Origin of the sequence: Pseudoalteromonas shioyasakiensis (genome assembly GCF_022398475.1) — a bacterium.
In the GTDB taxonomy this organism is placed as follows: domain Bacteria; phylum Pseudomonadota; class Gammaproteobacteria; order Enterobacterales; family Alteromonadaceae; genus Pseudoalteromonas.
This window is the reverse complement of the sequence record NZ_JAKEVM010000019.1, coordinates 1-45,538: the sequence shown is the minus strand read 5'-3', so window position 1 is coordinate 45,538 and position 45,538 is coordinate 1. Positions and strand designations below refer to the sequence as shown.

Here is a 45,538-nt window from a genome sequence, read left to right as displayed (position 1 = left end):
TTTTTATTAATTACCAAATAGACCTTTTAATTTGTCTTTGATTTTATCTTTAGCTTTTTCTTTGACTTCTTCTTTCGCCGCATCACTGACATCTAAGCTATAACCAACATCATGGAATGGGCCTTTGATACGCAGTGGAATTTTAAAGCCTGTACTATCATCGGTCGTGCCTTGTCCTTCGATTGAATCAACAATCCCCGTTACCAAGCGATAGTCTACATTCGTCATAGGTAAATCAACTTTACCTGAGCCAGTAATACGAATAAGCGGGCTAAGTAGCGACAGATCTTTATTTTCACCAACACCGTTAGTGAATACAAAACTGCCCTGCAATGCCGAGAAGTCTGTTTGCTGTGAGTTATCAAAGCCTGTATCTAAACCTTCTGATACTGCGCTTAAGTTACCTTTGATAAGCTCTTTTGCTTTACGAACCATCTCTGCAATGTTGGCCCCTTTTACTGCACCATCGGCAAACTCAAAGCCTAACTTACCATTTAAAGCATTTATAAAGCTCTTTTGGCTTTGGCCTGTGGTCGTTAGATCCCAGTTTAGAGAACCTTTACCCATTAACTTATCGAAACCAGCCGCATCAGTCAGTAATGGCTGCGCATCAATTTTATCTAAAGAAAAGTTAGTACTAATTTTATAAGGTGTTTGCTTGGCGTTAACGGTTATCACACCTTTACCATTGCCCTCATAAGCAACAAACTTGTCTAGACTGATTTTAGCCACGGCATTTTTTAGGTTCACCGTTAACTGGTTTTCACCAAGGGTAATATCATTGGCTTTTAAGCCACTTGAACGCACGACTACATTTGCATCAAGTGCATTTAAGCCGCTCATATCAATTGCAGTATCATCCCAAACAATTGGTTGTGCTGGCGCATCTGCTGCAGGCTCTGCTTGCTCTTCTTTAGCTACGCCCTCTGGTAGGTAAGGGTTTAGATCAAGCATACCTAAATCAATATCGGCATTCACAGCTAAACGATCACCAAGCTTAATATCGCTTTTACCTTTAATTTGCAGCTCATCTAGGGTGGCAAGTAGCTCTGTAAGCTTAAACTGCTGCCCTTTTAGATGCATTGACCCTTTTACATTAAAGGCATTAAACGCAGTTTCTTTTGCATTAAGTTCAACACCTTGCCAGCTCGCAATATTTTTCACTGAGTCACCACTGACAGAAAGAAGCCCTTGCACGTCATTACCCATTTCTGCAATTGCACCTTTAAAATTCAAATCGACTAAACGTGAATCAACCTCAGTGCTTACATTAAAGGTTTCGCCTTCAATCGCTTTAACAGGTGTATCTAGCGTGACATCTAAATCAAAGCGCTCACCCATATAGGTAATACCGCCTTTTAACTCTAAGGTCTTACGAAGAGAAGGTAATAGGATTGCTAATTCTAAATCGCTTATCTGTTGCTTTGCCCCGGTTTTACCATCTAGATAAGTGAAAGTACCACCGTAGATTGCTACTTCACCAAGTTCGATGTCAAAGTTATCTGGTAAGTTAACAGCGCCAGAACTCTTTTGCTGCTCTGTCTGTGGTTGCTCAGCAACCGCATCAAATAATTGCCAGTTTGCTTTACCATTTTTATCGGTTTCTAACAAAATTGTTGGTTCGTTAATAACGAATTTATCAAGTTTAAACTCACCGCCAAATAACGACATCCACGGGATACGGATAGCAAGTTGCTGCATGCTTGCCATATCTTTTTGTGAGCCTGTTTGCATATTGGCAAAGTGCACATCATTCAATTCGAGTTTTAATGATGGAAATACCGACAGCTTTTTATCGCCATTAATAGTCAGACTACGACCTGTGGTTTGTTCTACTTGCTCCGATACTTTATTAAATATCGCGTCTGTAGGTATTAGGAATGGTGCTGCGACTACCAATGTAATCAGTAATACGAAGATGACACCAACGATTTTCAGTAAGGTTTTCATAATCATCCTTAAAAATGGGCAAACAATGTTCTTATCATAGCGGGAGTTAGGCGCAATTGCATTGCCCAACACATAAAAAGGTTTGTGAACAAGCTTAGGTACAAGAATATGAATCAGCGCTGAAACCATTTGATACCTATAGGTTACAAAAAAATCTTGACCGCATGATACCTTAGGGTTACATTGATACCTGTAGGTTACATTTGAGTTTAAAATAAAAGGAAACGATTATGTCTAAGCAAGATATCAAAACAGAAGAAAAGTTTATGAGTCATAACGCATGGTTTTCAATATTCATGGGAGTCACGTTATTAATTATTAGTGTTTACCCAATGCTCAAGCAAACATCAGCACCGTTACTGTTTATTGGCGGTACCGCATTTTTAGGATCTTTCTTTATGTTTGTAATTAGAGGGGGATTTACATGGAAACTTGGTTATCGCCTTACGTATAAGGATGAATTTTTAAATACGATTGATACCATCGCTTATAAACATGTAGTGCTTGGATTGCTTTTTAGCATGGGGGCTATTTTTTTATTGTCTGATGAACTTGCTTTAAATGTATCTCATAGCATGATGGCCACATTTTACCTTGCTTTGATGTGTTTGATATATGGCGTATCAATTCTTTGGCAAAGTAGAGACTAGGTATAAAAGTGCAAAATAATATCGCTAAATTTCGTAAAGATAAGGGGTTATCGCAGCAAGAACTTGCTGATGCCATTGCAGTATCACGTAAAACCATCAGCACAGTTGAAACCGGCCGCTTTATACCCTCGGTGATTATCGCGTTAAAAATTGCTACTCACTTTGAACTCAGTGTTGAGCAATTATTTACACTCGATGACAATGATTAATAAACCACATCAGCCGCAATCTTACTTATAAATTATCAGTAAGATTGCATCATTCCATTACTTCGGTATGATGCACGACCCTGTTGTTTTTGCACCCTGTGTACTAAAATTAAACAACCCAATTTGGTCAAAACTGGAGTATCGATTAAGCATGAAGAAACTGCTTATTTCACCGTCAAAAATGGCGCTTGGCGAGCAAGAAAGTCAAATTTATCAAAATATCCTCAAGCAAGCCTCTGATATCAGCTTAAACCTTATGGCAGTTAAAGTAGAAAACCACCCTGAAGACTTTTTAGGTTGGTGCTATGAGCTATTAAGTGCAAGCCGTGATCGCATTAACTACGATCTGTTAGAAGATAAGCAATTACCCACTCTTAAAAAACTTCATGACTTATTAATTTCTGCAATCAGTTTTTTGCAGTTAAAAACATTAAGGGTTGCGCCATGGCCTGTTATTGCAGGCTTCGTCGAGCAGCATAAAGAGCTTGTAGCCCTTGATGAGCAACTACGCTTAGCTAATTACATTGCCGCAATTAAATCGCAATCCCTAAAAGAGATGATCCCAGAAGACCGTTTAGCGTTTTCAGGTAAACACAGTGCCTCGCTTGATCCAAGCAGCTATAACTTCGACGTTGAATGGTTTGCTTCTACTAAGAACGCAAAAGGTTTCCACCAAATGTTGAGTGATTTGCCAGGTGCATTCGATGAGGCGCTTGTACACATTCCACTTGAGGGTGAAGTAACGCAAGAACATTATCAGCATTTTATGGTTGCTTACTTCATGGCATTTAATGGCAGCGATGAAAAGCCAACGCTTGCTCCTGCTACTCGCTTGCTTGCGATGCGCCGACCTGACGTGTTTACACCAATCGTAAATAGTAAACTTGATGCCCTTTGTGCGGCATTAGGCATTACTAAGCTTAATAACCGTGATTTTGAGCGCTACTGGCAAGATGTTGTCGAAGCAATACATAGCATGCCTTGGTTCAAAATGGCCAGTGCAGCAAATGAGCTTGAACAATCTCTGGTTGAAATCAAAGCCCTATTGCCTAGCTTCTTTTATTATGCAGATAAAAGTACCGCTGATAACTCTAACTATATTAAGTTGTTAAACAAACCTAAGAGTACCACAAGCTCAGCAGGTAAAAAGACCGTACGCCGTGGCAAAGAATCAGCAGAGATACTGGTGGACCGAGCATTAGCAAGTGATGATATCCCTGAACATATCAAAGCTAAGCGCGATTCAATCATCAGTGAAGTTGAAAAAGGCCGCAGTGTTGAAGAAACCATTACTCTAATACGTGCAATTTTCGGCTAAGTTACTCTCAAATAAGCAAAACCCGGTTGCTTCGCAATTGTGCAACCGGGTTATTTTTTGCACCACACATGTGCGCATGAACAATTCAAATAACCATCCTTTTCACAACTAAACAAGTTTAAAAGCCTGTTTTTAAAGCCTTTAAGCATAAAATATCCCGTTCGAAATTAACTTGGCACAACCAGTGCAACATCGTATCCAGACAACACATAGAAAATGTCCTCAAATAATAACCAGACTGCAATCTGAAAATGGGACAAAATCAACATAACAACAGGATACAGAAACATGCTAAAACTAAAAAAAACGGTCGCAGCAAGCGCCCTTGCGCTATTAACTTTGAGCTCAACATATAGCTATGCAGAAGTTACAGCAAACGCTGCGGCAACTTCGAACTACTTATGGCGTGGTCAAGAGCAAGGCGGTGGTGATGCTGCAATCCAAGGTGGTATCGACTACGCAAGTGAATCTGGCTTTTATGCGGGTACTTGGGTATCGAATGCTAGCTGGGCTGACGACATGACTTACGAGCTAGACCTTTATGCTGGTTTTGGCGGTGAAATCAATGAAACCTTTAGCTACGATGTTGGCTACATTTATTATGCATACCCAGATGCAGCGTCTTACACAGATGCAGACTTCTCAGAAATCTACGGTAGCATTAGCATGGGTAGCTTCACCTTTGGTGCAGCAGTCCTAGCAACATCAGCAGCAAGCGGTGACGGTACAGATTTTGGTGACTCTCTATATTTAAATGCTGACTACAGTTTCCCAGTTGGCAGTACCGGTACAGAAATGGCCCTTCACTTAGGTCATTACTCAGGGGATTTCATTGGTGATGATGACATCATCGACTACGGTGTTTCAGTGTCGAAAGACGGCTTTACTTTCGGTCTTTCAGACAACGACATTGATGGTTCAGATGTAAAAGTGTACGTCGCTTACGCGGTTGACTTCACTTTATAAAGAATGTGTTACTTGCTGCAACACGAAGGGCCGTTAAGGCCCTTTTCTCGTTTTGGGCTATTCGTTAAGGCACACTATGACCGGTTGAGCCTTGCCAAATGCGATACCATTGTTCACGGTTCATAGTAAGCTGCTTAGCTTCAACAGCTGATTTAACACGCTCAATATTACCCGTACCAAGTACCACAGACGGTGCACTTGGGTGCATTAACAGCCAAGCATAAACAACTTGATCAATGGCTGTGGCGCCAATTTCAGCACCAACTTGCTCCAACACTGCACGTAAACGCACCGCTTTTTCATCATCACTTGAGAATATACGACCCCCAGCTAATGGTGACCAAAGCATAGGTTTGATATCGAGCAATTGGCATTGGTCTAAGCTACCATCATCAAGGGCTTTCATTTCGTAAGGTGAAAACTCAATTTGATTAGTCACAAGCTCAAAATCTAAACGCGACTGCAATAAGCTAAGTTGCGATGGGGTAAAATTAGATACACCAAAATCAATCACGTCACCATTTGCTTTTAAGGTATTAAATGCTTGTGCCATTTCATCGGCGTTCATTAAGTAATCAGGGCGATGGATAAGTAATACATCTAAACGATCAGTGTTAAAGTTTTTAAGTGACTGCTGTGCTGAGGCAATTATATGCGCGGCACTTGAATCATAATGGTTTGCTTTGCCTTGTAATCCTAGGCTGGCAAACGCAGGCTTAATACCACATTTAGTGATTATTTTGATTTCATCACGAATACTTGGTTTTAGTTTAAGTGCTTTACCAAATTCGGCTTCACAACCGTATTCACCATAGATGTCAGCATGATCGGTATGTGACACACCCATCTCAATTGCATTTTCTAAAAAACTTAAGCATTGCTGTGGCGTTATCTGCCAATCTAACAAGCGCCAGAATCCTAATACCAACTCATCAATACAACGACCATTGCTATTCACCATAACGACCTACTATTCCTAATAAATTCGACTCAAATTAATCCTTTAACCATATCACAGATTTACTAATCACAGCTGTTAACATACAGTTACAAAACAAATTGCTAATTTGTTACTAAACAGGATATTTTAGTACCTAAAAACAAATGTTATAAAACAAGGAATAAAAAATGAAATCATCAAATGTCATGACCGCATTGGTTGATATTTTTATCAGCCCGAGCAAAGCCTTTAATGGTTTAAAGGAAGCAAAAGGTTGGTCTTTTGTTGCCTTTATTTTACTTGCCGGCATCCTCGCTGCCAGCATGTTTGCTTTTTACAATAAAGCTGACCCGCAGTTTTTAATCGATCAACAAGTGGCAGCCGCCAGTGTTGATGCCACCATTGCAGAACAAAAAATGATTCGCCAAAGCATGGAGCAAACCATAGATATGCAAGTATGGTTTGCTATGTTTGGTGGCATCATTGGTTTGGCTGTTATTAATGCTCTAATGGCAGGCTACTACCTATTTGTATCTAAGCAAGATCCAGAAGCTAACTACGGTTATGGTGCGTGGTATGGCTTTGGTGTGTGGACCATGATGCCAATGATTATCTCAAGTCTTGGTTTACTCATCTTAGTATTAACTGCGAGTACCGACCAAATCTCACAGACGTTATTTAACTATGCTTCGATTAACCAACTTTTAATTGGTTTAGAAATTGGCCACCCATTCTACACCTTACTTGAAAGTCTCAATATCTTTTCTATTTGGGGTATTTTCATCGCAGCTATCGGTTTAAAGAGCTGGACTAATTTCACTTTCAATAAAGCGCTACTGTTTGCAGCTCTACCAAGTATTGTTATTTACGGTATTTGGACTGTAATCGCTCTCGTTTAATTCTGCTTTGAGCGGCAATATGCCGCTCTTAAATACCAAGGAAGTAACATGAAAAAAGCCATTATTATTGGCCTCGCTGTTACGGCATTTGTCGCTTTACTTATTTCAAAACAAGTCACAGGCAATAAAGATGCACCAGAAATGCATATTGCAGAAGTTGAACAAGGCAATATTGCCGATTCAATTTTAGCCTCTGGCAACCTAGTGTTTAATACCCAAGTGCAACTGCGCTCAGAAGTGACAGGCCGTGTAGCGAAAGTGTTTGTTGAAGAAGGCGAAAGTGTCACTGAGGGCGATATTTTAATGCGCCTAGATACGACCGCGTTTGAATCTGAAGTTGCACGCAACAAGGCCGTGCTTCGCGCGACCGAAATCGATATTAAGCATAGCGAAACCCGATTGAAAAATATCGAGCGTCAACTAAGCCGCCAGAAAGAGCTTTATGAAGTTGGCCTTGCAGGCCAAGAAGTATATGAAAACCTACAAAATGCCCGCGATCTAGCAAAAATAGATATTGAAGCAAAACGTGAAGCTTACAACCAAGCCCAAGCATCGTTATTGATTGCTGAAGACCGTTTAAATAAAAGCGTGTTTCGCGCTCCAATGAGTGGCCTACTTGCTTCGGTAAATATTAAAGAAGGTGAAACTGTTATTGCGGGAACAACTAACATTATTGGCTCAGACTTGATGCTAGTAGCTGATCCAAGCGCAATATTAGCCGAGCTTCGAGTGGATGAGACCGATATTGCCGGTATCAAATTAGACCAACATGCAGATATCTATGCCGCCGCTTACCCAAATCAACCTTTCACTGGCAAAGTAATAAACATTGGCACATCAGCAAAAAATCAAGCCGGTTCTCAGGGCTTATCATTTAAAGTCAAAGTACTGCTTGATGCCACTGACCGCCAGCTTTATGCCGGAATGAGCTGCCGCGCAGAAATCGCCACAAGCATTGCCGAAAATGGCTTAAAACTGCCTATTGAAGCTATTCAAAAAGAGGATGATAGCTACTTTGTCTGGAAGCTTAATGCAGATAATACAGTAACTAAAACAGCTGTTACGGTAGGTATTTCTTCAGATATCGAACAAGCACTAACCAGCGGTGTTGCAAAAGGAGATCGTATTGTTATCGGCCCAGCTAGACCACTTAGCTCACTAAAAGAGGGTGATACGGTAGCCGTTAAAAACAGCCCTGAAAAAGGTGCTAACTAATGTCTGCGGTGATCAAACTCAGTAATATCAATAAACAATACAAAATGGGCGAACAAGTTTTCAAAGCCCTTGATGATATTAATATTGAAATTGCACAAAATGAGTATGTTGCCATTATTGGCCCTTCAGGCTCAGGTAAATCAACCCTGATGAACTTGCTTGGCTGCTTAGATACTCCCACCAGTGGTGACTACTATTTAAAAGATAAGCTAGTAAAGCGCATGACCGAAACGGAGCTTGCTCATCAGCGTAATGAAAGTGTTGGCTTTATTTTTCAAAGCTTTAACTTATTACCACGAGCATCCGCCCTTGAAAATGTTATGCAGCCCTTAGTGTATCGATTTATTTCTGCCAAAGAGCGAAAGCAACAAGCGCTCGAATCATTACAACGGGTTGGTCTTGGCGATAAGGTAAATCACCTTTCGAGCCAGCTTTCTGGTGGCCAACGTCAACGTGTCGCTATAGCTCGCGCACTGGTTACTAAGCCCCACATTCTACTTGGTGATGAGCCTACCGGTAACTTAGATAGTAAAACCACCACTGAAATCATGGCGCTGTTTGATGAGCTTCATAACGAAGGGCACACCATCATTTTGGTTACTCATGAACAAGATATTGCTGATCACTGCCAACGTGTTATTCGCTTAGTTGATGGCAAGGTTGTTAGTGATACCCGAAAAGGCGAAGGAACAAGACAACATGTTTAAATCTGCTATCGCTGTAATGGAAGGTACAAAAGCCGCACTGATGGCAATTAAAGCCAATGCGATGCGCAGTGCCCTTACCTGCTTAGGCATTATTATTGGTGTTGCAGCGGTTGTGACCGTGGTGGCAGTGATGCAAGGGTTTACCAAGCAAATTAATGATCAGCTTGCTGATATGTCTCCCGATGTCACCAATATAAAACCTTACACTAGCGTAGAAAAAGAAATGGTAGGTCAACAAGCAAAGTTAACCTACAGCGACTTTTTAACTCTAAAAGCCCGAGTGAAAGAAGCCGAAACCTTTACTGCGCTAATGTTTACTTGGCGCTTTTCTGGTGCAGCAGAGTATGGCAATAAAAGTCATGCTTCACGGGTAATGGGCACCGAGCAAGACTACCAAAAAGCTTATCGCACCTACCCAGAACTCGGGCGGTTTATTCGCGCAGAAGATGATGAAAAACGCCGTCGTGTGGCGTTTATTGGCCCTTCAATTATCGAAAAGCTTAACCTGCCTGAAAACCCTGTAGGTGAATATATCAAACTCGGTGGTGAGTGGTTTCGCATTATTGGTGTTGCTGAAAAACAAGGTAGTTTATTAGGTTTTGACCAAGACGATTACATTAATATTCCAATAAGTACCATGAGTGCGCTAGAAGGCGGCAGTGTTGATACCAATGTACAAATGATGTTTCGTTTAAAAGAAGATGCTAACGAAGCGCAAGTATTGGCTAAAATTCGCCGTATTTTACGTCAATTACATAAACTGAAAGACGGCGAAGATGACGACTTTGAATTTGAAACCGCCGAAAAAGCCCGTGCTAATATCGATAAATTTACCGGAAGTGCTACCGCAATTACCGCGGGGATAGTGGGTATCAGCCTGGTAGTTGGTGGTATTGGAGTGATGAATATCATGCTGGTTTCGGTAACAGAACGTACGCGTGTGATCGGCACCTTGAAAGCATTAGGTGCAACACCTGGCTTTATTATGCTGCAATTTTTAGTTGAAGCGGTGGTGCTATCACTGTTTGGTGGTTTAATTGGTTTAGCGATTGGTTATGGTGCTGCGGCACTGATTTCGTTATCAGTGCCGAGCATGCCAGATGCCTACATACCGGGTTGGGCGATTATGCTGTCATTTGGCTTTACTTCATTGATTGGTATTGTGTTTGGCTTAGCGCCCGCTATTAAAGCGGCACGCTTAAACCCAATTGATGCGCTGCGTTATGAATAACTAGTCTGGCTTATAAGGTACTTGAGCGCAGCTTATTTCAACTGTTTTCGGGTACAAAATAGGCCCAACTTGGTTTACTGCAACTTCAGCTAAGCCATTGGTGAACGACTTATAAGTGTGAACGGTTTGCCATTCGGAATCAGGACACTCCTCAGATAAGTCGACAGGCTTTGAACCTTCGTAAAGCGCTGCGGCAAAGTTATGATGCCATTGCTCTGTTGCAGGCGCTTTATTGGCTTGTGCAGCACTGCCATTATCAAAGTAGATATTTGTGCAACCACTTAAGGTTGCTACTAACACAGTTGTTACTAGTAGGCTTTTCATAGTTGTTGCTCCTGTGCTTGTTGCTCACACCATACTTTTACTGTGTGAGGAGCATAAATTCCGAGTGTAACGAGTCCTAATGCGCCATCAGCGAATGTTTGTTGCGATTGCATTTGGGCAACTTTTTTATCTTGGCAAATAGCCTTTACATCAACGCGCTCTTCACCAACAAGGCCCCACAAAAAGAATGGGCGGCTATCTTGGTAATCAGCTTTAGTGGCTAATTTATTGGTTGTTTTTTCTGGCACTATGGTGACTGATGAACACGCTGTCACCGATAAGGCAAGCAGCATACAGGCCATTTGTTTCATGAGTAGTTCCTTTGTCTGAGTTGTTAAGCTCAGTAAGTATAAGAACATGAGTACACATTTTGGGTAAGAAAGCGTATAAAAATTGTAGGAAATACTACAGTTTCTAACATTTAGCCTTTGAACTAAACTGAGGCTATCGACGACTAACTCTCAAGGAAAGTAACTAAAGGTCATTATGACGGCATATCTGCGTATATTTTTATTACTTGTGTGTTTAAGTGTGCTGTCTTGGTATAGCTTTTCAAGCGATCCTAGCTCTGATGAGCAACAAGGTATAACCAAAACCGCTGTGAACCTTGCTAATTGCCAACAGCAATTAGCGCAAAGCCGCATGCAAACTTACGCTGAACATTATATTTTGCCCTATCAGTTCAAGTTATTGAGTTGGAATATCTACAAAGCACAAATAGATGGCTTACTCACAGATTTACAAAAGCTAAATGCCGATGCTGATATTGTGTTACTACAAGAAGCTATCGAAGAACCTTCGCTTACAAAGCTCAAACCCTATTGGCGCTTTGCTAAAGGGTATAAGAGCGGCAGCGTGCAATCAGGAGTTATGACACTCAGCCGCTGGCCAGCTACTGTACATTGTACACTCACCCATAAAGAGCCTTGGCTACGTAGCCCAAAAGCCACCAATATTGTGGAGTATGCGCTGCCTGATCAACAGTTATTACTCAGTATTAACCTACATGCCATTAACTTTACGATTGGCGTTAGTGACTTTAAGCAACAGCTCGACGATGCCGCCGCTATTATGCGAACGCACAAAGGCCCTATTGTATTTGCCGGTGATCTCAATACCTGGAGTGATGAACGCCAAGCCTTATTACAGCAAACATTGACCCAGCTAGGTTTGCACGAAGCTATTTATTTAGATGATAAGCGCACCAAAGCATTTGGATTAGCACTTGACCAAGTATGGGTGCGTGGTGTCAAAATAGAAACTACCGTTGTACCTGAGCTTGCAAGCTCAGATCATAACCCAATAATTGCAACCTTGACGATAGAGCATCAAACGCTATGAGATTATGTATGAGAGGATATTGGTTAATCACATTAATGTTATTGAGCATCAGCCAACTCAGTGATGCAGCAACCCCAGAACAAGAGATAAAACACCTCATTGATTTTGTTGCTAAAAGCGATGCCGTATTTATTCGCAACGGTACAGAGCACTCAAGCCAAGATGCTTCCGAACACCTTGCTATGAAGTATCGAAAAGCAACCCGCTATGCAAAAACTGCCGAAAAGTTTATCGAGAATCTGGCGAGTAAAAGCTCATGGAGCGGTAAGCCCTATAAAGTAAGACTCAGCAATGGGTCGTTACTCAATGCAAAAGATTGGTTGAGCAATGAATTAAAAGAGTACCGCCGAAACCAACATATTCATAATTAAAATCATCAACACACAAGAAGCGAAAAGCCATGCAAGAACACAAAAATCAGCCACTCAATGACTTTATTGAGTACCCTCATGACGAGATGCTAAAACGCGCCGAAGAGTTTTTAGCCGTGAGTCAGCGTCGCCACAGTATTCGTAGCTTTAGCGACCGCCCAGTGCCAAAAGAAATAATCGAAACCTGTATTAGAGCGGCTGGCACTGCACCGAGCGGTGCCAATCATCAACCTTGGCACTTTGTAGCAATACACAGCAGCGATGTGAAAAAACAAATTCGAGAAGCCGCTGAAAAACTAGAGCGCTCATTTTATGAAGGTCGCGCGGGTGAAGAATGGTTAGATGCCTTAAAACCACTTGGCACCGATGCCAGTAAGCCCTACCTTGAGCATGCACCTTGGCTAATTGCCGTGTTTAGTCAAAAGAAAGGCGGTATTTCTGCCGATGACAAAAATACCAATTACTATGTTCATGAATCTGTTGGCCTAGCAACCGGCTTTTTAATTCAAGCACTACACAGAGCTGGCCTTGCCACCCTCACGCATACACCAAAACCAATGAGCTTTTTAACCGAAATTTGTGGCCGTGATAAAGATAATGAGCGCCCTTACATGCTGCTAATTGCAGGCTACCCAGGGATAGATGCAACCATACCTGAGCATGCCTTAGTGAAAAAGTCGCTAGACGAAATTGCGACCTTTATTTGATTGATATGTAACTAAAAAAACATAATGTATAAATGTTGGGAACTAAATGTTAACAACGTTATACAACCAAGTATTAAATCAAAGCAAGGAGCTACGATGAAACGAATCTATTTTTATTCTTTATTTTTTACACTGGCAAGCACTTCTGTATGTGCTATAGAAAAAGATATTACTCTGCATTTGTGTGAAAGCTGTAGTTATAGCGAAGCAAAGTACTATGCAAATCAAGAATCACCACATATGCGTTGTGAGTCATCTAACCCCAATCAAGAAATGACTTTTGGAAATGAAGCTTGTTATGCCGACGAAAAAAAAGTAATAATTGCTGATACAAAAAGCGATAACCATTTTGTTTTTTTAATTGGTTATCACAACCAAGGCTTACCAGCTTTTAATCTGGAAAAATATATTCATAACGCCTCACCAACAAGTAATGACTTATCAGTTATAAACAAGGTCAAAATAACAGATAAAAATTTTTCCACTTTTATAGAAGAAGCTAAAGCGCAAATTAAACAACAACCAGTACGAAGCTCATCCGGCAACATGAATAGCTTTATGTCAATCAACGAAGCTAATTCTGAAACATGCCCTTCATACATAAAAAGCGCAGTTAATGCAGCATATGGAGGAAGAACAGCTTCAGATTTACAAACAAAGCTAAATGAAAAAGCTTACAACGATTTTAATAAGCCAGAATCTTTTTTCTTAACCGATGAAATGGATTCACTTGGTTTTTCACTATTTGCTGCGGGATTTTCTTATCAAGGTAGCTGGAAAAAAGTATCGCGCACATTCAATTCTACAGTTGATTTATCTAACAACTCTGATATCCCTGCAAGCACAGATTATAAAGTGGTATTTAATATAAAATGGATAAAAGAATTTAGAGGGTTAGATGTCGAATTAAATCCATTGTTTACTAAATTCGAAGGGTATACGCTCTCTCAACTAAGTAAACCGGGCGTGAAAAGCATTTCTACTTGCCTTGAAGAGGCACTAGATCAACACCTATCTCACTCACCTAAAACACCTATAGATAGCGGCGGTAGTGGCGGCGGTAGTGGCGGCGGTAGTGGCGGCGGTATCGGCGACGGTAGTGGCGGTAGTGGCGGCGGTAGTACACCAATTTTTGGTGGAGGCTCTGGCGGCTGGGAGAATCAGTATTGTGAAAAACATTATTATGACACCCAAGGCAAAAAGATAGCTTCCGTGAAAGTCCCATGCTAAATCAAAACTTAGAAAATTAATATTCAACAGCCAGCACATCACCTGGGTTTAAACCTGAAACGATGTGCTGCTTGCCATCGAGCATTTCGCCAAGGCGAACGAAGCGGCGCACTATCTGATTATTTTCAAGTAAATAGACCATACTCAATTGGCCATATTGGTGCACCCAGCTTGACTCAATCAACACCCCTTTTTCAGTGGCGAGCGGTAATAGTAATTGCGCATAAAGCCCAGGCATTAACCCAGTTTGCGCATCTGTTTCTAAACGGATTTCCATACTACGCGCAGCACTATCAGCAACAGGCACAATTTCTGTCACTGTGGCAGGCATTGACGTAGATAAAGCAGGTAGTTTAACCGTTAGAGTTTGACCAACATTCAACTTAATTGCTTGTTGTTCTCTGACATTAAATGCTAATTGCAATTGTTGTGGGTTATACAGTGCGAGTAATGGCGTGCCAGGCGTTGCGGTATCGCCAGGCTCTGCAAAACGCTCAACCACAACACCTGAAATCGGCGCTTTAATTTGCGTAAAACTCAGTGCAACTTGCGCTTGTGTTTGCTGCTGCTTAGCAATCGCTAGGTTCGCAGTTAAGTTATCGAACCTTGCTTTTGCATCGTCGTATTCGCTAACAGATACTAAGCCTTGCTTGTATAAGTCGTTAATACGCTTTAGTTGTTTCTCCGCTTGAGTCAGCGAGGCATTAATTGCATTTATTTGTGCTTCGCTTTGAGCAAGCCCAGCTTTAAAGTCATCTTGCTGCAAGGTAATTAGCACGTCACCTTGTTTTACAGTATCGCCAGCGCGTACATTTAAACGCTCAACTTGTGCCATTACACGAGAAGAGATTTGCGTATTTTGTTTTGCAATCACGGTGCCCGGTACAACTTCATCACGAGCAATATTTGCCAGTGTCACTGTCACTAACTGGCCAGTGTAATCATTTGCCGATGGGTTTTTCATGCCTGCAGCTTGCTTATCAGAAAAACTGCCCGCCATGTAAAGTACCGCCACAATAATCACAGATAACGCGATGATTGAACCAATAAGTTTTGATTTACCCTGCATGAGCTTGTTCCTCTTTGGCTGCATCCTTTGCAAACACTAAATAATAAACCAGCGGCACAACAAATAGTGAGAACAATGTTGATGCCACAATACCAAAAATAATTGCGATAGCTAGACCGCTAAATACCGGATCTAGGGTGATCACCAAGTTACCTAATAAGGTGGTTCCCGCAGTCAGTAACACAGGGCGCATACGCACGGTGCCTGCGGCAATTAAAGCCTGTTTAATTGCCATACCTTGGCCGCGAGCTTGATTAATAAACTCAACTAAAATAAGTGAGTTACGAACCACAATACCGGCAAGTGCAATCATGCCTATCATGGCTGTTGCGGTGAATAGTACCGGCTCTGGAGCACCAGCAATGCTGCGCTCTCCAAATTGATTCAAAAGCCAAAAGCCCGGCATGATCCCTATTACGGTTAATGGAATAGCCGACATGATGATCAGTGACAAACTGGCAGAGTTTGTTTGAATGCGTAGGATGATAAAAATTGCTGTTAGCGCAAACGCAAAGGCAATCCCCATATCTCTGAATACATCGATGGTAATTCGCCATTCACCTTCACCACTAAAGGTCACGTCAGTGCCAGCAGGTAATTGCCAAGCTTGGCCACCACCATTGTTGAAAAAGTGCCTACTTTGCCAATCTGTTTGGCTAAATTCGTCAGCGCTGATGCCTGAGTCAGCATTAACGTCAGCAATAATTTCAGCGGGTGTACGACCATTTAGCTCAGCCATAACATATACAACATTACGCTGATCTTTACGCATAATTGGCTTGGCAACCTCTTGATGCTGAAATTCACCTAACTCAGATAGCGCCACCAGCGGCCGCGGTGCACTTTGCAGCCCAAATTCGTCACTGGTTTTTGCAAGCTCCCTATCGCCACGAACTTGTAATGCCAGCAATTGAGCAAATTGGTTACGGTCTTGATATGGCAGTTGTAGTTTAATATCAACAGAGTCTGTTTCGCCGCTAACATATAACACCCCAACATTTTGCCCATGCGAGGCAATGGCTAAGGTCTGGGCAATATCTTGCGTAGACACCGCCGACAATGACGCTTTACTTTTATCAGTAACAAAACGTTGTAACGGCGCATTGGCAGCAATACTGGTATCAACCTCAACCACATGCTGCTCTTGCTTTAATCTTGCTGCAACGGCAAGTGCTGCTTGATAGTGAGTCTCTGTATCAACAAATGGCTCACTGTAAACTTCGGCCACTAAGGTACTTAAAACCGGCGGACCCGGTGGCACTTCAACCACTTTAATTACAATGCCATCGGTTGCCAGTGGCGCTAATGCGGCACGCAAGCGCATGACCACGCCATGAGGTTGATGATCACGCTCAGTTTTATCGAGCAGTAATACTCTGAGTTCAGCTAAATTAGCAGCTTCACGTCGATAGTAACCACGCACCATACCATTAAAGTCCATGCTTGATGGCTGACCAACATAGGCTGCCGCCTCACTTACTTCATTTAATTGCCAAGTGATGGTTTGTACTTGTCTAGTGAAAGCGGCGGTTTGCTCAAGGCTCGTGCCTTCTGGCATATCAATTAAAACTTGCAACTCGTTTTTATTATCAAAAGGTAATAGCTTTAGAGGCACTGCACGCATTACGGGTAACATGGCACTGGCGACAAACAAAGCTAATGTGGTCCATAAAACGAGTTTGGCGCGGCCTTTAGACTCAAGTAATGGCGATAACATGCGCTCGTATAAGCTATGGGGATTAGCTTCTAGTTGCATGCTGTCATCGACTGGCGCTTTTAGTAATTTCATGGCCAACCATGGCGTGACAAAAAATGCCACTATAGTCGAAACCATCACACTAACCGGTACATTAAATGCCATCGGTGCCATATACGGCCCCATCATGCCGGTGATAAATGCAAGTGGGATAAATGCCACCATAATGGTCAATGTAGACATAAACAGCGCCACACGAATTTCGCTCATGGCATCAACTATGCGTTGTTTTTTATCGCCTTTTTTTGTTAAAAAGCGACTTATGTTGTCTATCCCAGTAATGGGATCATCAACCAATAGACCTAAAGAAAGTATTAATGCAAACAGCGTGACTCGGTTAATCGTATAGCCAAAGGCAAAATCAAGTGTCAGGGTGATGCCGTAGCAAATAGGTACCGCTAGCCCCACAACAATCGCTGGTCGCCAACCTAAAAATACGCCAACAAAAATAACCACGGTAAATACCGCAAACACTAAGCTCGAGGTAAGGTTATTTACTTTTTCGTTCGCTGTTTGGCCATAGTCACGCAGTACGGTGTAGCCCACTTCATCTGGTAGTAGATTAGCCGATAAACTGTCCATCATGCTGTGCACTTCGTTGGCTACAGCTACCGCATTGGTACCTGCTTGCTTAGCGACACTAATGGTCACTAAAGGAAGTTGTTGTTGGTTATCTGAATGAGCCAACCATTGATAACTTTGTGCTTCGCTTGGACCATCACTCACCTGGGCCACATCGCTTAGATAAACACTCTTACCGTTTACCACGTTGACAACAAGACGTTCAATCGCAGATTGAGAGCGTAAAACATCACCCACTTGTAAGGCAATTTGCTGCTTACCCTCAACAACACTGCCCACATTCACTAATTGGTTAGATACGCTAAGCGCATAATACACATCGGTTAGGGTTGTTTGATGTGCAGCAAGAGCACTTGCATCAAGGTTAATCGTTAATTGACGAGTTCTACCTGCAATCACTTTCACTTCGCTGGTATTTTCGATGCGCTGTAAACTGTTAGCGATTTCATTAGCAAAGCGGGTAAGTTGATAATCATCGTAAAGTTTTGGATCTTTACTAAATAAGCCCAGCATCACAATGGGTACATCGTTCACTTCAACCGGACGTATTTGCCATGAGCTGATCACTGACGCCATCGTGTGTTGATAGCTATAGAGTTTAGCGTAAGTGTCGAGGATGGCTTGCTCACGATCGTGACCGACTTCAAAGCGAAGAGTAACAACAGTAGCATTACTTTGTGTAGTCGAGTAAATATGCTCGACGCCCGTTAACTGCGCCAATAACTTTTCCAATGGTTCAGTTACCAGCCTTGCTACTTCTGGCGCTTCAACGTTTGGCGCTGCCACATATATATCAAGCATCGGAACCACAATTTGCGGCTCTTCTTCACGGGGTGTTTGCTTTAATGCCATTAAACCAAGCAGCACCGACATAATAAAAATAATGACAGGGAGGCGACCGCTCAAGCTGTTTTTTACTGCATTATCGATAGCATTCATTGCTTAATTACCTTTGCAAAATAAGCCATGTAGGGTCGCTAAAATTGATACCACATTTTCATCCACCACGCGGTAATAAATAGTTTGGCTTTCGCGTCGAGTAGCAACAATCTGAGCTTTTCTCAGCGCCGCTAAGTGTTGCGATAATGCAGACTGCGCCAACGGCACAGCTTCGTTTAATTCGCTCACGCTCATTTCACCATCTTGCAGCGAACATAAGATCATCAAACGATTTTTATTCGCCAATATCTTTAGCATTTGCTCTGCTTGTTCCACATTGTCGGCCATAGCCGCAAAATCGATGTTCATAATCACACTACTCTATATTCTTAAAATACCGCTAAAGTATAGATTGATATATTAGAAAAGTCTAATATTAGAATTTACTAATGTAGCGTTATCTAATATATTAAATACATCACTCTGTTATCGAGGTCTTATTATGAAACTAAATGACGCGCTTCGCCTAATTGCTGGTGTAATGATCTGTATTTCATTGTTGCTACAACAGTTTCACAGTCCGCTGTGGATTTGGTTTACGGTATTTATTGCTCTAAACTTAATTCAATCGGCATTCACTAAGTGGTGCCCAATGATCACCATTTTACGCAAACTTGGCATGGAGGATTAGTATGCTGACCCCAATTCCTGACTTAATGAAAATTATTGCCCCAAACCAGCGCCGCATTAGCGCTGACCAAGCAAAACAAGAATTAAGCGAAAACCACGGTTTATTAATAGACGTACGAGAACCTGCTGAGCACGCAACTAAAGCAGCAACAGGTGCAATTAATATCCCGCGTGGTGTACTTGAAATGAAATTAATGGAAATTGAAAAAGATCCTGCAAGACCCATTTACTTACACTGTGCAAGTAGTGCCCGCGCCACACTAAGTGCCGAAGCACTGACTCGTGTTGGCTACGAAAATGTCACTGTAATCACCTGTAATGCAGAGCAAATCTGTCAGGTTTTTTAACGCTTTTCATCTAATAGCGTAACTAACATTTGTTCAATGTTTTTTACGCTATAAGTAAGTGAGCGCAGCAGTTCTAACTGAGTATCTTCAGGTTGATGTTCAACCTTAGCACTGCTGCTTTGAGTCATTTCATCTTTTTGTTTCAAGATTGCTTCGCGAAACTTCTCAGCATCAACCACTCCGAGCAATGATACCAATGCACCTTGTCCTGATTGACCTGCCGTTTCAAAACTCAGTCGATAAAGGCCAAATTGACGCATTAAAGGACCTTGGCTAAGTGCCACATCGGTTATTTTTTCAAGTGGGATCGATTTTTCTTCTTTAAAGAAGACACCGCGTTTTACCACTAACTTACGCGTTAACAACGTGGCTGACATCGCCGCTAAAATACGCCCTGCCACCAGCCAGATTATTAACGCAACTATGGGAATGAAAGGGATCCCTACCATACTAATCACACAGGTAAAAATACCCAGTAATAACCAATATTGTTTTACTTTTGGATCAAAGCTAGCACTCGTTAAACTGGTTTCTGTCATCATAGGCTCCTTGATAGAGAGTTATGACAATATACAAACTTTTCATTAAATACAAAAAAAGCCGAGCAAAAGCCCGGCTTAAGGGTACTGCAGGGAAAGCTATTCCACTGCTTCAACCGTCACTGTTAGTTTACTCAGATCAGGTCCTTGCACTGTAAAACGATAATCGCCAGCAGCTGCAATACTCAAGGTGATATCACCCCCAACGGCTTCTAATAAGGTCGCTTCACCAATAATAGCGATGGGTGAATCACCACTACCGCCATAATTTATGGTGTTCCAGTCACTTGAAGCGACTTTGAATCCATATTCTCCCACTTCAAGTGCCAGTGTCGTACTATATAAAGCATCGCCAGTATAAATTAACGGATCCACTGGATCCCAATTATTCATGCTGCCTCGCAAATAGACTTGAGTGTCACCAAACATTTCTGCATTAAATACGGTCATGAGTGGCTCTTCAAGGTTACTAGCATCAAACACAAACTGATATTGACCATCGCTGGCAATATCAATGGTCATGTTTGAACCTTTTACTGCGAGTAATTTTTCTGTACCTACAGTTACTGCTGCGCTACTTTCACCTGAGCCATAATCGACGGTATTCCAATCACTTGAAGCAAACTTAAAGCTATAACTACCTGTAGTTAATTGTTTAGTGAAAGTATAAACACCTTTGCCTTGGTACATTAATTCATCACTGGTATCCCAACTATTGAAGTCACCGCGCACATAAATTGGCGTGCCAACAAATGGCTCTTCGTTGTAGACGTTAAGCACTGGGTTATCGGTGTCTGTGGCATCGAATGAGAACACATAAACAGCATCCATTGCCGCCGTAAAGGTCATATTGGCACCACTGCGTGTCAATGGCTCATCTTCACCTTCGATCACCTCAGCAACATCGGCAGAAAGCGCACCAAAATCAACAGTAGACCAATCTTCAGAAGCCACTTTAAATTCATAGCTACCTGCTGTTAGAGGAATCGCAATTTTGTACTCGCCATTACCCACATATTCAAAGCTATTTGCCGTACCCCAGTCATTTAACGAGCCACGAACATAAACTGTTGTGCTACCAAATGGCACAATATCTGGCGCACCCACAGTCGCATCGGCACTTAAGCCTTCACCTTGTGCATCACCTTGTGGTTTCACAAACACAGCTACAGTATAAGGCGGAACATTAAAGGTACCTTCGCCTTCACCAGCCATAAAACTTGCTGCTGACATACTTGAGTCAACACTCGCTTTTAAAACAGGGTGAAGCTCAAAACCCGCAGCCGTTGATACTGTATGCGATAAGCTTTGCTCCGTACCGTTCATCACCACGACAATGGCATCGTATTGGCTATCTAGGTCAGTCAAACCAATACCATCATCGATACTCATCACGACTAAGCCTTGCTGTTGACGCTTACCAATATTGTGGAAGCCAACGCGGTCTAAAATGTCTTGCTCTGTGGTTAAACTAAATAGTGGGCTGGCACTACGAATTGCTAAGAATTCAGTAAATACATTACTTGCGTACTCAATATCGCTTGCCATCGCTTGTGCGTTAGGATTTGCTGAAATAGGTGCAATTTCGCCCCACTTCGCTTGGTTATCTTGCGCAGGAGGTAGGCCTACATTCCAGTTATTGGTATCCATACTGAAATCAACAAAGTTGAACCAATCACCAGAATCATAGCTGTTACGATCCATTGATTTAGAACGCAGCATATCAGCACCCATTTGCATAAATGGAATACCTTGGCTCATCAGCGGCATAGCTAAAGCCATATTGTGAACACGCACACGCTCTTCAATACTTAAGTTAGTACCATGCTTATATTGCAGCTGATCCCATAGTGTTTCGTTATCATGCTTAGAGACATAGTTAATGCTATCAGCTGGGTCAAGGGCATAAGCTGCTGGCTGACCACCCCAACTAAAGCTGCTGCCTTTTGCTGAATTACCTTTGAAGTCTTTAAGAATGTAGTTTTGTAAGTTACCTGCCAGTGATAAACGCAACGTATCTTGCTCAGATAAATTGCCATCTGTGGCATTATTGCTAAAGAATGCACCACCACGAATTGCTTCACGAATACGGTCATTAAAGGTACCTACTTCTGTGCCAGCCATATCCATTTGTTTAGCTTGCACAAATAAACGGTTATCTGCGACTTCATCAAAGTTCCATCCTTCACCGTAGAAGTAGGTATCAGGATCAACTGCTTGCACTGCGCTAAGCGCTGCCATAATTGAGGCTTTTGGCATATGCCCCATCACATCAAAGCGGAAGCTATCGTAACCAAAGTCGCGGGCTAATATCACCATAGAGTCAGTAACGAACTTATCCATCATGACATGTTCAGTAGCGGTATTTTCACAGCAGGTTGAACGCTCGATATCACCAGAGGTTTCGTTGTATCTGTGGTAATAACCCGGAACGAGTTTATCGAACACTGATTTATCCCAAACACCTGATGAGGTCGTGTGGTTGTAAACAACATCAAGCACGACACGTAAACCTATTTCTTGTAAAGACTGGATCATCGCACGCGTCTCTTTGACTCGTGCAATACCTTCAGGCGATGAAGCGTAAGAGCCTTCAGGTGCAATAAAATGATGCGGATCATAACCCCAGTTAAAGCTATCAACACCACGCATTGCATTAGCAAGTGCTTGAGCATCATCAGAACCAGGTAGGTATGACGCCATTAAATCAACTATTAATGCACTCTTATCTTCGGTTTTACATGCATCGGCATCATCGTCAATGCGGCTACATAAATCACCTAAGGTTGCAGTAATATCAACACGCTGACTGGCATCTTCATCAATGGTGCCAATATCTGTCAGTGGTAGTAAATGAAAATGAGTTAAGCCATTATCTGCCAGCTTTTTGAGGTGTTGCATTGGTGCGCTATCAAGCTCAGTAAACGCAAGATACTTACCACGGTTTGCTTCACTAACGGTTTCATCCCGTACACTAAAATCACGCACATGACCTTCGTAAATAACCGCTTGCTCTGGGTAATCAACCGTTGGCACCATACGCTCATCCCAGCCAGTTGGTTTAGTATCTTCATCATCAAGGTTGATCAGTTGGCTATATAGACCATTGGTTGAAACGTTTAATGAATAAGGATCTGTGCTCCATAAGCTTTCAATTTGCTTAGTCGCAGGATGATAAACATCAAATATAAAGCGGTAGTAATGGCGATCATGACTTATATCGACATTGCTAGACCAAATACCCGTTGTGCTATCAAAGGTCATAGCAAGTTGTTCAAGCTCTGTTTTATTAGCATCATACAGCGCTAATTTCATATTGCTTGCAGTCGGCGCCCATACCGACACATCAATGCCATTATTGGCGTAATGCACACCTAGTTGTGCTTCATTAGCATCACTTTCGCCACTAGTGTATAAGTCATCGAGGGCTTTAGCGGCTTGCACATAAGTGGCTTCTGTTAGCTTGCCATCAGCATCATAGCCTGCCACAACCAGTTGTTGTTTAATAAGCTCTTTTGCAGCGGCTGCATCCCAGTTACCTTGGTATGCATTCCATCCAGCAAGGTGCGGCACTTTAGCGATTTGTTCATCGCTTAAAGATGTCGATGTAAGCTCAACCACTTGACCATTTAACTCACCGGTATCTTCATCGACAGCTAAATCAGCACTGTTTGATGAGTGTAATTTAATAATGCTTGTCAGCTCATTACTTGGCTGGTAAATCACAGTAGACAAATCAATCCAATGCGCTGAAGCACCAGAAATACTCACCGGGCGCTCACCTAAGCTAACTATTGGATATTCAAATACTGATGGTTCACCATGAATAGTAAAGTTCATTCGTTGGAACTTTTCATCGTCCTGCATCAATGGCATTTTTAAATCAACATCACCAAACGCTTTGCCAGACCCTTCGGTACCAATATGCACGATGAAGTTAGCACACTCGTTGTAACCTTCTTTTAGTTTTACAATCCAGTACGCGCCATAGTTAGGATCAATACCATCGTATTCATGCCCATTGGCCCAATCAGTGGCATCAAACGGCGCTGCGTACGCATCACAGTCATCGTTATTCCATGAGTGTAATCGATAACCTTCGTAGGCATCATCACTGGTGCGGTTATAGAATAAGATGGCTTCGTCATCTGCAGGGAAAACCACAGGATCAGGCAAAGTGGGATCAGCGCCTACCACGCAGCTTTCATTATTCTCATCGGGTACCGTTGGTGCCGGACAACTAATCGGTGGTGGATCAACACACTCAGTCCCCGCTTCATTGGGAACTTGCGGGACACTACAGGTCAATAAAACTTGCCCAGAATCTATATCGTTACTAGCGCCACCACCACATGCAGTTAGCAATACCATGCTACATGCAATCAGTAAGCGGCTAAAATTAGCTATTATTTTCATATTATTATCTCCAACTTACTGATCAATGGTTATAGGTAAAACCTAGATAAAACTGACGACCAAAAAATTGCGTGGTGCCTGTTTTACTGGTTGTTCCAAAGTAGCTTTGTGTTGGTTCATCGGTTAAGTTATTCACTTGTAATAACATGCCGAATGAATCTGTGAACTGATACGACGTTTGGAAATCGACAACCGTTTCTGCATCAAAATTCACCACTTGCTCATTGACAGCAACTTGCTCTGAAACGAAATCATCGCGATAACGCACATTCAAACGTGTTTCAAAGTTTTCATAGCTGTAAAAAAGTGTGCCGTTAAAGACATTGTTTGAAAGGCCAGGCAAGTCTTGCGACACAGAATCACCACCTAAATCGGTAATAGATTGCACCTCACTCTCGGTATACGAGTAACTGGCGTTAATACCTAAACCTTCAAACGGCGAGGGTAAGAAAGAGAAAACTTGCGTATAGGCAAGCTCAATACCACGAATATAACCGCCTTTGGCATTGTTAACCGCAGTTGTGTACACCCCATTTGTGGTTTCGATTTGCTCACCGCTGACAGGGTCAACAATGTATTCTGGTACGTTAAAACCATTACCCTTAAAGTCAAAGTTCTCGATGGCTACCGTATCTATGAATGAGTCGATATTCTTATAAAACGCAGCAACAACCAGTGCACCATCGGTGTCTTCAAAGTATTGCTCGTACGAGATATCGTATTGATCAGCATAGAAAGGTTTTAAGAATGGGTTATTAGTACTTGAACCGTTAATTTCGCCGTCATTGTTAACCGATGCACTGGCATCACCCGCTAAACGGTTAATCGGAGCGCGCGCCATCACTTTTGCCGCAGCAAAACGAATTTGTGTCGCGTCACTCACTTTAAAGTTCAGATTTAATGAAGGCAGGTAGTCTGTGTATTTAATGCCTAACACGCTTGGCGCATAAAGGTCGTTAACAATGCCATTGTCATCAACAATATATTGCGCTCCTAGCTGCGGATCGCCACCGACGTTTTCGAGTACCGTCGCAGACTGATCGGTATCTACTCGGCGAATACCAATATTACCTGTAACGGGTAGAGTGCCAATTTCAGTATCAATGTTAAGCATAAGATAGGCTGACACTACTTCTTCATAGACTGAGCCACTTTGTAACATGGTCCATGAGTAGTTAGTGGTATAGCCTTGCGCATCTGGCTCACCATCACCATCTAAATCCACAACACCATCGGCGTTACCCCAGGTCTGTACTGGCTGCGGAGTTCCATCAGGAAACCATGCGTTGAGTGCTTTATCTAAATCGATCGCTAAATATGATGGGAAATAACTAAACTCACCTTGCCAATCGACTACTGTAGTCATGTCATCAGTAAGACGAAGCGGTGGTTGAGTCGAGGAGAATGCACCATCGTTACCGTATTCAAATACAGAGCGATTATTGCTGTACTCACGGTCTGAATAACGAGCGCCAAATTCAATTGAGCTAAACCAGTTATTCTCTAACTCATACTTAAAATCGAGTCGAAATGCTTTTACTTCATCTTCATTTTCATACGGGTAAATACCGTATTTACTGACCATAACTCGGTCAATATCGCTAAATGCGTCGGCTTGGTTAAAACCTACATCAGGCAAGTTTAAGCCGTTCAATTGATAGTTAAGCGATACATTGGTATCGAACACAGGGTTCTCAACGGTGGCATCTTCTGCTACCAATGCCCACAGTAAACCATTGCGGAAATTACTTTTCGCACGTGATAGCGACACGTCAGCATTGACGTTTAAACGCTCAGTAACTTGCCAATCGGCATTAATGCCATAGCTGTCTACTTCATCAAAGTCTTGGTTATCATCATTAACGATTTCAACACGGGTAAAGCTATTTGATGTGCGGTTAATTGCACCACCAATCACCGCATTACCGTCAAGCACAGGGTTAGCATACACCGCAGACGGACCACCAAACTTAACCCGAAAACCACGGGCAAATGATTCGCTATCAAAACGTGATAAAAACGCATCACCTTTTAGTTTAAAGTTATCGGTTGGCACCCATTCAATTGAGGTTAAATAACCATTACGGGTTTCTTCACCACCTAAGTGCTGAAGCTCAAACCCTTCACTGATGTATTCATTAGCAGGGTTATCTGCAGGGCCATCGGTATCATTTGCTAGCCCATCAACATCTTTATTACCGTTATATGCTAAACCGATAAACTGAGTCGCCACACTTGGTTGGAATAAGCGCGCGTAACCCACTGCGACACCTAGCGTATCGTCAAGAAACTTGCCTTGGTAAGAAAAGCTAATACGGTCGCCATACTCCGTGGCATCAAATACCTCTGAAGCACGGTCGTTATACATACCACGCACATTCGCAGTAAATTTGTGTTGCTGGTCATTATCCAATGGGCTGGCTGTTTGTAGCTCTACCGTACCTGCTACGCCCCCTTCAATAAGTGAGGCCTTAGGCGACTTGTAGACCGCCGCGGAACTGATTAACTCTGACGGGTATTGGTCAAACTCAATACTGCGACTACCACTAGTAGATACTTGCTCTCGACCATTTAATGTCGAAAAAACAAATCCACCAGATAAACCGCGTATGTTGATTTCGGCAGCTTGGCCACCGGTACGTACCGCCGAGATCCCCGGTAGACGTGTTAATGCATCAGCCATAGACACATCAGGTAATGCCCCTAAGTCATCAGCTGATAGTTGCTCAGAGACAGTGTCGCTAAAGCGTTTTTGATTTAATGATTGAATTAAGCTGCGACTAAAGCCGCGCACTTCGATTACTTCTAGCTCAGGATCGATTTCCTTTGCTGATGTGCGTTCTTCTTCCGTCGCCGCTATTGCACTATTTGCAGCCACTAAAGCCAGCATAAGCGCACTTAGCTTGAATTTCCCCATTGGATTTCCACCCTGTTGTCGTTGGAGGTGTTGTATTTGTGGTTATTGTTGTTGTCAAAAAACAACCAATAAAGTGTAACCAAAAGGTAAATATTGTGTGATGAATACGTATGCAATAGGAGGTTGCTGGGGAGAGCAGCGATCACAACCCTTTTTTATTAGTGATGTAATCGCAATATAGAGGGATTTATAGGGTAATAACAACACGAACAGCTAAGGCAATAAAGATCACCCCTAGCAATTTTTCGAGCCATGGATTTGTCTTGGTGAAACCAAAACGCTTTTTTGATATTTCGGTTAACAGTGCAACAAGTAGATACCAGCCTGTATCAAGCACAAATACCGTTAAACACATGATTAAACCAACTTGCAAAGTCAGGTTCTCAGGGTCAATAAATTGCGAAAACAGTGCTAAAAAGAATACCGCAAGTTTTGGGTTTAAAAAGGCAATAGCAAAGCCATCTTGCAGCGCGCTGCGAGGGCTAGGCTTAGTCTGCTCAACATTCAGTGTTTGCGAGCTGGATTTAGCTAACAGAATACGAATACCCAAATATGCGAGATAGGCTGCACCACCATAGACCAGCACTTGATAAAGCGTTGGTAACTGAGTCATCAGCGCACCTAAACCTAGTAACGAGGCACATGCATAAAAGCCAACCCCAATACCGTGGCTCAACGCCGCTAACATGCCGTTCTTCATACCGCCATGTAAGCTGTGTTTTAAAACCACAGCTAAACTCGGCCCCGGCGACATTGCCCCCATCACGCAAATTAAAACTAAACTTAACCACTCAGTTAGTGTCATTATTCGTTATTCTCAATTAGTAATAAAACGGATGTTATCTGACCATAAACCCCAGTGGCAGTGGTGATTGTTTTCACTTGCCAGCCAGCTTGACCTAATTCGAACACCCGTTGATTTAATGCATCAATATCGATACCGCCGAAAAAGCGCTTCTTTTTAAACTCAACTACTTTTTGCATGTTAGTCCATCAGTTGGTATTCAAAGTCATAATGATGAATACCCGATTCAATTCGAATTGCCATTTTACCACAGAGACCTTCAAGCTCTCCTGCGCCAGAGTCAGGCACCACTTCTAAAATCAATCGGTCAGCCCCTTTATCCATAGTGCCAAAATGTTGTAGTACAAAACTGCCTTGCTTACCCTCTAAGCTACCTACGACCTGTTCAATCGCTACATAACCTGCACTGCCCTGAGTTGCAGTCATGGCACTGAGCATTTCGCCTTGGCTTGTTGCCTCTAATGGACCTGAAAACTGTTTATCAATCGACATGCGTCCCAAATTTACGCCATCTTGCCCTGTGGCATAGCCGCCAATTGGGTTTAACTTTACGGTGAATTGACCACTGATCGTTGTAGATTCCATACTAATCCCTTAATAACTGTTGATTTTTAGAGCATTGATAACCATATCTATACCCTATTCACCAACAAGAATCTAGCATGTCTAACAATAAAGAAAAGGCCGCATTTAGTAGCCTGTTACCGATTTTAGCTTTTATAAAACCCTATAAATGGATGGTGTTTGCAGCCCTTGGCGCCTTGCTGCTTACGGCCGGTGTTAACTTGTCACTCGGACAAGGCGTTAAATTTGTTATCGACCATGGCTTTATTGCAGGCTCACAAGCTCAGCTTCAACAAGCGGTGATGGTATTGATTGGTTTAATAAGCTTATTGGCTGTAGGTACTTTTTGTCGCTTTTATTTAATGTCGTGGATTGGTGAGCGAGTCAGTAACGATATCCGTAAAGCCGTGTTTGATCGCATCGTTACATTACACCCAAGCTACTTTGAAGAAAACCGCAGCGGCGAACTGATGTCGCGACTAACCACCGACACCACCTTGTTGCAATCTATCATTGGCTCCTCTTTTTCGATGGCATTACGCAGTAGCTTAATGCTGATTGGTGGCTTGGCTATGCTACTTATCACCAACCTAAAGCTAACTCTTGTGGTTGTTGCCTGCGTACCCGTGGTACTACTGCCGATGATGATTTTTGGCCGAAAAGTGAGAAAGCTGGCTAGCTCAAGCCAAGATGCCATTGCCGATATCAGCACCTATGCTGGTGAGATCATTCAAAATATCAAAGTCGTGCAAAGTTATAGTCACGAAGAACGTGAAAAAGCCGCATTTAGCGAAGAAACCAACAAGGCGTTTCAAGTAGCGAAGAGCCGTATCAAACAGCGCTCGTTTTTGATTGCAGCAGTTATATTTCTGACCTTTAGTGCTATTAGCGTGATGCTGTGGGTCGGTGGCAGCGACGTATTAGCTGGCACCATGACAGGTGGTGAGCTAGGTGCTTTCGTGTTTTATGCGATTATGGTGGCGATGTCTGTAGCAACCGTTGCCGAAGTGTACGGTGAGTTGCAAAGAGCAGCAGGTGCAGCTGCACGATTATTAGAGCTACTCGCCGTTGAAAGCATGATAAAAAGTCCAGATACAAATCATGATGCACAACTTGAGGAAAACAAGCTTAATCACCCTGCTATTCAGTTTAATGATGTGTCTTTTCATTACCCTTCAAGGCCAGATAAAGCCGCTTTAAATGAACTGAATTTACAAGTAAAACAGGGGCAAACTGTTGCAATCGTTGGCCCATCAGGCGCTGGTAAAACAACATTATTTGAATTACTACAGCGCTTTTATGACCCAAGTTCTGGGAGTATTTCGCTGGCAGGAATAAACATAAAAGCACTTTCTCTTGATTGCTTACGCCAGCAAATGGGGATGGTGGCACAAAATCCAATTTTATTTAGCTCAGACGTAATGCATAACATACGTTATGGCAACCCAAGCGCCAGCGACGAGCAAGTATATGCTGCGGCTAAATATGCCCATGCCGATGAGTTTATTAAGCAACTACCAGATGGTTACCACAGCTTTTTAGGGGAGCAAGGTGTTAGGCTCTCAGGTGGGCAAAAACAACGTATAGTACTAGCGCGCGCAATATTAAAAGACCCTGCCATTTTATTGCTTGATGAAGCAACCAGTGCACTCGACGCACAAAGTGAGTTTCATGTACAAGCTGCCCTTGAGCATTTAATGAAAGACAGAACAACACTGATTATTGCCCATCGTTTAGCCACGGTTAAACACGCCGATGTGATTGTCGTGATGGATAAAGGAGAAATTATTGCAACGGGTACGCATCAGCAATTGTTTGAGACTAACCCATTGTATAAACAATTGTGCGAATTACAGTTTAATCGAGATTAAGAAGGGAAATGTCAGGTTTGAAAGGGCATATCAAACCTGACCACAAATCTAGATATAAAATCTAACCTTGCGTATTCGGTACGATCTGAATTTCTACGCGGCGGTTTAAAGCTCGGCCATTTGCTGAGTCATTGCTCGCCACAGGACGTGTTTCACCATAGCCTCGCGTGCTGATACGTGCAGACATAATCTGATGATTAACTAAGTAATCTTTTACGCTTTGCGCACGTTGTTGAGATAACGTCATATTGTAGCTATCTTTACCTGTGCTGTCGGTATGACCTTCAACGCTTAAGTAGGTTTTTTCGTATTTGTTCATTACCTTAGCAATTGCGTCTAGGGTGCTATGAAAGCCAGACGAAATATAAGATTGATCAGTTGCAAAGGTAATATTTGATGGCATCACTAGACGAATATTGTCGCCTTCACGAACCACTTCAACACCTGAACCTGCTAGCTCATCGCGAAATGCTTCTTCTTGCTTATCCATATAATCGCCAACGGCTGCACCTGCTAATGCACCAATAGCCGCACCAATAAAAATACGTTTATCGTCATGGTCACCCGTTGCTTTACCTAGTACTGCACCTGTAGCAGCACCAATCGCAGCGCCTTTACCTGTATTCGTAGTCTCACAACCTGTTAATAGAACGGCTAATACGCCCACTGTTAAAACTGATTTTGTAAAAGTCATGTATCTCTCCATGGCAATTATTCAAATTGAATTGTTAACAATTATGAATGAACGTCTATGAACAAACTATGAAGAATGGGTTACTTATCGATTGCTACAGCAGTAACCGGAGGTAAGTTATAACTTTTGACCAATTCTGTTAAACGGCCATTGAGGACTAGCGTATTGAGGCGGTCTTGAATTTTTTCGGCTAAACCCGAGCTTGCAAACTGTTTACTTAGGGCAATGTGACCATAAATAACATCTTTATAGCGATAAGGCATTTTTACGATATCTTGCGAAGGTCGCTGCAAAAACACTGAGGCATGATCAGCTGTGGTTTCAACAGCAATTACCAACTCAACGCGGCCCTTTAATAACATATCAAAAGCATTATGTTCGCTTAACGCTTCGACTTTGGTGAGTGTTTTATCGCTATCAAAACGAGGAAAGTGCGCAGCGCCTCGCATTACCGCAATACGCTTACCGACTAGGTCTTGATAATTGTTTATTTTAAGCTCGCTATCGGCTCTGGCATAAAACACAAAAGAAGATGACAGCATCATGTATGGTGGAGTAAGAAACTGCATTTTTTGCTCACGCGCTTCTGTGAGAATAAGCCCGCCCATTACATCTAGCTCATTTTGCTCGAGCATTTTTAAACAACGAGAAAACGGGCAAGCGACATACTCAAGCTTAATTGGCAAGGTACGCTGCATTTCACGCATAATATCCACTATTGCACCACTGACTCTACCATCTTCAGAGACCATGCCATAAGGAGGAGCATGATCAACAGCCACCACAACTTTCTCAAAAGAGGTTGCAAGTGCAAAGCTACTGCAAAGTAATAACAATAAACTGGTAATATAGCGTTTCATAGTGATACTCATAACTACGTTCACTCGTTCTCTATATTGTAGACGGCCTTGTGTCATAAAAACCACAAAAATGTCATACAATTTTGTCATAATAGAAACAATCATCCTGTAACGGCAACAGTAATGTTATTTATCATCTTTAAACAATTCTTTTTATTAGGCTGTATGAGCTTTGGCGGCCCTGCGGCACACCTTGGTTATTTTAAGCGCCACTTTGTTGATAACTTAAAATGGCTCACTGCTGAGCGCTATGCGCAATTGATAAGCCTAAGCCAAGCATTACCAGGCCCTGGTTCAAGCCAAGTTAGCTTTGCTATGGGGGTTGAAAAAGGAGGAGTACTGGGAGGCCTGTGTGCATTTGTTGGCTTTACCCTGCCCTCATTTTTAATTATGTTTTTTTTGGCTCTTAGTGCTCACCAATTTGGTGATATTTACTTTGCGGTAATTGCCGGGCTTAAACTCTTTGCTGTGGTGATTGTTGCGGATGCGACCTACAGTATGGCAATGAGCTTTTGCAAAAACCACTTACACAAGCTAATCGCGGTATTGAGCACGATTGCACTGATTGTATTCTCACAGTTATCGAGTCAAATTTTAGTACTGATTGCGGCTGCGGCCATAGGTTGGTTTTATCCTCAGCTTAAACTGCCAGAGAACCAAGAACATAAACCTGTGAAAATTGCTTGGTTACCGCTTTTTTTATTTACAGTCTTGTTACTGATCAGCTTTTTACCTTTAGGCGAAGGGTTTTCTTTGTTTGCCCCATTTTACCAAACTGGCGCTATGGTCTTTGGTGGCGGCCACGTTGTGTTACCCATTTTACAAGCTGGCGTGCCAAGCCTTGAAACCGAGCAGTTTTTATCAGCTTATGCCAGTGCTCAGGCCATACCTGGACCGATGTTCACAATAGCCACATACTTAGGCGCACAAGTATCGCCGAATACACCACTTTTAGGTGCCATTGTCGCGACCATCATGATTTTCTTACCGGGCTTTTTATTGATGCTAGCCTTTATGAAAAGCTGGCTACAACTGGCTGATAAGCCTCGCTTTGCGGGCAGTATTGCAGCGCTAAATGCGGCTGTTGTGGGTTTTTTAGCTGCCGCCCTTTATTCACCTATTTGGCAATCGGCGGTACAAAATTTGTGGCAAGTAGCTTTAGTCATTGCAGCATTTACGTGGCTAAGAATGGCAAAGCCACCTATTTGGTGGCTATTGTTAGCCTTTATTACACTAAGCGCGTTAGTTAGTCAGTTTTAAGTTTTTTCACGCACAGGGTTAGCAACCTTAATACTTGGTTTTAACCCTGTTTGGGCTTCGCTTGTACTTAACTGCCCAGTAACACTTTGATATGGTCTGAGTCCAAAGATTGGCAACACAGCAAGCAGGTGATCCATAATCTCTGCTTGCAAGTGCTCGTATGAAATCCAGCGCTTATCTTCACTAAAGCAGTAAAACTCAATAGGTAAGCCGTGATTCATCGGCTGTAGCTCACGTACCATTAAGGTCAAATCACGATTAATTTTTTCATGTTGTTTTAAGTAACCTTCAGCATAACGACGGAACAAGCCAAGGTTTGTCACCGGATCGGGCAAGCTTGAAACACGAATATAGTCGTTAAGTGGAATAGCAGCATCAATTTGCTCTCGAAACGCATCATCAACCAAACGAATACTGTTCATATCAATGTTTAAAGCACGCTTGATACGACGACCACCAGACTCTTGCATGCCACGCCAGTTTTTAAATGACCCAGCAACCAGCATATAAGTCGGAATGGTTGTAATGGTGTTATCCCAGTTACGTACTTTTACCGTATTTAAGCCAAGGTCGATAACCTCGCCATCCGCCCCATAGCTATCCACTTGGATCCAATCGCCATATGTCACTAATCGGTTAGCTGCAATTTGAATACTGGCGACAAATCCCAAAATGGTGTCTTTAAATACGAGTAAGGTCACCGCCGCTATCGCACCAAAGCCAGACAAAATATAAGTTGGCGACTTCTCTAGCAAAATGCTCACAATGAGAATGGCGCAAACCATAAAGGTGATAAGTTTTACAACTTGGATCAAACCCTGAATCGGAATATCGCGGGCAAAATCAAGTTGGTTATAAATGCCACCAGCAATGCTCACCACACTACTTAAAATGAAGCCACCATAAATGATCAATGCAACTTGACCTACGGTTTTAAGTACCAACGCAGCGACATCATGAACTGGATATACATAATCAAAGGTTGCCAAATACAGTACGCAGCACAATATCCCCGCAAAACGACGATTCAGTTTATTGAGCATTGGAGTAAGCGCACCTATGCGCTCTGGAGACAGGCGTGTAACAACCTTTTGAATACCCGGCAACAGCAGTCGACGGGTAAACATATAAATTAATAGTAATGAACCAACGCCAATCGCTGTAGCCGTTAATGCACTTAACAGCGCCGCGTCTGGCATTGATTCAAACCAAGGCATCACCAGCTCTTGCAGGTGAGTTTGCTTCATGGTGCTTCAACCTCTTTATTGATGTTGGCAAGGTACTCAGCTTGTTGGGCTTGATGATAAGTTAGTAGCTGAGCATCTTTTTGCAACCATAACTCATTAATATGTTGTTGAAAAGCCGTTCTAAATGCGCGGTCATTCTGATAATCACCAATCATCTCTGCGCTAATTGCTTGTACGTGCATTTCAACTTTGATCACATTAAGGCGGCCACGCATCAGGTTACGGCAAATATGATCGCCCTCGCCTTGGTAAATAATCGAGGTATTTAATAATGCATCAAACTGTTCGCCTAACACCTCAAGGGCAAATGCAATACCGCCCGCTTTAGGTTTTAAAAGATAAGTAAACGGACTATTTTGTTTTTTGTGTTTTTGGCACGTAAAGCGCGTACCTTCAACAAAGTTGATAATGGTTGTCGGGTGATTACGGAAGTCGCGGCAACTGCGCTTAGTGCGCTCAACATCGAGACCTTTCAGCTTAGGGTTTTTTGCCAGCTGTGCTTTGCTAACACGTTTCATGAAAGGCATACCCATGGCCCACGCGCCGGTGCCAATGAATGGCACATACTTCAGCTCATCTTTTAAAAAGAACTTTGGCGCGGGTAAAACATCAATCGCACTTAGAACAACAATGTCTAACCAACTCATGTGATTAGAGATAAGTAGGTACCAACCATCTGTACTGACTTTGCCTTTAATATCAATATCGATTGTGGGGCAACCTAACCACAAAGCCAAGCGGTTACCTTTACACCAACCGCGATAGGCCGCATGAAGAATGTCGCTAACCACTTTAAATGGCAGTATTAATTTAAGCACACCAAAGAGCAGCACAAGCGTGCCCCAAATAATTACATTAGCAAACAAGACAATGCTAACTAGAACGCCTGTTAACCAATTTGGTAAAAATTTCTTTAACATAAGTGTGCTCTCGACTGCATTAGCAATACTACTGCGTTTTTGCTTCTAACTCGGCTAGCTGCTGGTTTTTTTCATTCCAAATGCGGTTTAATTCAGCTTGAAAGTTAACTCTAAACTCAGCATCACCGGTGTAATCACCGATTAAATTAGGGCTTACTTCCATCACCTCGACTCGCACTTCGACTTCTTTTACACGACCACTGGCAAAGTCTACAAAGCTAGGAATACCACCAGGGTAATGAATAGTGACATTGACCACTTTGGAAATTTGCTCACCCATTGCTTGCATAACAAACGCAACACCACCCGCTTTTGGCTTTAATAAGTGCTCAAAAGGACTATTTTGGCGCGAGTGCTTTTGCGGTGTAAAACGCGTACCTTCAACAAAGTTAACGATACTTACTGGCATTTCTTTGAATTTTTCACAAGCTTTGCGCGTTGTTTCTAAGTCTTTACCACGCAATTTAGGGTTTTTCTTTAACTGAGCTTTACTCGTGCGAGTCATAAATGGAAAATCCAATGCCCACCAAGCAAGACCTAAAAAAGGAACGTAGATCAGTTCTTTTTTCAAGAAAAAGTTTAAAAACGGTATGCGGCGATTAAACACGCGTTGCATTACAACGATATCTACCCAGCTTTGATGATTTGCGATCACCAAGTACCAGTCTTTCGCTTTTAGTTGCTCAAGACCTGTCACGTTTAGCTTATATGAAGCAAATATGTTTTGGTTGATGCTGTTGCAACTCACCCACATAGTGGCGCATTGCTTAGCTATCCAACTCATTGCTTTTTGTAGAGGTTTAATTGGGATCAGTTTAATCACGCCACAAATAAAGATGGGCACAAACCAAAAAAGTGTATTGAGGGTGTAAAATATAAAACTGAACACACAACGGATCATGGACATTACTACTTATTCCTTTAATGCTTAATCTTCAAAATACGTATAGCCAGCAAGGCCTGCATTTAGTTCTGACAAATATTGTGCCTTAGATTGCTCATCAATTGCCAGTGAGTTAACCCGTTTTGCAAAGTTTTCAGCAAGAATGTCGCTATCATAATCAACAAACTTTAATACGTCCTTAACGCTGTCGCCTTTAATTGCGTTAGTCAGCTGGTAACCCGCTTCAGTAAGCTCAACATGCACTGAATCTGTGTCGCCAAATAGGTTATGTAAATCACCTAAAATTTCTTGATACGCGCCCACTAAGAACATGGCAATGTGGTATTGCTGACCTTGCTTGTACTCAGGAATAGGTAAACTACTCTCAATACCTGTACCTTCAACATAGTTACGAATTTGTCCATCAGAGTCACAGGTAATGTCTTGAATAATAGCGCGTTGCGTTAATGGCTGATGAAGGTTTTCTACTGGCATCACAGGGAAAAGTTGCTGAATACCCCAAACATCTGGCAGTGATTGGAATAATGAGAAATTAACGAATAGCTTATCGGCCAGCTTTTCGTTTAAATCATCTAACACTTCACGGTGGGCACGGGCATTCTCGCTGAGAGATGCTCGAACACGGTGTAAAATGGTGAAATACAGCTGCTCGAGCTTTGCCCATTCAAGCATAGTGAGTAGGCCATGCACATATTGGTCATGGGCTTCACTAAATAGATGCATTGCATCATGATAAATTTCTAGTGCCATTCGCGGCGTTAAACGCTGTAAGCACTGCCACATTTCATCTAACACTAATACGCTGTCAGCCTCAGGCGCCGTTGGATTCGCATGGTTAGGTGCACGCTCAACATCAATAACATCTGTAATTAATACTGCGTGGTGCGCAGTTAACGCACGGCCAGATTCAGTAATAATGGCTGGGTGCTTAAGAGCATGTTGTTGGCATACTTCAGCAAATGCATTCACTACATTACGTGCATATTCATCAACACTGTAGTTCATTGAACACGAACTACGTGAACCAGACCCTTCATAGTCAACACCTAAACCACCACCAACATCAACTGTATTTAGTGGTACGCCTAACTGCGTTAACTCTGCAAAATGGCGGGCACATTCACGCAGTGCTCGATGAATATCACGGATATTGGCAATTTGAGAGCCGATATGAAAATGCACAAGTTGCATTAAATGGAGTTTATTACGTGACTTAAGTAGCTCAACCGCAGAAAGTACTTGGCCTGCAGTTAAACCAAATTTGCCTTTTTCACCACCGGTGTTTTGCCATTTACCTTTACCTACCGAGTTTAAGCGAATGCGAATACCGATTGATGGCTCAATACCTAAGTCATCAATTTCAGCCAATAAGGTGGTTAGTTCAGACAGTTTTTCTACAACAATATGAACCTTATGGCCCATGCCTTGACCGATACAGGCTAAACGTAAAAACTCACTGTCTTTGTAGCCATTACAAACAATGGTAATTGGCTCTTGTGCTACACCTAAAATCGCCATAAGTTCAGGCTTTGAGCCGGCTTCAAGGCCGACTAAACCACTTGGATGAGCAAGTAGTTTACTAACCACAGAGCGCTGCTGATTAACCTTGATTGGGTAAACACAGGTATAACTACCTTGGTATTCACGGGCATTACAGGCTTTGGTAAAAGCACTCGTTAGGGTATCAACACGATTTTGTAAAATGTCAGTAAAGCGTACTAGTACAGGTAAAGTAAGACCTTGCTTTTTGAATTGCTCGGTTAGTTCAGATAAAGACACCGCAGCTTTTGTTTGATCGCCATCAGGGTAAGCCACCAGCTCACCTTGTGCGTTAATGTCAAAGTAACCGTCACTCCAATGAGCAACATTGTATGTATCGCGTGCTTTGTCTAAACCCCAAGTCATGGCAATATCTTCTGTAATTTCATTAAATATAAACGCACATTTTAATACGCTAGGGCTGACCACGCTAACAAAAATTGCGCTATATGCCAAAGTGATAAAAAATATTCGCTATACTGATTAAAATTTGATTGAGCAATTGGTCAAGCACTGGCAAAATTGCCCCCCTTTTTTACCATTAACCAAAAGTGTATAAGCAAGATGGCTAATTTAGATCAAAACAACTGGTTCACTGAAATTAGTGACCGTGATGGTAGTGCCTTTTCATTACGCATTACTAAAAAGCTTGATGAACAGCAATCGCCATTTCAAAAAGTAGAAATGTACGAAACAACTGACTTCGGTAATCTGATGATTATTGACGGTTGTACTATGGTAAGTAGCCGTGAAAACTTTTTTTATCACGAGATGATCAGCCATCCGGCATTGCTTGCACACCCAAATCCAAAAAATGTTGTGATCATTGGTGGTGGTGACTGCGGTACTTTACGCGAAGTTTTAAAACACCCAGGTGTTGAGAGCGTAACGCAAATTGATATCGACGAAGTCGTGACACAAATGTCACTTAAATACTTCCCTGAGCTGTGTGAATCAAACCAAGATCCTCGTGCAACAGTGATGTTTGACGACGGCATCAAGTACATGCGTGAAGCAGCGCCAGAATCAATAGATGTAGTAATTGTTGATGGTACAGATCCAGTTGGTCCGGGCGAAGGTTTATTCAACCACGCTTTCTATACTAGCTGTTTAACTGCACTTCGCCCGGGTGGCATCTTAATTCAGCAAAGTGAATCACCACTTATGCATATGCCACTATTAGTAGAAATGCGTGATGCAATGACAGAAGTGGGTTTTGTTGACCTACAAACGCTGCCTTTCCCACAGCCAATTTACCCAAGCGGTTTATGGTCAGTCACCCTTGCTCGTAAGTCAGAAGCATTCGCAGGGTTTCGTGAAGATGATGCAAATACACTTGCGCAAAGCACAGAATACTATAATGCAGGTATTCACCACGGCGCATTAGCGACACCAAATTATATGAAGCGTGCTTTTGAGAAAAAGTAAGCGTTTTAGCTAGATGTAAAAAAGGGCTCATTGAGCCCTTTTTTGTTGGTTTATAATTAGACTTTAAATCGATTCACTAAATGATTGAGCTCATCAGTGAGTTGATTCATACGATTAGCCACTTCTTGTGTTGAACTTGCTAAGCCGCCCCCTTGTTGGGTTTGGTCATTTAAGTCTGATAAATTTTGGCTAATTTCATCTGCTACAGCAGTTTGCTCTTCAGTCGCTTGCGCTGTCTGCATCGCCATATCATTTACCTTAACTGATGACTCTTGCATTGAGTTAAGCACATCATTGGTTTGTGTGAATGACTCAACCGCTTCATCGGCATATTGCTTACCACTGTTAATAGCTTGCAGTGACTGCTCAACGCTGGTTGCAAACTGCTCCACCATAGTTTGAATATCATTAGTGCTATCTTGCGTGCGAGTCGCAAGGGTACGAACCTCATCAGCTACTACCGCAAAACCTCGCCCTTGTTCTCCGGCGCGGGCCGCTTCAATTGCTGCATTCAGTGCAAGTAGGTTAGTTTGCTCGGCAATAGCACGAATAACTTCAAGCACTTTAGCAATGTTGTCTGAGCTTTGTTGCAACTCAGTTGAACGCTGGCTGGCATGCTCCATGTTGTCTGATAGCGCAATAATTTTACGGCTTGAATTATCAACCGCAGCTAAACCTTGTTTAGCTAGCTGTTGTGAATTATCGGCTTCGTGAGATGAGTTTTGCGCCACATTAGCTACTTCGCGACTTGCTACACTCATTTCATGTACAGCACTGACTATAGACTCAGATGCTTGGCTAAGCTTTTGGTTAACTTGATGGTTTTGATTTGCAAAGTTATCTAAATCGTTGCCTAGATTATGTAGCTCTTTCGCTTGCTCTAAAATATCTTTGATTAACTGCTGCAGATTATCTAAAAAGCGATTAAATGCAGTTGCTAACTCGGCAAATTCATCTTGTGTTTTAACATTGATACGACCTGTTAAATCACCATCTCCAGAGGCTATCTCGTTAATCCGCTCTGTGACAAAGTTAATTTGTTTTGTAAGCTGGCGCGGCACAAAATAACTAAACCAACCAGCAACAGCTAAAACCACAGCAATCATCACCATAAGCATCACTTTAAAGCCTATTACTTTATCCATCAGCTTTTCTGTCTCTGCTTGAGAGGTTTTGTCTGCCGCTTCTCCGGCTTTATCTAAAATATCACGTAGTGCTGAAAAGCTTTGCTCAGACGCTTGTTTTTGTGAAGCATTTGCTGGGTTATTAATATGAGCTGTTGATGCTGCATACCAAGCGTCAAATGCGCTATCAAAGTTACGAAACTGACCAGTCACCTCAGAATATGGCGACATATAAGATAAATATTGCTTGAAACGGTCTTTAACCTGTTCGGCATTCTCTTGATGGTCAGTAAGTTGGCCTTTATCCCCTTTCATTAGGGTAACGAGTTGCAGCTCTGCGACTTTAGCTTGGTATAGGTCTCGGTCAGCATTAACAACCACAGAGACCGCATTTAAGAAGCGTTCTGACTGTGCATCAATCGCTTCTTTTTGAAGGTTAATTAGATAGGTATAGCCAGCAATTAAAATGACGATAGCAATGCCGAGTAGCACAATAGGCAAAGAACTTTTGACGCGAATGCTTTGTAACTTCATACATTATCCTAATTTAAATTCTAATCAGCACGTTCATTAGAATGTTAGTAGAAAAACTGAAAAAGTGTATGAAATTAAAAGTGCCAGCTCGCTGAAAGTTGTAATTGCTGCTGCGAGTTATGCTCATTAAATCCCATACCAGGTCTATTTTGAGCGTCACTGCTCAGCACTGAATATTCAGCACCTACTTGCCACTTGGTCGACAGTTGATAACGCCAACTTGCGGTTAAAGCTTCTCCACGACTTTGATTAGGATCAAATTGCCAATCATCATGATCGCTAACCTTAAAATAATCATACCTAATTGTGAGACGATGCTGGTCCAACTTGTGACTTAATAGAACAAAATGACTATAAAAATCATTGTCTACCCCACGATTTGTACCCATCGCAGTTTTACCATCAAGGATCTGAACAATAATGCGGGTTTGCTTATTAAACTTATATAACCATGCCGCGCTTAAAAAACGTGTATCCCACGCATATTGACCAGTACGGGTATTCAACGCACCTGGATCGCCATTGTTGTCATAATAATAAACACGTAATTGCGATTTTTTTTGATAATCCCAATGTGCACCGACGTAATAACCAAAGCGCCCATCGACTTCTTCGAAAGGCTCAACATACTCAGCTTGCTTATCTAACTGCGTCCACTCAAAAGAATGTGGAATAGCAAAATCGATTTGTTCATTGAATGTGGTTTGCCTGTCATGCATAGCGAACCCTCGCCATGACAAGAGTGTTCCAGCTGGATCGTTACCTTTAAAAACCGCAGCAAAGCCTTCAAAGCTATGGTTACTTCTAAATTTTCTACCTGGGCGCTTGATGTTTGCCTCTAAACCAAAGGCCCGCACCTCTTCGCCAATCCAGCTATTAATCGCAGAATTAGTGTAGTTATAAGGTGACATCCAACCACTTTGTGGGTTTTCAAGTGACATTTTTGGATAAAAGCCACCCGCTTTAACAGCCCATTTGTAACGACTTGCAGTGAGCGGTTGATATTGTAAATAAGCCTGAGTAAAACCGACTGTTAGTTCAGGATCAGGATGGGCGTTAAGCACTGTATGCGCAGACCAATCACTCGTTAACTCAAAACGACTACTCAGCATAGCTTGGGATATCACAACACCATCATGCTCTTGGTCATAACGGTATAAGCCAATTCCTTTGCGCTGATAGCTCGCTAGTTGGTCACCACGCACAGCCGAAACAGTTACCAGCCCATCATGCTCAGCAAATGCCACTGCAGGCAACCCAAAAACACTCGCCAGTGCTAAAGCTTGCCATTTATTCATAATCATCAAACTCGTCACTGCTTAATTCTAGTTTTGGTAATAAGGCTTGTTTTAGCTGGTAGCTCAATGACTTTGCATTGTTAGTCATATCGATGGTTTCTGGTGTGCTGATATCATTAAAGCGGTCATGCCAAACAGCCAAAGTAAACTTACCTTCTGGTAAGCTTAACTCAACCATACCTTGCTCATCTGTTTGCCCATAAATACCCCCATCTACAACCACAATGTAACCCAGCATCCAGTCATGAATGTTACAGCCAAGCTCAACAACCCCCGATTGTGCAAAGTTAATCGGTTTTTCTGGTTTATCGTGGTAAAGCTTTAACTCAAATTGCTTTGCTTTAGAAAATGAATAAACGTGGTGCATGATTGAATCAAGGTTTGGAAACTCAACATTAGCCCCTTGTGGCACTGCCAACACATGAGGCACAAAGGCACGTTTTTTTTGGCTCATCGTGTAATGACTATCAAGAGATGTGAGTTGTTTTGAGCCTTTAAGCCAAACCACTGCATTTTTGACAGGTTGATTCTGCTTATCAACTATCTGTATTTGCTGTGCCAATAAACATTGACTAAACAATAGTAGTAGCAACAAAGTTATTCTTGTCATTTTGCTAAACCTTTTTAGGTGCTGGGCTGGATATCGCCGCGTTCACTTTGTTGAATACGTATGCAGATCTCTCGTATTAACCAGCAAGTCACTTTATGCTTTAAGGATATATGTGAATACATGACAACAATCCATAACCATAAGCCGCCAAGGAACAACAATGCGATTAACTGCCTTAATGTTAGCAGCCTTTTCAGGTACTTGCCTAGCACAAACCACAACCGTCAGTTCACCTGATGGGCAGATCAAAGTAACTATCTCAGATGAGCAACACACACCTAGCTACGAAATCAGCTTTGCCGGTAAACAAGTCATTGCTAACTCTTCGTTAGGCCTTGTTTTTAAACAACAACCAGCAATGAGTGAAGGTTATAAAATTAGCAGCCAAACCACTGATTCGGTAAAAAGCAGCTGGGAGCAACCTTGGGGTGAACGCCAAACTGTGGTTGATAACCATAACGAAGTCGCTGTTACCTTTAAAAAACCACAACCACAAGGTGGCACATTTACGGTACGTTTTCGTGCTTTTAATGATGGTGTAGGCTTTCGATACGAATTACCAAAACAAGCTGGCTATGATGATGTAGAAATCACTAAAGAGCTTACAGAGTTTGCTATTACAGATTCATCAGATGCAACAGCTTGGTGGATCCCCGCTCGTGGTTGGAACCGTTATGAATATGTTTATAACACCACCCCACTTCATAAAGCAGCACTTGTGCACACACCATTTACTATAAAAAATAAAGAGGGTGTGCATATCAGTATTCACGAAGCTGCCCTTGTTGATTATGCAGGCATGGTTTTAAATCAACGTCGTGATGGTACCTTCCAAGCCGATCTAACACCTTGGTCAGACGGTGTAGCGGTCAAAAAACAAGGCGCATTTAATACTCCTTGGCGTACAATTCAAATTGGTGATGAAGCCGTTGATTTAATCAACTCAGATATCATCTTAAACTTAAACGAACCAAATAAACTGGGTGATGTATCTTGGGTAAAACCCGGTAAATACGTAGGTATTTGGTGGGGTATGCACATCAATGAAAATACTTGGGGTAGCGGTAAAATTCATGGAGCAACCACTGCAAACACTAAGTATTACATGGACTTCGCTGCTAAATATGGCTTCGATGGCGTGTTAGTTGAAGGCTGGAATATTGGCTGGGATGGCGACTGGTTTTTTAACGGTGACGTATTTAGCTTCACACAACCTTACGACGACTTTGATATTGAAGAGCTGACACGTTACGGCAAAGAAAAAGGCGTACAATTAATTGGTCACCACGAAACTTCGGGCAACGTGACCAACTACCGTAACCAAATGGAAGATGCATTTGCGTTATACGAAAAATCAAATGTAAGCCAAGTTAAAACAGGTTATGTCGCCGACGGTGGTAACATCAAGCGTATCGATGAAAACGGCATTGTACGCAAAGAATGGCACGATGGTCAGTTCATGGTTAATGAATACCTACACAACGTAAAACTAGCTGCAAAGCATAAAATTAGTATCAACACACATGAGCCTGTGAAAGATACCGGCCTACGTCGTACATACCCGAACTGGATTGCTCGTGAAGGTGCCCGTGGTCAAGAATTTAACGCATGGGGTACACCACCGAACCCACCAGAGCATATTCCTATGCTAGCTTTCACCCGTATGCTTGCAGGCCCAATGGATTTTACGCCAGGTATTTTTGATATGGGCTTTAACGGTTTAGGTGCTGATACCAACCGCCCACAAACAACCCTAGCGAAGCAATTAGCGCTATACGTTGTAATGTACAGCCCAATTCAAATGGCGGCAGATTTACCACGTAACTACTTAGCGAAGCCAGATGCATTCCAGTTTATTCAGGATGTACCAACTGATTGGCAACAAAGTATTGCACTACAAGGTGAAGTTGGCGATTACGTTGTGTTTGCACGTAAAGAACGCAAGCGTGATCAATACTCAGGTAACGACTGGTATCTAGGTGCTGTTACAGACGAAAAAGCTCGCACTTTAGAAGTGAAGTTAGACTTCTTAGATAAAGGTAAAAAGTTTGAAGCGCAAATCTACCGTGACGGTGACAAAGCCGAATGGGTAAATAACCCTTACGACTTAAAAGTAGAAAAACGCATTGTTACTGCTGATGATAAGCTAACGTTAAAGCTTGCCACCAGCGGCGGCACAGCGATTCGATTTAAAGCAATCTAAGCTAAAAGTTGTAAGTTTTAAGCTTCAAGAAAAAAGAGCGCGGCATTTGATGTCGCGCTTTTTTATTGTTTTGAGAAATAGGAGGACGAGTATTGGCTATGGTTACTTGCAAATCACCTTTCTCAAAGGTAAATTTTTTGAATGATTACTCAGGTAAGTAAAGAATGGACCCTTTAGAAAGACTTGCACAGAGAAATACCGCACATAAAACAGCTCGAAAAAAAGAAAAGCGTGAATTACTTTGGCATATTCCGATCACTGTAATCAGTATTTTGACTTATATGTCTATTTACATCTTTTTAGTGACTGACGACATAAATCCGAATGATTTGCCAATAACTGTAAAGCCAGTATGGGTGGTTTCAAATCTACTAACTCTAGGGCTAGGTGCCACGCTCTTTGTAAGCAGTATTGCGTTTTTAGT

The 45,538-nt window shown here is 42.3% G+C and carries 41 protein-coding genes; 19 read left to right on the top strand and 22 right to left on the bottom strand.

Annotation, left to right across the window (positions count from 1 at the left end; translation table 11 throughout):
* Window positions 1-6 precede the first annotated feature (6 nt).
* Window positions 7-1,950: an AsmA family protein gene (locus tag L1D51_RS05895; RefSeq protein WP_239963191.1), complete on the bottom strand. Its 1,944-nt coding sequence runs from the start codon at window positions 1,948-1,950 to the stop codon at window positions 7-9.
* A 230-nt stretch (window positions 1,951-2,180) separates the two neighbouring features.
* Between L1D51_RS05895 and L1D51_RS05890 the strand changes: the two genes are divergently transcribed.
* The 4 genes from L1D51_RS05890 to L1D51_RS05875 all read left to right on the top strand — a co-directional run bounded on the left by L1D51_RS05890 (window position 2,181) and on the right by L1D51_RS05875 (window position 5,093).
* Window positions 2,181-2,600 carry a hypothetical protein gene (locus L1D51_RS05890; protein ID WP_055198628.1) on the top strand — a complete coding sequence of 140 codons (420 nt, stop codon included), beginning with the start codon at window positions 2,181-2,183 and terminating at the stop codon, window positions 2,598-2,600.
* 8 nt (window positions 2,601-2,608) lie between these two features.
* A complete protein-coding gene (locus L1D51_RS05885) occupies window positions 2,609-2,809 on the top strand; it encodes a helix-turn-helix transcriptional regulator (RefSeq protein ID WP_054562820.1) in 201 nt (66 codons plus the stop codon).
* Window positions 2,810-2,960: 151 nt separating this feature from the next.
* Window positions 2,961-4,127, top strand: a complete 1,167-nt coding sequence (locus L1D51_RS05880; RefSeq protein ID WP_239963190.1) for a hypothetical protein — start codon at window positions 2,961-2,963, stop codon at window positions 4,125-4,127.
* A gap of 288 nt (window positions 4,128-4,415) precedes the next feature.
* Window positions 4,416-5,093, top strand: coding sequence for a TorF family putative porin (locus L1D51_RS05875; protein WP_239963189.1), 678 nt, complete (start codon window positions 4,416-4,418; stop codon window positions 5,091-5,093).
* A 64-nt stretch (window positions 5,094-5,157) separates the two neighbouring features.
* Here the strand turns inward: L1D51_RS05875 and L1D51_RS05870 are convergent, their stop codons facing one another.
* Window positions 5,158-6,051, bottom strand: a complete 894-nt coding sequence (locus L1D51_RS05870) for an aldo/keto reductase (RefSeq protein WP_054563032.1) — start codon at window positions 6,049-6,051, stop codon at window positions 5,158-5,160.
* 170 nt (window positions 6,052-6,221) lie between these two features.
* Between L1D51_RS05870 and L1D51_RS05865 the strand changes: the two genes are divergently transcribed.
* The 4 genes from L1D51_RS05865 to L1D51_RS05850 are packed head-to-tail and all read left to right on the top strand — an operon-like array spanning window position 6,222 to window position 10,085.
* The gene (locus L1D51_RS05865; RefSeq protein ID WP_054554396.1) at window positions 6,222-6,932 is read left to right on the top strand and encodes a YIP1 family protein; all 711 of its coding nucleotides are present in this window, start codon (window positions 6,222-6,224) and stop codon (window positions 6,930-6,932) included.
* A gap of 48 nt (window positions 6,933-6,980) precedes the next feature.
* Entirely contained in the window at window positions 6,981-8,147 is a 1,167-nt protein-coding gene (locus L1D51_RS05860; protein WP_058586181.1) for an efflux RND transporter periplasmic adaptor subunit, read from the top strand.
* Window positions 8,147-8,854 carry an ABC transporter ATP-binding protein gene (locus L1D51_RS05855; RefSeq protein WP_054562823.1) on the top strand — a complete coding sequence of 236 codons (708 nt, stop codon included), beginning with the start codon at window positions 8,147-8,149 and terminating at the stop codon, window positions 8,852-8,854. Before L1D51_RS05860 ends, L1D51_RS05855 begins: the two co-directional genes overlap by 1 nt.
* Window positions 8,847-10,085: an ABC transporter permease gene (locus L1D51_RS05850; protein ID WP_239963188.1), complete on the top strand. Its 1,239-nt coding sequence runs from the start codon at window positions 8,847-8,849 to the stop codon at window positions 10,083-10,085. Before L1D51_RS05855 ends, L1D51_RS05850 begins: the two co-directional genes overlap by 8 nt.
* On the opposite strand, the gene L1D51_RS05845 is transcribed toward L1D51_RS05850, so the two are convergent.
* On the bottom strand, window positions 10,086-10,409 hold the full coding sequence (locus L1D51_RS05845; protein WP_239963187.1) for a Bor family protein: 324 nt from the start codon (window positions 10,407-10,409) through the stop codon (window positions 10,086-10,088). It lies immediately after the preceding gene.
* Window positions 10,406-10,720, bottom strand: coding sequence for a Bor family protein (locus L1D51_RS05840; protein ID WP_054554401.1), 315 nt, complete (start codon window positions 10,718-10,720; stop codon window positions 10,406-10,408). The genes L1D51_RS05845 and L1D51_RS05840 overlap by 4 nt, the downstream gene beginning before the upstream one ends.
* A 175-nt stretch (window positions 10,721-10,895) precedes the next feature.
* Here L1D51_RS05840 and L1D51_RS05835 point away from each other — a divergent pair, with 175 nt between their 5' ends.
* The 4 genes from L1D51_RS05835 (at window position 10,896) to L1D51_RS05820 (ending at window position 14,058) form a co-directional block, all read left to right on the top strand.
* A complete protein-coding gene (locus L1D51_RS05835; protein ID WP_239963186.1) occupies window positions 10,896-11,750 on the top strand; it encodes an endonuclease/exonuclease/phosphatase family protein in 855 nt (284 codons plus the stop codon).
* Window positions 11,751-11,758: 8 nt separating this feature from the next.
* The gene (locus L1D51_RS05830) at window positions 11,759-12,121 is read left to right on the top strand and encodes a YfeK family protein (protein ID WP_239963185.1); all 363 of its coding nucleotides are present in this window, start codon (window positions 11,759-11,761) and stop codon (window positions 12,119-12,121) included.
* A gap of 29 nt (window positions 12,122-12,150) precedes the next feature.
* Window positions 12,151-12,828 (top strand): nitroreductase family protein, encoded by a 678-nt coding sequence (locus tag L1D51_RS05825; RefSeq protein WP_239963184.1) that lies wholly within the window; start codon window positions 12,151-12,153, stop codon window positions 12,826-12,828.
* Between the two features lie 96 nt (window positions 12,829-12,924).
* Entirely contained in the window at window positions 12,925-14,058 is a 1,134-nt protein-coding gene (locus L1D51_RS05820; protein ID WP_239963183.1) for a hypothetical protein, read from the top strand.
* Window positions 14,059-14,074: 16 nt separating this feature from the next.
* Here L1D51_RS05820 and L1D51_RS05815 read toward each other — a convergent pair whose 3' ends face one another.
* Genes L1D51_RS05815 through L1D51_RS05805 form a run of 3 tightly spaced genes read right to left on the bottom strand, consistent with a single transcriptional unit; the run spans window position 14,075 to window position 18,713 of the window.
* Entirely contained in the window at window positions 14,075-15,127 is a 1,053-nt protein-coding gene (locus L1D51_RS05815) for an efflux RND transporter periplasmic adaptor subunit (RefSeq protein WP_239963182.1), read from the bottom strand.
* On the bottom strand, window positions 15,117-18,404 hold the full coding sequence (locus L1D51_RS05810) for an efflux RND transporter permease subunit (RefSeq protein ID WP_239963181.1): 3,288 nt from the start codon (window positions 18,402-18,404) through the stop codon (window positions 15,117-15,119). Before L1D51_RS05810 ends, L1D51_RS05815 begins: the two co-directional genes overlap by 11 nt.
* Before the next feature lie 3 nt (window positions 18,405-18,407).
* Window positions 18,408-18,713, bottom strand: coding sequence for an ArsR/SmtB family transcription factor (locus L1D51_RS05805; protein WP_054562831.1), 306 nt, complete (start codon window positions 18,711-18,713; stop codon window positions 18,408-18,410).
* 133 nt (window positions 18,714-18,846) lie between these two features.
* Here L1D51_RS05805 and L1D51_RS05800 point away from each other — a divergent pair, with 133 nt between their 5' ends.
* On the top strand, window positions 18,847-19,035 hold the full coding sequence (locus L1D51_RS05800; protein ID WP_054562832.1) for a YgaP family membrane protein: 189 nt from the start codon (window positions 18,847-18,849) through the stop codon (window positions 19,033-19,035).
* Window position 19,036: 1 nt separating this feature from the next.
* Window positions 19,037-19,381 carry a rhodanese-like domain-containing protein gene (locus L1D51_RS05795; protein WP_054562833.1) on the top strand — a complete coding sequence of 115 codons (345 nt, stop codon included), beginning with the start codon at window positions 19,037-19,039 and terminating at the stop codon, window positions 19,379-19,381.
* Here the strand turns inward: L1D51_RS05795 and L1D51_RS05790 are convergent.
* The 6 genes from L1D51_RS05790 to L1D51_RS05765 all read right to left on the bottom strand — a co-directional run bounded on the left by L1D51_RS05790 (window position 19,378) and on the right by L1D51_RS05765 (window position 28,643).
* On the bottom strand, window positions 19,378-19,920 hold the full coding sequence (locus tag L1D51_RS05790) for a PH domain-containing protein (protein WP_054562834.1): 543 nt from the start codon (window positions 19,918-19,920) through the stop codon (window positions 19,378-19,380). The genes L1D51_RS05795 and L1D51_RS05790 overlap by 4 nt on opposite strands.
* Window positions 19,921-20,019: 99 nt before the next feature.
* Window positions 20,020-24,336 (bottom strand): alpha-1,6-glucosidase domain-containing protein, encoded by a 4,317-nt coding sequence (locus tag L1D51_RS05785; RefSeq protein WP_239963180.1) that lies wholly within the window; start codon window positions 24,334-24,336, stop codon window positions 20,020-20,022.
* Between the two features lie 22 nt (window positions 24,337-24,358).
* Window positions 24,359-27,253, bottom strand: a complete 2,895-nt coding sequence (locus L1D51_RS05780) for a TonB-dependent receptor (protein WP_239963179.1) — start codon at window positions 27,251-27,253, stop codon at window positions 24,359-24,361.
* A 187-nt stretch (window positions 27,254-27,440) separates the two neighbouring features.
* Window positions 27,441-28,058, bottom strand: a complete 618-nt coding sequence (locus tag L1D51_RS05775; protein ID WP_054562837.1) for a LysE family translocator — start codon at window positions 28,056-28,058, stop codon at window positions 27,441-27,443.
* Window positions 28,058-28,237, bottom strand: a complete 180-nt coding sequence (locus L1D51_RS05770; RefSeq protein WP_054554414.1) for a DUF4177 domain-containing protein — start codon at window positions 28,235-28,237, stop codon at window positions 28,058-28,060. The genes L1D51_RS05775 and L1D51_RS05770 overlap by 1 nt, the downstream gene beginning before the upstream one ends.
* Window position 28,238: 1 nt before the next feature.
* A complete protein-coding gene (locus L1D51_RS05765; RefSeq protein WP_054562838.1) occupies window positions 28,239-28,643 on the bottom strand; it encodes a DUF3224 domain-containing protein in 405 nt (134 codons plus the stop codon).
* A 77-nt stretch (window positions 28,644-28,720) separates the two neighbouring features.
* Here L1D51_RS05765 and L1D51_RS05760 point away from each other — a divergent pair, with 77 nt between their 5' ends.
* Window positions 28,721-30,493, top strand: coding sequence for an ABC transporter transmembrane domain-containing protein (locus tag L1D51_RS05760; RefSeq protein WP_239963178.1), 1,773 nt, complete (start codon window positions 28,721-28,723; stop codon window positions 30,491-30,493).
* A 61-nt stretch (window positions 30,494-30,554) separates the two neighbouring features.
* On the opposite strand, the gene L1D51_RS05755 is transcribed toward L1D51_RS05760, so the two are convergent.
* The gene (locus L1D51_RS05755; RefSeq protein ID WP_054562840.1) at window positions 30,555-31,187 is read right to left on the bottom strand and encodes a YiaD family glycine zipper/OmpA-like lipoprotein; all 633 of its coding nucleotides are present in this window, start codon (window positions 31,185-31,187) and stop codon (window positions 30,555-30,557) included.
* 80 nt (window positions 31,188-31,267) lie between these two features.
* On the bottom strand, window positions 31,268-32,047 hold the full coding sequence (locus tag L1D51_RS05750) for a substrate-binding periplasmic protein (protein ID WP_239963174.1): 780 nt from the start codon (window positions 32,045-32,047) through the stop codon (window positions 31,268-31,270).
* Between the two features lie 123 nt (window positions 32,048-32,170).
* Here L1D51_RS05750 and chrA point away from each other — a divergent pair, with 123 nt between their 5' ends.
* Window positions 32,171-33,307, top strand: coding sequence for a chromate efflux transporter (chrA, locus tag L1D51_RS05745; RefSeq protein WP_239963172.1), 1,137 nt, complete (start codon window positions 32,171-32,173; stop codon window positions 33,305-33,307).
* On the opposite strand, the gene L1D51_RS05740 is transcribed toward chrA, so the two are convergent.
* Genes L1D51_RS05740 through speA form a run of 4 tightly spaced genes read right to left on the bottom strand, consistent with a single transcriptional unit; the run spans window position 33,304 to window position 38,283 of the window.
* Window positions 33,304-34,554, bottom strand: a complete 1,251-nt coding sequence (locus L1D51_RS05740) for a mechanosensitive ion channel family protein (RefSeq protein ID WP_058586162.1) — start codon at window positions 34,552-34,554, stop codon at window positions 33,304-33,306. The two genes, chrA and L1D51_RS05740, sit on opposite strands and share 4 nt — an antisense overlap.
* Window positions 34,551-35,474 (bottom strand): 1-acylglycerol-3-phosphate O-acyltransferase, YihG family, encoded by a 924-nt coding sequence (locus L1D51_RS05735; protein ID WP_239963162.1) that lies wholly within the window; start codon window positions 35,472-35,474, stop codon window positions 34,551-34,553. Before L1D51_RS05735 ends, L1D51_RS05740 begins: the two co-directional genes overlap by 4 nt.
* A gap of 28 nt (window positions 35,475-35,502) precedes the next feature.
* The gene (locus tag L1D51_RS05730) at window positions 35,503-36,381 is read right to left on the bottom strand and encodes a 1-acylglycerol-3-phosphate O-acyltransferase, YihG family (protein WP_055020517.1); all 879 of its coding nucleotides are present in this window, start codon (window positions 36,379-36,381) and stop codon (window positions 35,503-35,505) included.
* Between the two features lie 21 nt (window positions 36,382-36,402).
* Window positions 36,403-38,283: a biosynthetic arginine decarboxylase gene (gene speA, locus L1D51_RS05725; RefSeq protein ID WP_239963160.1), complete on the bottom strand. Its 1,881-nt coding sequence runs from the start codon at window positions 38,281-38,283 to the stop codon at window positions 36,403-36,405.
* Between the two features lie 198 nt (window positions 38,284-38,481).
* On the opposite strand from speA, the gene speE reads away from it, so the two are divergent.
* Window positions 38,482-39,345 (top strand): polyamine aminopropyltransferase, encoded by an 864-nt coding sequence (speE, locus tag L1D51_RS05720; protein ID WP_054562846.1) that lies wholly within the window; start codon window positions 38,482-38,484, stop codon window positions 39,343-39,345.
* A gap of 56 nt (window positions 39,346-39,401) precedes the next feature.
* Here speE and L1D51_RS05715 read toward each other — a convergent pair whose 3' ends face one another.
* From L1D51_RS05715 to L1D51_RS05705, 3 genes are all read right to left on the bottom strand, one after another.
* On the bottom strand, window positions 39,402-41,003 hold the full coding sequence (locus L1D51_RS05715) for a methyl-accepting chemotaxis protein (protein WP_054562847.1): 1,602 nt from the start codon (window positions 41,001-41,003) through the stop codon (window positions 39,402-39,404).
* 74 nt (window positions 41,004-41,077) lie between these two features.
* Window positions 41,078-42,307, bottom strand: a complete 1,230-nt coding sequence (locus L1D51_RS05710; RefSeq protein ID WP_055020519.1) for a hypothetical protein — start codon at window positions 42,305-42,307, stop codon at window positions 41,078-41,080.
* Window positions 42,294-42,911, bottom strand: coding sequence for a methylamine utilization protein (locus L1D51_RS05705; RefSeq protein ID WP_054562849.1), 618 nt, complete (start codon window positions 42,909-42,911; stop codon window positions 42,294-42,296). The genes L1D51_RS05710 and L1D51_RS05705 overlap by 14 nt, the downstream gene beginning before the upstream one ends.
* 160 nt (window positions 42,912-43,071) lie before the next feature.
* Here L1D51_RS05705 and L1D51_RS05700 point away from each other — a divergent pair, with 160 nt between their 5' ends.
* Window positions 43,072-45,114, top strand: a complete 2,043-nt coding sequence (locus L1D51_RS05700) for a glycoside hydrolase family 97 protein (protein ID WP_055198613.1) — start codon at window positions 43,072-43,074, stop codon at window positions 45,112-45,114.
* 164 nt (window positions 45,115-45,278) lie between these two features.
* The coding region (locus tag L1D51_RS05695) for a hypothetical protein (protein ID WP_239963149.1) at window positions 45,279-45,538 on the top strand (260 nt) is incomplete at its 3' end.

What these genes read in the sequence shown, in the direction of transcription:
- L1D51_RS05895 (WP_239963191.1), bottom strand. Translation starts at nt 1,950, where the DNA reads ATGAAAACCTTACTGAAAATCGTTGGTGTCATCTTCGTATTACTGATT.
- L1D51_RS05890 (WP_055198628.1), top strand. Translation starts at nt 2,181, where the DNA reads ATGTCTAAGCAAGATATCAAAACAGAAGAAAAGTTTATGAGTCATAAC.
- L1D51_RS05880 (WP_239963190.1), top strand. Translation starts at nt 2,961, where the DNA reads ATGAAGAAACTGCTTATTTCACCGTCAAAAATGGCGCTTGGCGAGCAA.
- L1D51_RS05875 (WP_239963189.1), top strand. Translation starts at nt 4,416, where the DNA reads ATGCTAAAACTAAAAAAAACGGTCGCAGCAAGCGCCCTTGCGCTATTA.
- L1D51_RS05865 (WP_054554396.1), top strand. Translation starts at nt 6,222, where the DNA reads ATGAAATCATCAAATGTCATGACCGCATTGGTTGATATTTTTATCAGC.
- L1D51_RS05860 (WP_058586181.1), top strand. Translation starts at nt 6,981, where the DNA reads ATGAAAAAAGCCATTATTATTGGCCTCGCTGTTACGGCATTTGTCGCT.
- L1D51_RS05855 (WP_054562823.1), top strand. Translation starts at nt 8,147, where the DNA reads ATGTCTGCGGTGATCAAACTCAGTAATATCAATAAACAATACAAAATG.
- L1D51_RS05850 (WP_239963188.1), top strand. Translation starts at nt 8,847, where the DNA reads ATGTTTAAATCTGCTATCGCTGTAATGGAAGGTACAAAAGCCGCACTG.
- L1D51_RS05845 (WP_239963187.1), bottom strand. Translation starts at nt 10,409, where the DNA reads ATGAAAAGCCTACTAGTAACAACTGTGTTAGTAGCAACCTTAAGTGGT.
- L1D51_RS05840 (WP_054554401.1), bottom strand. Translation starts at nt 10,720, where the DNA reads ATGAAACAAATGGCCTGTATGCTGCTTGCCTTATCGGTGACAGCGTGT.
- L1D51_RS05835 (WP_239963186.1), top strand. Translation starts at nt 10,896, where the DNA reads ATGACGGCATATCTGCGTATATTTTTATTACTTGTGTGTTTAAGTGTG.
- L1D51_RS05830 (WP_239963185.1), top strand. Translation starts at nt 11,759, where the DNA reads ATGAGAGGATATTGGTTAATCACATTAATGTTATTGAGCATCAGCCAA.
- L1D51_RS05825 (WP_239963184.1), top strand. Translation starts at nt 12,151, where the DNA reads ATGCAAGAACACAAAAATCAGCCACTCAATGACTTTATTGAGTACCCT.
- L1D51_RS05820 (WP_239963183.1), top strand. Translation starts at nt 12,925, where the DNA reads ATGAAACGAATCTATTTTTATTCTTTATTTTTTACACTGGCAAGCACT.
- L1D51_RS05815 (WP_239963182.1), bottom strand. Translation starts at nt 15,127, where the DNA reads ATGCAGGGTAAATCAAAACTTATTGGTTCAATCATCGCGTTATCTGTG.
- L1D51_RS05810 (WP_239963181.1), bottom strand. Translation starts at nt 18,404, where the DNA reads ATGAATGCTATCGATAATGCAGTAAAAAACAGCTTGAGCGGTCGCCTC.
- L1D51_RS05805 (WP_054562831.1), bottom strand. Translation starts at nt 18,713, where the DNA reads ATGAACATCGATTTTGCGGCTATGGCCGACAATGTGGAACAAGCAGAG.
- L1D51_RS05800 (WP_054562832.1), top strand. Translation starts at nt 18,847, where the DNA reads ATGAAACTAAATGACGCGCTTCGCCTAATTGCTGGTGTAATGATCTGT.
- L1D51_RS05795 (WP_054562833.1), top strand. Translation starts at nt 19,037, where the DNA reads ATGCTGACCCCAATTCCTGACTTAATGAAAATTATTGCCCCAAACCAG.
- L1D51_RS05790 (WP_054562834.1), bottom strand. Translation starts at nt 19,920, where the DNA reads ATGACAGAAACCAGTTTAACGAGTGCTAGCTTTGATCCAAAAGTAAAA.
- L1D51_RS05785 (WP_239963180.1), bottom strand. Translation starts at nt 24,336, where the DNA reads ATGAAAATAATAGCTAATTTTAGCCGCTTACTGATTGCATGTAGCATG.
- L1D51_RS05780 (WP_239963179.1), bottom strand. Translation starts at nt 27,253, where the DNA reads ATGGGGAAATTCAAGCTAAGTGCGCTTATGCTGGCTTTAGTGGCTGCA.
- L1D51_RS05775 (WP_054562837.1), bottom strand. Translation starts at nt 28,058, where the DNA reads ATGACACTAACTGAGTGGTTAAGTTTAGTTTTAATTTGCGTGATGGGG.
- L1D51_RS05770 (WP_054554414.1), bottom strand. Translation starts at nt 28,237, where the DNA reads ATGCAAAAAGTAGTTGAGTTTAAAAAGAAGCGCTTTTTCGGCGGTATC.
- L1D51_RS05765 (WP_054562838.1), bottom strand. Translation starts at nt 28,643, where the DNA reads ATGGAATCTACAACGATCAGTGGTCAATTCACCGTAAAGTTAAACCCA.
- L1D51_RS05760 (WP_239963178.1), top strand. Translation starts at nt 28,721, where the DNA reads ATGTCTAACAATAAAGAAAAGGCCGCATTTAGTAGCCTGTTACCGATT.
- L1D51_RS05755 (WP_054562840.1), bottom strand. Translation starts at nt 31,187, where the DNA reads ATGACTTTTACAAAATCAGTTTTAACAGTGGGCGTATTAGCCGTTCTA.
- L1D51_RS05750 (WP_239963174.1), bottom strand. Translation starts at nt 32,047, where the DNA reads ATGAAACGCTATATTACCAGTTTATTGTTATTACTTTGCAGTAGCTTT.
- chrA (WP_239963172.1), top strand. Translation starts at nt 32,171, where the DNA reads ATGTTATTTATCATCTTTAAACAATTCTTTTTATTAGGCTGTATGAGC.
- L1D51_RS05740 (WP_058586162.1), bottom strand. Translation starts at nt 34,554, where the DNA reads ATGAAGCAAACTCACCTGCAAGAGCTGGTGATGCCTTGGTTTGAATCA.
- L1D51_RS05735 (WP_239963162.1), bottom strand. Translation starts at nt 35,474, where the DNA reads ATGTTAAAGAAATTTTTACCAAATTGGTTAACAGGCGTTCTAGTTAGC.
- L1D51_RS05730 (WP_055020517.1), bottom strand. Translation starts at nt 36,381, where the DNA reads ATGTCCATGATCCGTTGTGTGTTCAGTTTTATATTTTACACCCTCAAT.
- speA (WP_239963160.1), bottom strand. Translation starts at nt 38,283, where the DNA reads ATGACTTGGGGTTTAGACAAAGCACGCGATACATACAATGTTGCTCAT.
- speE (WP_054562846.1), top strand. Translation starts at nt 38,482, where the DNA reads ATGGCTAATTTAGATCAAAACAACTGGTTCACTGAAATTAGTGACCGT.
- L1D51_RS05715 (WP_054562847.1), bottom strand. Translation starts at nt 41,003, where the DNA reads ATGAAGTTACAAAGCATTCGCGTCAAAAGTTCTTTGCCTATTGTGCTA.
- L1D51_RS05710 (WP_055020519.1), bottom strand. Translation starts at nt 42,307, where the DNA reads ATGATTATGAATAAATGGCAAGCTTTAGCACTGGCGAGTGTTTTTGGG.
- L1D51_RS05705 (WP_054562849.1), bottom strand. Translation starts at nt 42,911, where the DNA reads ATGACAAGAATAACTTTGTTGCTACTACTATTGTTTAGTCAATGTTTA.
- L1D51_RS05700 (WP_055198613.1), top strand. Translation starts at nt 43,072, where the DNA reads ATGCGATTAACTGCCTTAATGTTAGCAGCCTTTTCAGGTACTTGCCTA.